Below are 55877 nucleotides of genomic sequence, written 5' to 3'. Positions count from 1 at the left end.
CCCGCAGCCCCGAGGCGTCGACCTTGCCGTCGGCGGCGGCGAGCGTCGCATTCGCGAGCGAGAGGGTGTCCTTCGCCTGGGCGGCGGCCTTGGCTGCGGCGATGCCCTTGTAGACGCCCAGGCCGTCGCGGCTGAGGCCGGTCGAGGCGGTGAGCTGCGCGGTCGCGTCGATGCGCTCCTGCGTCTTGACGGCGTCCTGCACGGCGAAGCCGGTGCCGACGACGAGGCCGAGGGCGGCGACGGCACCGACCGCGACGAGACGACGGCGGCCGATGCGGCGCGCGCGGTTGCCGCGGCGGGTGGTGGGTTCGGGGGTGGTATTCGAGCGTTCTGACGTTGAGTTCGTGGTGGTGCGCATGAATCCTGAGCGCTCGGAGATCGGGGGAAACGGGAAGGCGCCCGCCGAGCTCGGGGCACAAGGCACACACTCTGCCGATCGATTCTGGACAGATCCTCACTTCTGCCTGTGCGGGTCATGACCGCACCCGCGCGAGGCCCCGGAATACTGGGGTGATGGCGCAAACCTCCGAATCCCCTGAGTTCCCGGCCGACGGCGCCCGCTGTCCGTGCACGAGCGGCCTCGTGTTCGGCGAGTGCTGCGGTCCGATCGTCGGCGGGATCCGGCCCGCGCCGACCGCCGCGCAACTCATGCGATCGCGGTTCACGGCCTTCGCGATCGGCCTCCCCGCGTACCTCCTCGCGACGTGGCACGCGACCACCAGGCCGAGCGGGCTCGAACTCGACCCCGACCTGCGGTGGTTCCGTCTCGACATCCTGCGCGCTGAACGCGGCGGGCCGCTCGATCGCGACGGCGTGGTGGAGTTCGACGCCGTCTACAAGCACGACGGCGAGCGCGGCGTGCAGCACGAGGTGAGCACGTTCGTGCGCGAATCCGGCCGCTGGTACTACGTCGCCGCGCTCGACTGAACGCTAGGCGTCTTCGGTGCCGCCCTCGTCGAGCCGGTGCCCGTCGAGCGCGAGGTACGCCCGCTCGACGGCACCGGTCAGGCCCGCGACGGGCAGCGGCCAGTCGGCGTGCTCCGCGAGCGCGGACCCGGCCGGCACGCCCTGGGCGTGGGCCGCGGCCAGTCGGTCGGCGATGACCCGCAGCACGCGGGCCTGCTCCGCGACGAACCCGCGGTCGACGACGGCACCGTGCCCGGGCACGACGAGGTCGTCGACGCGCATCTCGGCGACGAGGGCGTCGAGCACCGAGGGCCAGGTGAGCGGATAGCTGCCGGAGCCGTACATGGGCGGCCCCGACTCCTCGACGAGGTCGCCGACGATCCAGACCCGCACGTCGTGCACGAACAGCACGAGGTCGGTGTCGCTGTGCGCGGGCGTCTGCGGCAGCAGCCGCACGGTGCGTCCGCCGAGGTCGAGGTCGACGGGCTCGTCGACCGGATGCGTCGGCGCGACGAGCTGCACGTCGGCCCACGACCGGTCGGGCTCGCGCGACGGGTCGGCACGCCACGCGGCGAGCCTCGGCCCCTCGTAGTGCTCGAAGTGACGGGCGACGGCCGCATGGCCGTGGATCGCGACATCCTCCCCTGCAGCGAGGAACGCCTGGTTGCCGAACGTGTGGTCGAAGTGCGCGTGGGTGTTGACCAGGCCGAGGATCGGCCGGTCGAAGCGGTCGCGCACGGCGGCGAGGATCGCGGCACCCTCGACGGCATCGCCGCCGGAGTCGACCACCAGCACCCCGTCGTCGCCCTCGACGACCACGGTGGAGAGGTCGAACGGGCCGCCGCGGTACTGGTGCACGCCCGGTGCGACCACGGTCCAGCTCGACATGCCCGCAGCTTAGCCGTGCGAGCGCGGCGCCCACGGTCAGGTCAAAGGGAATGCAGAGGTTGGCCTCGTAGCGTGGTGGTCGTGACTGCGATCGAACCCACCGCCGACCGAGACGCCGGCGCGCGAGGCCTCACCGAACGTGCCCAACGCGCGATCGAGGGCATCGACGGCACCACGCTCGAGGAGATGCGTTCGCTGCGCGACGAGACCGAGCGGTTCATGCAGCGCTACAAGTTCGGCATGGACGAGGTCATCACCAAGCTGTCGATCCTGCGCGAGGAGTTCGGGCAGACGCACGCGTACAACCCGATCGAGCACATCTCGAGCCGCCTGAAGAGCCTCGACAGCGTGATCGAGAAGCTCGAGCGCAAGGGCGTCGACCCGACGTTCGACTCCATCCGCGAGACCATCACCGACATCGCCGGGGTCCGCGTGACGTGCAGCTTCGTCTCCGACGTGTACCGGGTCGCCGAGCTGCTCACGGCTCAGGGCGACATCCGCGTGCTGAAGGAGAAGGACTACATCGCCACGCCGAAGGCGAACGGCTACCAGAGCCTGCATCTCGTCGTCGAGGTGCCCGTGTTCCTCTCGACCGGCACGCACCTCGTGCCCGTCGAGGTGCAGGTGCGCACGATCGCGATGGACTTCTGGGCGAGCCTCGAGCACAAGATCTACTACAAGTACGACCGCCAGGTTCCGGCCGCGCTGCTGGAAGACCTGACGGATGCCGCGCACACCGCCTCGGAGCTCGACGCGCGCATGGAGCGGCTGCACCGCGAACTGCACGGCGGCGGTCCCGCCAGGTCGAGCGGGAACCGACCGGTCGCGGTCTGACGCCGCGGGCGCCCCGGCCGCCCGGCAGGTCGTCTCAGTCCGCTACGCCCGGCTCAGCCGTGTCGTCGCGCTTGGCCCGGCTCGGCTGCACTCGGGTCGGCTCGCCCGGCATCTTCGGGAAGTCGGGCGGGAACGCCAGCTCGCCGAGTCCGTCGTCGAGGTCGCGCTGCCACCATTCGAGCAGCGTGTCGATGCGTCCGGGGTGCTCGTGCATGCCCGCCCACGGATCGCCGACCTCGGCCAGGCGCGCGGGCACCGTGCGGATCGTGTGCGCGGCCGGGTCGGTCGTCTCGAGCTCGCTCCACTCGAGCGGGCACGAGACCGGCGCGTGGGCCAGCGGACGCGGGCTGTAGGCGCCCGCCATGGTGCGATCGCGGTTGGCCTGGTTGTAGTCGATGAAGATGCGGTCGCCGCGCTCCTCCTTCCACCAGGCGGTGGTGACGAGGTCGGGCATGCGGCGCTCCAGCTCGCGGCCGAGCGCGATGACCGCGTGCCGCACGTCGAGGAACTCGTGCTCGGGCTCGATGGGCGCGAACACGTGGATGCCGCGGCTCCCGGAGGTCTTGACGAACCCGGTGAGCCCGACCTCCCCGAGCAGGTCGCGCAGGGCGAGCGCGATCGGCACGGCCTCGGAGAACCCGGTGCCTGGCTGGGGATCGAGGTCGATGCGGAGCTGGTCGGGGTTGTCGGTGTCGACCGCGCGCGACGCCCACGGATGGAACACGACGGTGTTCATCTGCGCCGCCCAGACCGCGCCCGCGGGTTCGTCGAGCACGACCTGCGGATGCCGCCGCCCGCTGGGGTAGGTCACCGTCACCGATCGCAGCCACTCGGGCGCGCCTCGCGGCGGGTTCTTCGAGAAGAACTGCTCGCCGTCGATGCCCTCCGGGAACCGTTGGAGCGACACCGGCCGGCCGCCGTTCGCCTCGATGAACGGCCCGCCGACGGCGACGAGGTACTCGGCGAGGTCGAGCTTGGTGATGCCGACGTCGGGCCACAGCACGCGCGACGGCGACGAGACGCGCACCTGACGCTCGCCCTGCGGACCCGGAACGGTGAGCTGTGCGGCTTCGCCTGCCATGCGTGCGACGCTACCCCACGCCCCCGACGGTGCGCGAGGTCGGAGCGGCGGTGCCGGCGTCCGCGCTCGACGCCGCACCTCGTGCGCCGGCCTGCGGCTCGGGGCCGGGTGCGCCGGCCGCATCGCCGTCGTCGCGCCCCACGCGCCGCACGGGCTGCAGGCGGAAGAGCCGCACGACCCGACCCGAATCGCGCTCGTAGCCCCGGTAGCCGGGCCACTGGGCCTCGATGATCGTCCACACGCGCTCGCGCTCGGCGTCGTCGTCGATGAGCGAGGCCCGCACGGCGAGGTCTCGGCCCCGCACGGTGATCGAGGCATCCGGCCGTGCGATCAGGTTGTAGGTCCAGCCCGGGTGATGCTCCATCGCGAACTTCGTTCCCGCGACGATCGCGCGACCGTGGCCGTCGGGCGTGTACATGAGGAAGCTCTCGCGCGGCTCCCCCGACTTCGCCCCGACGGTGTGCAGCACGAGCGAGGGCACGAGCAGGCCGCTCAGCTGGATGCGCCCGCCCGTCACGACGCGCACGAACGCCTCGATCGGCGGCAGCAGCGTCGGCGCGGTCGCCCGGAACACCCGGGTCCTGGTGATCGGTGCGACGACGCCGCGCACGACGCGGAGCACGACCGAAGGCCGGCGCTGCTCCGGGAGGCCGCCGCCGTCGGATCCGCGCCGGCGGCGGACGCGTCGGGTGCGGACGCGCTCCAGCACTCGGTCCTGCTCGCGGCTGAATTCGCGCCGGCGGCGGTCCTCGATGCCGGTGATGATGTACGACGACGCCAGCAGGATCACCTGCGTCGAGAGGTTCAGCCACAGCAGCAGGGCGATCAGCGACCCGAACGAGGCGAGGAGCGGGTTGGCCGTGGCCCCGCCGATGAACAGGCCGGAGAGCTCCTGCAGCACCGTGAGCCCGACCGCGCCGATCATGGCCCCGGTCCAGAGTTCACGCGCTCGGGGGCGCTGGCCCGAGAGCATGAGGAACAGCCCGACGATGGCGAGGGCGTCGATCGCGAAGATGACGACGATCGAGAGCGCGCCGGTGAGGAACGCGTAGCCCTCCTCCCCCGTCGAGACCCCGAGCCAGCCGAACAGCACGTCGAGCGCGGCCGTGCTGAAGACCGTGACGGCCGCGGCCACGGCGAACGCCGCGCCGAAGCCGATGGCGAGCAGGAGGTCGCGCAGCATCACCCAGCCGAAGAACCCCTTCGGGTCGGGTTGGCCGCCGATCGTCCGGATGGCGACCCGCATCGACCCGATGGCCCCGATCGCGGCGGTCACGAGGCCGATGAGCGCGAACGCCCCGGCGATGCTGAGCGTGACGGGCTGCACGAGGTCGTCGGGGTCGATGAGCGCACCCTCGCCGACGAGGCCGGGGATCGCCTGCTCCACGGTCGCGACGAGCGCGTCCATGGCCTCGGGGTTGCCGGCGAGCCAGATGCCGGCGATCGCGAAGCCGAGGAAGACTCCCGCGAAGACCGAGAACAGCGTGCGGTACGTGACGCTGTCGGCGAGCACGGCGCCGTGGTGCCCGAGGTACAGCAGGTACGCGCGCACCGGTTTGCGCGCCATCGCCCAGTCGATCAGTCCGCGCACGCGAGCCGCGAACCCGGTCGTCGCCGGCATCCGTTCCGGCTCGGAGACTCCACCACCCATGGGGTCAGGCTATCGAGGGCGGATGCCGCGGCGCAGGCGGTTGACCGCAGGCGCGTCGAGTGCTGGCCCGCCGAGCATCGAGTGCCCGAGGGCCGTGCCGCACGTCACCCGGCGCACCCCGGAGACGCCGACGGCGCCCGAGCCGGAGCTCGGGCGCCGTCGGCGGATCAGCGGGCGATCAGTACCAGCCCTGCGACTCCGAGGTGCTCCAGGCGCCGCACGCGCTGCCGTAGCGGCCGGCGATGTAGCCGAGGCCCCACGAGATCTGCGTGGCGGCACTGGTGGCCCAGTCGGCACCGGCCGAGGACATCTTGCTGCCGGGGAGGGCCTGCGGGATGCCGTAGGCCCCGCTCGGGTTGGAGGCGTAGACGTTCCAGCCCGACTCCTTGTTCCAGAGGGCGACGAGGCAGCCGAACTGGTCCTCGCCCCAGCCGTAGCGTGCGGCCATCATGTCGCGTGCGATGGCCTGGGCCTCACTCGGGTTCGAGGGAGCGCTCGGCGCGGAGACTGCGCCGCCGGTGGAGCCCGACGAGCTCTCCTCTTCTGCGGCCTCGGCGGCGGCTGCGGCCTCGGCTTCGGCCTTCGCCTTGGCGGCGGCCTCGGCGGCGGCCTTCTCGGCGGCCACGCGGTCGGCCTCGGCGACGGCCTTGACGACCTGGTCGGTCTGCGACTTCGTGGTGTCGACCAGCTCGAACACCTTGCTGGGGCTCAGCCGCTCGTAGGAGTCGAGCGCCGCGACGGTCGTGGCGAGCGCCGAGGCGTCGGTCTTGCCCGCTGCCGAGGCGATCGCCTTGGTCGCGACCGTGAGCGTGTCCTCGGCCTGCTTCGCGGCCCGCATGTCGAGCACGGCGCCGTGGTCGACCGCGAGGCCCTGGCGCGAGTCGCGCTCTGCGGCGAGCGCGAGCGCCGCCGTCTCCTCGACGCGCTGCGCCTTCGCGGTGGCCTCGCTCTGCACGGCGTAGCCGCTGCCGACGAGGGCTCCGACGGCGACGATGGCGCCGGCGGTGATGAGCGGGGCCTTGAACCGACGGGCGGTCGTTGCGGCCCGGCGACCGCTGCGCGTGGCTTCGGCCTCGGCGACGATCTGGGTGGTTTCGGGGGAAGAAGTCTGGTTCTGCATGTCTTTCACACGGGGCGGAACGAACCACCTGAGGCGCTTCGAACCTGTACTCGGCGTTCCACGGTCGCGGGGGCGGCCGGGCGAAGTCGCCAGTCTGCCGAGAGGTTCTGAACAACCCCTCACTTCTTCCTGTGAATGTCATCTGAGGTATTGACGAAACCTCATTGGTCACGATTCGGATACATCGCCTGATGGGAGGCGCAATTCCAGACTGATCTGCGCCGCATCGAGCGCCTCGAGCACGCCGGTGAGGGCCGTCGAGCTGAACCGACCCTCGTCGCGCTGCACCGCGAGCACCGCCCGCTGCTCCTCGATCACGCGCAGCCGGAACCTGATCCGATCCGCCGACCGCGCCCGCCCCGCGTCCGGACCGGCCCCACTGCCGGCGCCACTGCCGGCGCCACTGCCGGCGCCACTGCCATCGTCAGTGCCAGCGCCCCGGTCCGCCCGCGATTCGCCGCCTGGGCCGACCGGTTCGGCAGCCGCCTCCTCGGCCATCGTGCGCGCGACCTCGCGGAGCATGCCGTCGATCTCCTCCCGGTCGGCGGCGACCGCGGCGCGGTCCTCGCGAGCCGGCTTGACCCAGCGCACGACCATCGGCAGGGTGCCGCCTTGCACGATGAGCGACGCCGCCGCGACGACGAACGCGACGAACACGAGCAGCGACCGATCCGGCAGGTCGGCGGGCAGCGTCTGCGCGGCGGCGAGGGTCAGCGCACCGCGCATGCCCGCCCACACGATGACGGTGCCTTCGCGCCAGCCGAGCGGCACCGCGGTGAAGTACTCGATGTCGGCGACCTTGCGCCTGATCCGGGAGCGGAAGACCGACAGCCGCGCCGTCGTCGCCTCGGGTCCGGGTGCGCCGAGCAGGTCGCGGACCCCGGCCGCGTGTGCACGGCCGGCGTCGAGGCCGTCGAGGCGGGCCTGCATGCCCGCGAGGCCCTCCCTGGCGCGCGCGCTGCGGAGCACGCGCCTCCGCTGGATCCTGAGCGTCGGGAAGACGTAGAGCGTGCGCACGACGAGCACGAAGAACAGCGCCACGAGCGCGATGACGATGCCGCCCGCGATGTCGGAGCGACCGCCCTGCACGTCGGCGACGATCGCGGCCATCTCCAACCCCATCAGCAGGAAGACGGTGCCCTCGAGGATGAGCTCGACCGTGCGCCACGCCTGCGTGTCGGAGGCGCGATGCTGCGGAGACAGCCTGGTCACCGCGCCGCGCCCGGTCACGAGGCCGGCGACGACGGCGGCGACCAGTCCCGAGGCGCCGAGCGCCTCGCTCGGCACCGAGGCGAGGAACGGCACGGTGAACGAGATGACCGTGTTCACGGTGGGATCGGTCACGCGCTCGCGAACCCACAGGTTGGCCTTGCCGACCACGTAGCCGATCACGACGGCGACCACGACCGCGAAGACGAAGTCGCCGAGCACGTCCCAGAACGTCACGGACACGCCGGTCGCGACGATCGCGGAGCGCAGCAGCACGAGCGCCGTGGCGTCGTTGAGCAGGCTCTCGCCCTCGAGCACCGTCACGAGTCGCGAGCTGACGCCGAGCCGCTTCACGATGGAGGTCGCGACGGCGTCGGTCGGGCTCACGATCGCGCCGAGCGCGAGACCGGCCGCGAACCCCATGCCCGGGATGAGCCACGTGAACAGCAGCCCCAGCACGATCGAGCTCACGACCACGAGCCCCACCGACAGGCCGCCGATGGCGCTGAACTCCCGGCGGAACTCCATGGCCGGCATCGAGACCGACGCCGAGTAGAGCAGTGGCGGGATCACCCCCGCCAGGATGAACTCGGGATCGACCTCGATCTCGGGCACGAACGGGAGCAGGCTCACGCCGATGCCGACGATCACGAGCAGCAGCGGAGCGGCCACGCCCAGGCGGGGGCCGACCGCCGTCGCTGCGGCGATGCCGAGCAGTCCGAGCACGACCACGACGAGCAGTTCCACTGGCCCTCCCTCGACGTCCGCGACCGGAGGGCGTCCGGCGACGGCGCTGCAGAAAGTCTGGCGCACGGGCGGCGGCCTGTCACGACGCAGCGCCACGGGCGCCGCACGCGCTCACAGCGAAGTCACAGCGTGCGGGCTCGACATCCGGAACAGCACGGCCCCCTCGATCGTTTTCTCTGGTGTCGCGCTTCGCACGGCGACCAGCGACCACCGGGTGCCGCAGCCAGCGGTGCCCCATGAAGGAGGAACGACATGTCGAACGACTACCGAAGCACTCCCGAGGCGATCGCCCGCCTCACCCCGCTGCAGCGCAGCGTCACGCAGGACGACGGCACCGAGCCCGCGTTCCGCAACGAGTACTGGAACCACCACGAGCCCGGCATCTACGTCGACGTGGTCTCGGGCCAGCCGCTCTTCTCCTCGACCGACAAGTACGACAGCCGGTCGGGCTGGCCGAGCTTCACGAAGCCCATCGACGCCGAGGCCGTGACGGAGCATGTCGACCGCTCCCTCTGGATGAAGCGCGTGGAGGTACGCTCATCGGGAGCCGACAGCCACCTCGGGCACGTCTTCGACGACGGCCCCGCCGACGCCGGCGGCCTGAGGTACTGCATGAACTCGGCGTCGCTGCGATTCGTGCCGGCGTCCGAGCTCGACGAGCAGGGCTACGGCGCCTACCGCAGCCTGTTCACGACGACGGATGCCGCACCCGCCGCATCCCGCAAGGAGGACGCATCATGACGAACCAGACCGAGACCGCGATCCTCGCGGGCGGATGCTTCTGGGGCATGCAGGACCTGATCCGCAAGCGGCCGGGCGTCGAGTCGACGCGCGTCGGCTACACGGGCGGCACGAACGCCGAGCCGACGTACCGCAACCACCCCGGGCACGCCGAGGCGATCGAGATCGTCTACGACCCGACCGTCACGAGCTACCGCGAGCTGCTGGAGTTCTTCTTCCAGGTGCACGACCCGTCGACCCTGAACCGACAGGGCAACGACATCGGCACGAGCTACCGGTCGGCGATCTTCCCGCAGAGCCTCGAGCAGCAGGAGGTCGCGCTCGACACGATCGCCGACGTCGACGCGTCGGGCCTCTGGCCCGCGAAGGTCGTCACGACGATCGAGGAGGCCGCCCCGTTCTGGGAGGCCGAGCCCGAGCACCAGGACTACCTCGAGAAGTACCCCAACGGCTACACCTGCCACTACGTGCGGCCCGGCTGGAAGCTGCCCAAGCGCGACGCCGAGACGCTCGCGTAGCGAGACCCGCGAACGGATGCCCCGTCGAACCCCGGTTCGGCGGGGCATCCGTCGTTCGCACGGTCTCGAGCGGCCGGTGCGCCTCGCAGCGGTGCGTGTTCGGCGGGAACGCCGGCGTGGTGCCGGGACACAGCTTCACGAACGTAGGCTTGAGGTCATGGCCGTGCCCGATCCGAATCCCCTTGCAGACTCCCTGCCGACGGATGCCGCACCGCCGACCCTGCTCGAGGCGAATGCCGAGGCCTTCAAGGCCGCCTTCCGCGACCACCCCGCCGGGGTGGCCCTGATCACGGCCTCGACGCCCGTCGGTCCGGTGGGGCTCACGGCCTCGAGCGTCGCATCCGTCTCGGCCGAGCCCGCGGCGCTGTCGTTCTCGGTGACGCGGGCGACGGGGTCGGCCGGAGGACTGCTCGCGGCCGAGTCCGTCGTGGTGCACCTGCTCTCGGCCGAGCAGGTCGAGGTGGCCCGCGCCTTCGCCCGCTCGGGCGAGCCCCGCTTCACGCCCGACCAGGGCTGGTCGTCGCTGCCGACCGGCGAGCCGTGGCTCGTCGCCGCTCCGGTCGCGCTGCGTGCGCGCGTCACGCACACGCTGCCCGTCGGCGGGTCGTCGCTCGTCGTCGCCGAGGTGCTCGACGTGCACCTGGGCGAGCGTGCGCCGTCGCTCGTGTACCGCGACCGCCGCTTCCACGTGCTCCACGACGATTCGCCGCAGGCGTGATGTCCGAGCCCACTCCCCCTCGGCGCCGCAGGCGTCGTCGGCCGGTGTCGGTCGCGCTCCTGTCGGTGCAGCTGCGCCGCTACGGCCTCGTCGCGATCATCGCGTTGACCGCGATCGGCACGCTCATCGCGGCCCTGCTCAGCTGACACCGAGCCGGTCGAGGGCGTCCTGCACGATCGTCAGGCCGTCGAGGCCCGGCATGCCGCTGATGCTGTCGTCGACCTTGCGTGCCGCGCGCCGACCGTCGGGTCCGCTCATGAGGTGCGTCATGACGTGCCGCACGTCGTCTTCCGTCGAGATGCTCGACCCGACCGGAGCCCAGAACCGGCTGAGCGCGAACCGGGTCACCTTCTGCGCCTTGGTGCTCGCGGCGAGCCGTTCGCGCGCCTGCGACGTGTAGAACGCGACGTGCCTGGCCTCCTGCTTGGCGATGCGCCGCAGCAGCTCGGCGAGCACCGGATGCTCCTCGAGCTCGGCCATGCGCTGGTACGCGGTGATCGCCGACCACTCGTTCGCGGCGCCCCACGACATGTGCACGGCCACGAAGTCCTGCCCGACGAGGCCCCCGAGCACCGACTGCTTGATGGGGTCGAGCCGGTCCTTCCACCCGAGCTTCAGCCGACTCGCCTTCAGCTGGTCGTAGTCGACGGTGATGCCGTGCACCGCGAGCACGGCGGCGAGGGCCTCGCCGTGCCAGAACTCCTCGCGGTTCCACATGGTCATGAAGGCGCTGACGTCGGCCTCGCGATGCGACGGGGTCGTGAGCAGGTCGCGCGTGTAGCAGACGGTGTGGTACTCGACATCCGCCATGTAGCGGAGCGTGCGCAACGACGATGCGGGCAGCGGCTCGTCGCGGAACACCTCGAGGTCGAGGTCGCTCCAGTCCACGCCGACCGAGGTCGCGGTGTACCGGTCGATGTCGAAGGCCATGTCGATCCCTCCGCTCAGGCCCCGAGGCGTCGCACGACGGCATCCGCTGTGCGTCGGTCGAGGCCGGGGACCGAACGGATGTCGTGGGCCAGTCGCTCGCGTCGGTCTCGCGTCGGCACGGCGAACCGCACGAGAGCGAGGCGTTCGGCCTTCGTGACTGCCGCGGCGCCGAGCGGCCAGGCCGACCGTCGCAGTTCTCGTCGGGCGAGGCGGGATGCGCGGGCCGACCCCGCCAGGCGCGAGCGGGTCTCGCCCTCGAAGAAGGCCGAGTGCCTCGCCTTGATCGAGCGGATGCGGGCGACGGCGCCGCCGAGGGTCGCGACGACGACGTCGGCTGCGCCGTCGCCGCCGACTTCGGCATCGTCGCCGGAGTCTTCGTCGGCGCCCGTCTCGGCGTCGTGCTGGAGCCGCTCGTAGGCGAGGTCGAGCACGAGGTCGTCGACCTGCCCGAGCGCGAGGTGGGCGCCGACGATGTCTGGGCCCTGCACGAACCCCGCGAGCGCGCGACGCACCGGGCCGGGCCCAGCGCCGACCGGAGCCGTACCTACCCGGCCCGCACCGACGGCTTCGGCCGGCCCCGCCCCGGAGATCCGGCGCAGCGCGTCGGCGATCCAGTACTTCTCGTACGCCCACGAGACGAGGAACGCGGTGACCCGTGCGTCCTTGTGCGTGGAGGTCACGAGCACGTTGCGGAGGTGGGTCATGGTCGCGCCCTCGAGCTCGGCGAGCGTCGCGATCGTCTCGCGCGCGGCGAGCGCCCGTGGGCTCAGGGCGATCGCGTCGAGGTCGAGCTCACCGCGCAGGCTGCCCTGCGCGGTTCGCGCGTACCCTCGGACGTCGAACGTGACCGGCACCTGCTCAGAACTTGCTGCCGAGCGCCTTCGCCTTGATCGCCTCGAACTCGCCCTCGCTGATCACGCCCTGGTCGCGCAGTGCGGACGCCTTCGTGATCTCGTCGGCCGGGTTCGCGAACGACACCTTGCGGACCTCCTCGTCGGAGTACTCCACGATGTCGGGCCGGCGCCCCGCCGAGCGCTCCGCCATGCCCTGCCCGCGCACGATGAGGTACACGAGCCCGGTGATGAACGGCAGGCAGACGAGCAGCACGATCCACAGCGCCTTCATCCAGCCGTTGATGTCGTGCGAACGGAAGATGTCGATCGCGATGTAGATCAGCGCGAACAGGTAGGCGACGTAGGCGAAGATCAGGAAGCTGAACCAGATCCAGTCCCATACGGTGGCGAACATCCCCATGTGCGAGCCCTTTCGGTCGGGACACGTACTCGGCCGTGCCTCTGGCGCTCAACCTATCGCCGCGAGACCTGCCGCGGAAGAGGCGCGCGCGCGGCGCGCCGAACGTCGCGCCCGCGCGCCCCACCGGCCGTCGCGGTACTCGACGTCGATCGGATGCTCGAAGGCGGCCGTGACGTGCTCGCCCGTGATCACCTCGCGGGCGTCGCCGCTGGCCACCACCCGCCCGTGGGCGATGAGGAGCGCGTGCGTCGTCGAGCTCGGCAGCTCCTCGAGGTGATGCGTCACGAGGATCGAGGCGACCTCGGGGTGGGTCTGCTCGAGCAGGTCGATCGTCTCGAGGAGCTGTTCGCGCGCCGCGACGTCGAGGCCCGTCGACGGCTCGTCGAGCAGCAGCAGCCGCGGCTCCGAGATGAGCGCCCTCGCGATGAGCGTGCGGCCCCGCTCGCCCTGCGAGAGCGTCGGCCAGACGGATGCCGATGCGCCGCCGAGTCCGAGGGCGTCGATGAGCTCGTCGGCGCGGGCGATCTCGTCGGCTGCCGGTTCCCACCGCATCGCGGTCTCGATCGTGCCGGTCAGGCCCGTGAGCACGACCTCGCGCACCGTCAGCGGCGAGCGCAGCGGATGACGCGGGTTCACGTGTCCGATCTCGCGCCGCAGCGCCTGCAGCTCGACGCGCCCGAGTCGGCCGCCGAGCACCTCGACGGATCCGGACGTCGGATGCGCGAGGGCGCCGCAGAACCCGAGGATCGTGCTCTTGCCCGCACCGTTCGGCCCGAGCAGCGCCCAGTGCTCGCCCGCCTCGACGGTGAGGCTCACGCGGTCGAGGATCGTGCGGCCGTCGCGCACGAACACGACCTCGTCGAGGCGGAGCACGGGAACGTCGGGGGCTGCACCGGTCACCCGTGCGATGCTACGGGATGCCCGGGGGTCCTCCACGACCGCCCGGGCGGCCCGCCGCACCCGCCCTCACACGGCCGCCGGCTGCTCCGGTTCGTCGGCACGCACGGCTGCCGCGGCATCCGACCGATCGCGGATGAGGAACCCGAAGCCGAACGCGATGAAGAACATCAGCACCCCGTAGACCGCCGCCGGGAGGCTGAGCTCCTTCGAGCCGAGCACCGACTGCGCGATCACGATCGCGAGCGTCGCGTTGTGGATGCCGATCTCGAACGAGGCGGCGATGGCCTGGCGCTTGCCGACGCGCAGCCACCGCGGCACCAGGTAGCCGACGGTCAGGCTGATGAGGCAGAACACCACGGTGATGAGCGCGAGCTGCGCGAAGTTCGCGACGAGCAGCGTCCAGTTCGATGCGACCGCTCCCGCGATGACGACCACGAGGATCACGACCGAGGCGATGCGCACCGGCTTGTCCATCGCATCGGCGAACTTCGGCCAGAAGCGGCGCACGACCATGCCGATGGCAACGGGCAGCAGCACGATCGCGAACACCTCGAGGGTCTTCGACCACTGCAGGCCGAGCTGGTCGTCGAACGGGTTGAAGTAGACGATCGCGAGGTTGGTGATGATCGGCAGGGTGAAGACGGCGACGACCGAGTTGACCGCGGTGAGCGAGATGTTCAGCGCGACGTCGCCGCGGAACAGGTGGCTGTACAGGTTCGCGGTCGTGCCGCCCGGCGACGCGGCCAGCATCATCATGCCGACGGCGAGCACCGGCGGCAGCTGGAAGGCGAGCACGAGGCCGAAGCAGATCGCGGGCAGCGCGATGAGCTGGCAGAGCAGGGCGATGATCACCGCCTTCGGCTGCTTGAGGACCCTGGCGAAGTCGCCGAGGGTCAGACTGAGCCCGAGACCGAACATGATGATGCCCAGGGCCACGGGAAGGCCGATGGTGGTCAACGCTGACATGCACACAGTGTGCCGGATGTCGCGGGCGGGCGTGAGGCCCCTGTGGAGGGGGTCAGCCAGGGACCCCGGCTCGCGGGACGTCAGTCGAGCGAGTCGAGCCAGCCGTCGAGCGCGGGCAGGGCGAGGTAGGCGATCGTGCTGTGCGTCGCGAGCGGCACGACGTCGTAATCGACGTCGTCGCCCAGCTCGCGCACGTGCCCGACGAACGTCGCGGTGTCGGCCGGCAGCACGAGTTCGTCGTCGGCCCCCTGCGCGATGAAGACGGGCGCGTCGATCGCCCGCTGTCCTGCGGAGTTCTCGGCGAGCAGCGTCGCCCACGGCTCGGTCGTGGTCGGGTCGTGCGCGAAGAAGTCGCCGATGAGCGGCGTGCCGATCTCGTGCAGCCGGTCGAGGTTCTCGAGCAGGCAGAGCCGGTTCATCTCGGACGACGCGGCGATCGCGGCCGGGGTCAGGATGTCGTCGAGATCGGCCCCCGGCACGGTCGGACCGTACACCGAGGCGAACGCCGGGAACGCGTACGAGCCGATCGTGACGCCCGAGATGTCGTCGAGGTGCGAGCCCATCAGCGCGGTGAGGTCGGCTGCGGGCGCGGCGGCGGCGACTCCGGCGATCGTGAGCTCCGGTGCGTAGTCGGGCGCCTGCTCGGCCGCGACGAGCACGGCCTGCCCGCCCTGCGAGTGCCCCCAGAGCACCACCCGGTCGCCCGCGGCGGCGCCGTCGAGGTGCTGCGCCGCGCGCACGGCGTCGAGCACGCTGCGCGCCGCGGTCTGCGCGACGAGGTACGAGTCGGGGCCGTCGGTGCCCATGCCCGCGTAGTCGGTCGCCACGACGGTGTAGCCGCGGTCGAGCATGAGCCGCAGCCCCTCGATGCCGATGAACGGGTCGAATCCGCGCGACGGTGCGCACGAGGCATCCGTGCCGGTGGTCGGATGCCCCCACGCGAGCACCGTGCGCCCGCCGGCGGGTGCGGGCCCGAGCGGGGTCACGACGATGCCGGTCACGACGATCGGCTCGCCGTGCAGGTCGGTCGAACGGTACATGATGCGCCAGGCCTCGGATGCCGCGGGCACGCCCTCGAGCGACTCGCTGCGCACCAGGGTGCCCGGCTCGCCGTCGGCCGCGCCTGCCGGCTGCTCGTAGAAGTCGGCGAGTGCCGGCTGCTCCGCGGCGTCGCCCGCGATGCGGATCAGCTCGACGGCCGCGATCGCGGCGACGGCCGCGATGACGGATACCGCGATGATCGCGACGACTCGGCGCCCTCGCACGCTCATCTCCCCCAGCGCCCCGCGAGCAGCGCGTGCAGCAGCGGCACCACCGACCCGACCATGAGCACCGTGCCGAGCACGACCTCGTCGGCGCGCAGCACGGCGCCCGCGACGAGCAGCCCGGCGAAGACCGCCGCCGAGACCGCGCGTCGGGCACTGCGCTCGAGCCGGGCGACCCGGCGTTCGAGCGACGGGTTCGTGACGACGACCGAGCCCTCGTCGAGGCGCGTCACCAGGCCGTCGAGGCGCTTCGGCAGCCGCCAGGCGAGGCCGGCGGTCTCGAGCGCCTGCTTCGCGAGGTCCTGCACGACGTTGCCGCGTTCGTCGCGCAGGAGCTTCGTCGCGTAGGGCTCGATCGAGTCCCACAGGTTGAACCCGGGGTCGAGGGCGCTGCACACGCCCGACGTGAGCGACATCGCGCGGATGACGAGCAGGAAGTTCTCGGGCAGCTGGAACGGCAGCGAGCGCACGACGTCGCCGAACTGCGTCGCGAACTCGCGGAACTCCCGCGGATCGACCTCGCGCAGCTCGGCGAAGCCCATGCCGCCGAACCGGGCGAAGAGCTGGGTCATCGCGCGCTCGAGCTCGGCGGTGTCGGCCGACGGCAGCAGCACGCCGACGTCGCGCACGGCGTCGACCAGGCTCTTGCCGTCGCGCGAGGCGGCCGCGATGAGCAGCTTGCGCAGGCCCCTCCTGGTGCTCGGCGGCACCTCGCCCATCATGCCGAAGTCGATGAAGGTGAGCTTCCACGCCGGTCCGCCCGAGGCGGGCTCCGTGCCGGTCGTGGCCTGCGCCGCCGCCGGGGTCACGAAGATGTTGCCGGGGTGCGGGTCGGCATGGAAGAAGCCGTTCGTGAACAGCTGGTCGAACATGACGGCGGCGAACACGGGGGCGACCTCGGCGGGGTCGATGCCGGCCGCGGCGAGCGCGGCGGCATCCGTGATCTTGATGGCCGTGACGTCTTCGAGCGTCAGCACGCGCCGGGTCGTGCGTTCCCACGCGATGACCGGCACCGCGACCCGGTCGTCTGCGGCGAAGTCGGCGGCGAAGCGCTCGGCGTTGGCCGCCTCGTGCAGGTAGTCGATCTCCTCGAGGCTCGTCTGCGCGAACTCCTCGACGAGCGCGTGCGTGTTCACGCGATCGGCGACGAGCCGCACGTGGCTGAGCCACCCGGCGACCTTGCGCAGCGCCGCGAGGTCGACGTCGACGATCGCGTCGATGCCGGGGCGCTGCACCTTGACCACCACGGCGTCGAGGCCGGTGTCGGCGCGGTCGAGCGGGCCGAGCCGCGCCCGATGCGCCTGGCCGAGGGATGCGGCGGCGATGGGCACCTCGTCGATCGAGGCGTAGGCGCGCTCGAGCGGCATGCCGAGCTCGGCCTCGGCGAGCGCGCGGATCGCCGGGAACGGCACCGCCGGCACCTCGTCCTGGAGTCCGGCGAGTTCGGCGGTGATCTCGGGCGGCAGCACGTCGAGGCGCGACGACATGAACTGCCCGACCTTGATCATGAGCCCGCCGAGGTCGACCGCGAGCACGTGGAAGCGCTGGGCGAAGCGTCGCATCCGCTTCGACCTCGTGCGCTCGGCGACGCCGGCGAGCCCGATGCGCGGGAGCAGCAGCTCGTACCACCAGATCACGGCGAGGTTGCGCCCGGCGAACCTCAGGATGCGGCGGTAGCGGGCGCGCGTGTCACCGGCACCGGGCGTCGAGTCGCCTCGGACCCGACGTTCGGAGGCCACCCGCGTCAGTCCTGGGCGAGGATCGAGTAGAGCCGGCGACGCGTCTCGTCGAGCGCGGCGACGGCCTGCTGCACCTGCTCGGGGGTTCCGGTGCGGCCGACCTGCGCTGCAGCCTGGGCGAGCTCGAAGCCCGCCTTCGCCAGCGCCGGGTACCCCTGGTCGTCGCCGGAGCCCTGGGGATCCCATGGCGAGGAGCCCGCGGTCTCGTCGACCGCCGCGCGCCCCGCGTCGGTGAGCGAGAAGGTCTTGCGGCCGTTCGACTCCTCGGCGCTGATGAGGCCCTCGTCGGCGAGCAGCTGGAGCGTCGGGTACACCGAGCCGGCGCTGGGCTTCCAGGCGCCGCCGCTGCGCTCCTCGATCTCCCTGATGATCTGGTAGCCGTGCATGGGCTGCTCGGCGAGCAGCGCGAGCACCGCGGCGCGCACGTCGCCGCGGGCGACGCGGCTGCCGGCGCGCTTCTCGAACGTCGAGCGCAACTGCTCGAACGCCTGCCGGATGCTCTCGGTCGGGATGCCGGCTCCGAATCCGCCGGTCGGGAACGAGTTGCTCATGACGACCTCTTTCGAAACGTGAACGATACTCGACGATATATCCGGACGAACGCGAGCGATAGGGGTGCGCACCGGTCTGGCGCTAACGTCGTGATGGGTGCGCGTGCACCCCGGCGATGGAGGTTCACGAACATGGAGCGCTTCGACACGATCGTGGTGGGCGCGGGCGTCGCCGGGCTGACCGCCGCCCGCCTGCTGTCGCGGGCCGGTCGCCGGGTCGTGGTGCTCGAGGCGCGCGACCGCATCGGCGGCCGGGTCACCACCGAACGCGTCGACGGGTTCGTCACCGACCTCGGCGCCTCGTGGATCCACGGCGTCGTGGGCAGCCCCGTCGCCGACGCCGCCGCCGCGTTCGGCATGCGCACGGTCGAGTTCACGGTGGGCGGATACCAGCCCGACAGCAGGCCGATCGCGTACTACGGGCCCGACGGCGAGCGACTCCCGGATGCCGCGGCGCGGCGGTTCGTCGATGACGTGCACGCCGTCGACGCCACCCTACTCGACGTGGTCGCCGCCTCCGCACCCGATGCGTCGTACCGCGACGTGACCGAGGCCGCGATCGCCGAGCAGGGGTGGGATGCGGATCGAGCCCAGCGCGTGCGCGAGTACCTGGAGCACCGCTCGGAGGAGCAGTACGGCGCCTGGATCGACGACCTCGCCGCGCACGGGCTCGACGACGACTCGATCGACGGCGACGAGGTCGTCTTCCCCGACGGCTACGACCGCCTGCCCGAGCACCTCGCGGCCGGCCTCGACGTGCGCCTCGAGCATGTCGTCGAGGCGGTGCACTGGTCGTCGCACGGTGTCGAGGTCACGACCGACCGCGGTGCGTTCGCCGCTGAGTCCGCCGTGGTGACCGTGCCCGTCGGCGTGCTGAAGTCGCCGGCGTTCACGATCGACCCGCCACTGCCCGAGCCCGTGGCCGGCGCACTCGGCCGGCTCGAGATGAACGCGTTCGAGAAGGTGTTCCTGCGGTTCGGGTCGAAGTTCTGGGACGACGGCGTCTACGCGATCCGGCAGCAGGGCCCCGAGAGCCGCCGGTGGCACTCCTGGTACGACCTCACCGCGCTGCACGGCTCGCCCGCGCTGCTCACCTTCGCCGCCGGCCCCACCGGCGAGGAGACGCGCGGCTGGAGCGACGAGCAGCTCGTCGACTCGATCCTCGAGCAGCTGCGCCGCCTCTACGGCGAGCGCGTCGAACGGCCGACGCGCGTGCACCGCACCGACTGGCAGGGCGACCCGTTCGCACACGGTGCGTACGCCTACATGACCGTCGGCTCGACGACCTCCGACCACGACGACCTCGCGACCCCGATCGGCGGGGTGCTCCACCTCGCGGGCGAGGCGACCTGGACCGACGACCCCGCGACGGTGCCCGCCGCGATGTACTCCGGCCATCGCGCCGCGTCGAACGTGCTCGGTCGCGACATCCCGATCTCCGAGGTGTGGGCCGGCGCCTGACGGCGGCGACGGGCGCTCAGCCGAGCGGCAGCGGCGAGCGCGGCTTCGTGACGCCGAACGCGAACGTCGTCGTGATGCCCGCGATCGACGGGATCGCGCGCAGCTGATCGCGCATGAGGTCCTCGTACTCGCTGAACGATGCGACGGCCACCTTCGCGAGGTAGTCGTCGTCACCGGCGAGCAGGTACGCCTCGACGACCTCGGGGATCGACCGCAGGCGCGCCTCGACCGCGTCGACGACCTCGGTGGCGTGCGACGACAGCCGCAGGCGCACGAAGGCCGTGATCGCGAGCCCGACTCTGCCCGCGGCGATCTCGGCGGAGTAGCCGGTGATGACCCCGTCGTCCTGCAACTGCCGCACCCGGCGCAGGCAGGGCGACGGCGACAGGCCCACGCGGTCGGCGAGCTCCTGGTTGGTGAGCCGGCCGTCCTGCTGCAGTTCGAGCAGGATGTGGCGATCGATCGCGTCGAGGGTTCGCATTGGCATATTCTGCCAAACGAACTGCGGTGCCAGGCACGATCGGCAATCGGCTGCGCCTGCGGATTTCCTATCGTTGCGGCATGCCCCAGTCCTCGGCTCGTCGCCCGCCCATCGTCGGGATCGTCGCGATGGCGACCGCGGTGCTGCTGTGGGCCTCGTTCGCGCTCACGCTGCGAGGGGTCGGCGCGTCGTCGCTCACGGTCGTCGACCTGAGCGTGCTGCGCTTCGCGACGCCGCTGATCGTGCTCGCGCCGTGGATCCCGAGGGCGATCCGCGAGGTCGGGGCCGAACGGCCCGCGACGCTCGCGCTGCTGCTCGTCGGCGGCCTGCCGCACTTCCTCGTCTCGGCGCTCGGCGGGCATCTCGCGCCCGCCGCCCTCGTCGGCCTCATCATCCCGGGCACGGTGCCGCTCTTCGCGACCCTGCTCGCCGTCGCGACGGTGCGCGCTCGCGTCACGGTCCGGCAGGCGGCATCCGTCGCGCTCATCGTGTCGGGCGTCGCGGCCGCGGCACTGCTCATGGGCGGCGCCGTGCCGCCGCTCGGCCTCGGCGCCCTGCTGACCGCGGGCTTCGTGTGGGCCGTCTACACGCTCGGGCTGAAGCGCAGCTCGCTGAGCCTCACCAGCACGGTGCTCGTGATCTGCGCGCCCTCCGCCGCGATCGCCGTCGCGCTCGCGGCGACGGGGGCCATGCCGTCGAACCTGCTCGCCGGAGCGGCACGCCCCGGCGACATTCTGCTCTTCACCGCGTTGCAGGGCCTCGGAACCGGTGTGGTCTCGACGATCGCCTACGCCCACGCCGTGCGCGCCCTGGGCGGCGGCGTCGCGGCGACCGCTGGCGCGCTCAGCCCGGTCGTGGCGGCGATGATGGCCGTACCGCTGCTCGGCGAGCCGATCACGGCCGGCCTCGTGGTCGCGATGGCGATGATCGTCTCGGGGGTGCTCGTGTTCACCGCCCCGGCGCGTCGCCGGGCGGTCGTGCGCGACGACGGATGCCGCGTGCCGCACGCTGCGACGCAGCTGCCCGTGCCGGCGGTGCCCGCGCCGGCAGTGCCCGCGCCGGCGGTGCCCGCCGAGCCTCGAGCCGTCGTCGCGGCGTAGCGCCCGGCCGTGCGACCGGCGCACGACCGACGGGGCGTGCGAGCATGGTGACGATGACCCACCGACCCGGCCGCATACTCACTCTCGGCGTGCTCGCGATCGCCGCGACGCTGCTGAGCGGGTGCGCGACGGCCTCAGACGGCGATCGCGCCGACGTGTCCGTGCCCCCTGCGGGCACGGCTCCCGATTACCAGCTCGGCGGCGCCTACGAGCCCGACGCCGCCGTCGGCACCGTCGCCCGTGACCGCACGAGCGCCCCCGACCCCGACCGGTACTCGATCTGCTACGTCAACGGCTTCCAGACCCAGCCCGGCGAACGCGGGCTCTGGCCCGACGACGTCGTGCTCGAGCACGACGGCGCCGAGGTCGTCGACCCCGACTGGCCCGACGAGGTGCTGCTCGACACGTCGACGCCCGAGCGCCGCGACCGGATCGTCGACGTCGTCGGCCCGTGGGTCCGCGGCTGCGCCGACGACGGATTCGACGCGGTGGAGTTCGACAACCTCGATTCGTACACGCGCTCGGGCGGGGCGATGTCGCTCGACGACAACCTCGAGCTCGCCGCCGCGCTGGTCGGCATCGCCCACGCCGCAGGGCTCGCCGCAGGCCAGAAGAACGCCGCCGAGGCGAGCGAACGACTGCACGACGAGGCCGGCTTCGACTTCGCCGTCGTCGAGGAGTGCCTTGCCTACGACGAATGCGGCGCCTACTCCGACGTGTACGGCGACCACGTCATCGCGATCGAGTACTCCGACGAACTCCCCCGCCCCTTCTCGCAGGCGTGCCGCGACCGCGACGCGCCGGCCTCGCTCGTGCTGCGCGACCGCGACCTGACCGTGCCTGGCGACCCCGCGCACGTCTTCGAGCTGTGCGATCGGTGACGTGGCAACATGAAGTCCATGCCCACCGATCCGACGCACGTCTCAGCTGAAGACGAGATGCACCTGCTGCACGCCATCGAGGTCGCCCGCCGGTCGCGCGCAGCGGGCAACCACCCCTTCGGCGCGATCCTCGTCGCGCCCGACGGCACCGTGCTCGAGGGCACCAACTCGGTCGTCACCACCGGCGACCCCACCGGGCACGCCGAGACGAACCTCGTGCGGCTCGCGAGCGGCCGCGTGACCGCCGAGCTGCGCGCACGGAGCATCCTCTACACGAGCACCGAGCCCTGCGCGATGTGCGCCGGCGCGATCTACTGGTCGGGCATCGGGCGCGTCGTGTACGCCCTGCCCGAGCAGGCCCTGGCGGCCATGGTGCCGAGTCAGGACGGCGAGCCCACCATGGACCTGCCCTGCCGCGACGTGTTCGCCCGCGGAGGTCGCGCGGTGCACGTGGCCGGCCCCGCACTCGTCGACCAGGCGGCCGACGTGCACCGGGGGTTCTGGGACGCCTGAGCCCGCGAGCCGAGACCGAACCGGCCGCCACCCGCAGTGCGGGTGGCGGCCGGGTGCCTGGTGGCTGGTGCCTGGCGCCTGATATCTGGCGCCGGCCTCAGTCGACGGCGATATCAGGGAAGGCCTTCGTCGCCCAGTCGGGCCAGGCGACCGTCGCACGGCCTGCCGCGGGCGGCGTGCCCGCCTCGGCACCGGCGCTCTCCTGCCCCGTCGCGGCGCGGAACGCGCTGAGCGTGCCGTACTGCACGGTCCCGTTCTTCGTCGTGTTGAACTTGAACGGCGATGCGGGAGCACCGTTCGTGCGCACGTACAGGTTGCCGTTCGCCACGTTGCCCTGCGCGGTCCAGCTGCGCGTGCTCGTGTAGTCCTCCGACCACAGCAGCGGCGTCGCGTTCGTGCCGACCATCGTGTTGCCGATGACCTGGATCTCGGTGTTCAACCACGGCATGGTGGGGTCGGGCGCGGTGAACCGGCTGTCGACGCCGTAGTGCCCGGGAACGGGAACGCGGTTGTCCTGCAGGAGCACCACGTTGCCGTTGCCGTTCCCCGAGACGGAGTTGCGCGTGATGATCGACTTCGTGCCGTCATTGATGCGGATGCCGTTCCCGGCGTTGCCCTCGATCCGGTTGCCTGCGAACACCCCGCGGGACGAGATCTCGAAGTAGACGCCGTGGTTGTCGTTGCCGCTCACGCGGGAGTCGCTCACGGCGACCTGGAAGCACGACACGTCGAACCAGATGCCCGTTCCGCCGTTGTCGGTGACATCCGAGTGCTCGATCGTGACGCCACGCGCCCGGTTCAGCTTGATGCCGCCCGCGCTCGGTGCCATGTTGAAGTGCTCGGTGTTGTTGCCGTCGACCTTCACCCCGTCCATGACGAGGCCGTCGGACTTGTTCGAGTTCACGCCGAGCATGCCGGCTCCCTCGACGGTGACGTTCCGGATGGTGGCCCCGGCGTTGCCGATGAACAGTCCGGTCGTGGCCGAGTCGGAGATGATCACGTTCTCGAGCGTGGCGTTCGTCGACTCGAGCGTCACCGAGCCCATCTCGGGGTTCGGGGTCGAGTATCGGCGGATGCCGATGCCGCGCACGGTCACGTCGTCGGCGCGGACGGAGATCGCCCGCGTGGTGTCGCCGGAACGCACGGACTTGCCGGTCGGGTCGGTGCCGACGACGAGCGCGTCGTTCGCGTCGTCGACCCAGAACGTGCCCGCGACCACCTGCGCGCGGCTCTGCACCTCGCGGAGCTCGGCGTCGTTCACGTATGTCTGGTCAGGGTGCGCGGCCATCGGGTTCGACGGGTTGACGAAGCTCCAGTTGCCCTCGGTGTTGTCCGGGGCGCCGCGCGTGAAGGTCGGGCTGGAGTCCAACGACACGGTCCATCCGTCATGGCGCCAGGCGGAGCCGTCGCGCACCCAACCCGTGACGGGCACGGTGCCGTCCATCCAGACGCTCTCGCCCGGGTAGGCCTGGATCGTGATACCCGCCTTGTAGACGGCGACGGACTCGTGGTACTCGCCGCCGCGGAGCACGATCGTGCCGCCGGCCGCGGTGCCGCTCAACGCGGCGTTGAGCGACTGGTACGGCTTGCCGATGCTGCCGTCGCCGCCGGCCGCAGCCTTCGGGTCGACGTACTTCGCGCCCGCGGGGATCGCGTAGTCGGTGCCGCCGAGCGGCGCCGAGCCCGCGTCAGGGTCGAGGTTCGAGACGGATGCCGGTGCGCCGGCCGTGCTCCCCGGGGTCGGGGTGGGCGTCGGAGTCGGAGTCGGAGTCGGAGTGGGAGTCGGAGTCGGAGTCGGAGTCGGAGTCGGAGTCGGAGTCGGAGTCGGAGTCGGCGTCGGCGTCGGCGTCGGCGTCGGCGTCGGGGCGACCGGAGCGGTCCCTGACGCGACCTTCACCGGGGCGCCGCCCGACCACACGCGATTCGCCAAGCCGGCCTTGGCGTAGACCACGCCGACGTGGAGGTACTTGCCGGCGTCCGCGGCCGTGGGCGTGTACGACTTCGACGAGGCACCCTCGTCGATCATCGCCCAGTTGCCGCCCGGCTTCGCCGAGTCGGACCGGTACCACTGGTACCAGGCGACATCCGGCGACGGCGCCCAGTCGGCACCGTCGACGATCGTCAACGGAGCACCCACCTGCGGCGTGCCCGAGATGGTCGGCGACGCCGAACCCGAGAACGCCGTCGCGGGTGCAGCGGTCGGAGTGGTCGCCTCGGCGACCTTCACCGGAGCGCCGCCCGACCACACGCGATTCGCCAAGCCGGCCTTGGCGTAGATCACGCCGACGTGGAGGTACTTCCCGGCGTCCGCGGCCGTGGGCGTGTACGACTTCGACGAAGCACCCTCGTCGATCATCACCCAGTTGCCGCCCGGCTTCGCCGAGTCGGACCGGTACCACTGGTACCAGGCGACATCCGGCGACGGCGCCCAGTCGGCACCATCGACGATCGTCAGCGGAGCGCCCACCTGCGGCGTGCCCGAGATGGTCGGCGACGCCGAACCCGAGAACGCCGTCGCGGCAGTCCGGGCGGCGCCGGCCGAGGCCGCGGTCCGGGACGGCGCGGCGAACGCGGACTGAGCGGCTCCGTCGGCCCCGATCATCGCCGCGACGGCGACGACCGCACCGAGCACGAGTCCGACCCGCACCTGCGTGCGGCGGACTCGATCGATGGGGATGGCTTCTGTAGTGGGTCGGTGTGAGGGTCGTGCGGGGTGTTGGTTCTGCATAGGCTCTCTGGCGCCGTCGCACGCTGCTGGTCGTGCGGGCGCGATCTCGTCACTCGAAGTACAGGGGGAACCGCCGAAGCGTAGAGGGCAGTTTGCAGTGACTTTCTGGACGAATCCTCACCTTTTTCCGCCAATGTGCCCGGGCCCGCTGCGGCCGGAACGAGAACCTGATAGAAGACCCCCCATTCGGGGGCGACGCCGCACCCTGCGCGTCAGCCGCGCGGATCCTCGAGGGAACCCATCGCCTCCATGAGGGTGTCGTGGATGTATTCGAGCTCAGGGCTCGTGAAGCTCGACCAGTCGTCGTCCCCGTCGGACTCCGTCCAGTCCGAGGCATCCGCTTCGGTCTCGCCGTTCCACGTCGGGGCCGGCGTGTGCTTGTAGACCCACCAGATGTTGCCCGACGGGTCTGAGAACCTCGACAGCGTGTCACCGAAGAAGGCGGTCGGCTTCGTGATGACCGTACCGCCGTGCTCCTCGGCGCGAGCGAGCGTCGCGTCGACATCGTCGACGTACACGCGCGTGAACGCGGGAGTGAACGGCCACTCCGGTTTGCGGTCGGCGACCGTCAGGGTCGAGTCGCCGAGCCGCAGCTCGGAATGCAGGACGAGCCCGTCAGTGTCGAGCGTGCGAGCCTCGGCGACGTCGGTCGCCCCGAACACCGCGATGATGAAGTCGATCAGTGCGGCCGCGCCGTCGGACATGATGAAGGGGTTCACGGTGTTCGAACCCTCGGGGGCTGCTGGAATGTTGTTCACGTCGGTACCTTTCGCTCACCCTCAGGATCAGCCACAGGCTCGCGCGCACCCTTGGACAATTGCGACAAGCCGGCACCCGATCGTTCGGGTGCGGCGATCAGGGCCGGCGGATGTCGGAGGGCCTCTCCGCCCGAAGCGCGACGAACGAACGGGTGAGGTGAGCCTGGTCGGCGAAGCCGAGTTCGGCTGCGACCTCGGTCGCCGTCTTCCCACGGCGGAGAGCGGCCTCGGCTGCCCTGGCCCGCGCGAACTGCGTGATGCGCATCGGGCTCAGCCCGGTGACCAGTTTCACCCGGCGCTGCCAGCTTCTCGTGGAGTACCCGGCGCGGTCGCCCCGGAGAGCCCGTCGTGTCTGCGGATCGACCCGCAGCACGCCTCGATGCTCGAGCGCCTCGATGCAGGCCTCGAGCTCGTTGAACCCGGGAATAGGGAGCGCTGCACCAGACAACGTGAACATGCCGCCTGCACAGGTCAGCGGAACGAACCGGCCGACGAGCTGTGACTTCGGCAGCCGCGCAATGGCCACCTCGGGGTGGAGCTCGGCACCCCAGTGGCTCGCGCCGGCGATACCGACGAGGACGCGGGGCTTCGGCGTCGGGCCCGTGAGTTCGGCCGAGACCGTGCCGTCTGGCAGCCGCGTGAACGCGAAGCCCCAATGCTCGTTCGCCGGCTCGAGATACTCGTCGGCCTCGTCGACGTGTGCTCGCCAGATCGAGTTGATCAGTCGATGATCGGCTCGAGTTTCGATCTCGTACATGCACTCCCCCGGGGCGCCTACGGCATCTGCGGTCGCCCGCTTGCGTGTGCTGTGGATGTTAGCCACTCCACCGTTCGCCCGGCGACCCTCTTCGACGGGCCCGTAGGTGAATCTCGTTCGGATGTCGTTACCCGGTTGGCTCGAGTGACCGATCGTCGTTCCACGTCAGTTCGATGTCGTACTTGCTCAGACTGCTCTTGACCAGCTGGAGGTCGGCGACGGCAGCCGAGGTCAACTTGAAGTGGGCGTCGATTTCGATCCGTATCGGAAGTCCAGCAACGTCGGGGTAGGTCGCGACGAGCTGGCCGTCGAGGGCGAATCCGACATAGTTCAGTAGCTTCTGATTGAGACACCCCGGATCCGGGCGGTCTGGCCACGGTTCGGTCTCTACGACGTGGAGGCAGCACGTGGCCCCGTCCGGCGTTACGCTAACGAGATCGATTACTTCCGGATCGCTCAGCCCAGGCACGGATCGAGCATAGGGCGCCGCGGGCTGGGGTGCGAGCGTGCTGTGAGCTTGCCAAACGCGGAGTTCAGGACTTCTCGGAATCGCGCGGATCTGCGGGGTCAAGCAGCCGCGCGCACGTCGATTCCGGTTGTCTCCGGTCGTTCGTCGAGCACTTCTCGAATCACACCGAGAAAACAGAAAAGCCCCGGCGAGAAATCACTTCTCACCGGGACTTTTTCACACGGTCGGGCTGACAGGATTTGAACCTGCGACCCCTTGGAGATTCCAGCCCGTTTCGGGATGGCTCCGGATGTCTCGGAAACTCGCGGATTCCCTCATGATGACTGGGGAACCGGGCGGTTCGACAGTTCCGAGTGTACGCGGATGATGCCGGACGTTCACGGTTGATTTCGATGGGAAAGCGGTGAGCGAGCGCGATTCAGTCGATTCCCGCGTCGCCATATCGCCCTTGGCAACTGGTCGGCGCCCACCCTGCCAAGGCCTCTGGTGTAGGAGGCTCACTCCGCAAGTTCATCGCGAATCCTTCCTCCCCGCGGGACCCGATTCCACCACCAACCGACTTCCTCACTTTCCCTCCCCGCGAAGGCGCGAACTAGTCCGTCCATGTCCTCCTCAGTGGATGAGCGAAGTGTTTCATCCGACGACGACACGGTCGGCCAAATCCGAGCCAGAGCGGAAGGCTCCAAAGCCGCCAGCGCCTGTTCCATTGCGTCTCGGAGGTAGAGAGCTCCAATAAGGTCATCCGCTCCCCAGGCGAACCGGCCGACGTAATCGAACGCATCGGACTGCAACCTGTCTACATGCTGCGTCCATGCGGCGACTAGATCCCCCAATCGGATCGAATTCTGCTCAGTCAGCCTTACTAGATAGTCCTCAGGGTCGATCATGTGATCCCTTCAATCACGAAAGTACGCGGTACTTCTCCACGGCGTTCGCTCATTCACAATCACTCGCACGCCGCGATACTGCAATTGCACACGATCGCGTTCCAAGTAGGTCACCGCGCCTCGCTCCAATGTTGTCCTAATTTGAGTGAGGTTCGGCTTACCAGCGACATCACCGGCAGAATGGTCACGATTTTCGTGAGTCCGTGACGCCACGCGTTGATGAGGGCGTCTAGGGAACGGTGCTCGGGTTGCTCTTCGGCTGAGGTAGGGCGCGTGGCCCGAGACCCGCGCCGACCCCTAATCCTTCAGCACGGCACTCCGCCAGTCAACTCCTGAGCCCGACAGCGGATCCCGATGCGCGCAGGTTACGGGATTCATCGGCGGGCGCTTGGGGCAGATGGTTCTCTCCGCTCGGCGAGGCTTGTGAAGATCACCTCGTACTCGCCCTCCGGCCATAGGAGCACCCGATGTACGAATCGACCGTCGCTTTGCACGTCAACTTCGTCGTAGATGATCTCTGTCTCGTCGTCCAGTAGCCGCAGTGATTCGAGGGTCGAGCCTGGCTCGAGGCGGAGTTGCGAATCGTGGAAGGTCAGCTCGATGAACTGGTAGCCAACCTGCAGGTCGCCGATCAATGCGCGCATCACGAGGTCGTGGTCGGCTCGGTGCTCGAAGGCATGGATTTGCGCGTCGTGCAGGTTGATCTCCTGGATCAATCGCTCCGCACCGTTGCTCAGTCGAGGAAGGACCTCGTCGTTGTGCGCCTGGTACTCCTCACAACGCCTGTCCCACTCGTCGTCATCAAGCCCGCCTGAAGCCCATTCACGGGTGAGCCATTTCATCGTCACGTTCAGGAACCTAACTGCCCAGGGGCGCGAAGCGAAACCGCCCGCAAGCCGGTCCCCACCGATGCTGCGATCGGAGTCAGAGCCTCCGACGAAAGTCAACTGGCCTCGATGCCCGTATGGCCCGCCCGCGATACTGCCCGGTGACGGTGCCCTTTCCGCGACAAGAATTGAACATCGATCACTGGTCAGTGTCTTCTGCTGGCAGGGTTCGAGCGACGAGTCTGCGGCCCTGAATCCCGATCGTCCCGTGGGGAACGAACCCACGACTTTCTCACCTCGCATCAAATGGCGGGGCGAATGGCGATCTCAACCGGACGCGCGAGCAGTGGTCAGTCGCACACCGCTTTCGCGCCGGCCTGTCGGGGAAAAAGCCCGGTCAGCGCCATATATTTCTGACTTGAACCTGCAACCCGCCGACTTACAGATCAAATCTCACTCGTTTGCGGCGTCCTGAACGCCTCGGCTGACGAGTTGTCAGGCGCCAACTCCCCCGGAATCACGCGGATCCACGTCGCCTGTCAGCCCCGTGTCCGACCGCTTTGCTCTGTCGCCAGCTGTTCGTCGAGGGAGTTCGACCACGCCGCCAAAACAGAAAAGCCCCGGCGAGAAATAGCTTCTCACCGGGACTTTTTCACTCGGTCGGGCTGACAGGATTTGAACCTGCGACCCCTTGGAGATCTCAGTCCGTTTCGGGTTGACTCCGGATGTCTCGAGAACTCGCGGATTCCCTCATGATGACTGGGGAACCGGGCGGTTCGACAGTTCCGAGTGTACGCGGATGATGCCGGACGTTCACGGTTGATTTCGATGGGAAAGCGGTGAGGGAGCCCGATTCAATCGAATCCCGCGGCATCCATTAAGTCGGCTTTCTGGATCGTCGAGTGTGATCGTGGTTCCACTCGGGTCTCGCGAGTTCGATTGCGGATTGAGCAACGGGACGGATGCCTAGTAGTCGGCGCCGAGTTCGTCTCGTAGCCGGCTGGTCAGGCGCTCGAGATTCGCGACGACCACACGTTCGTCGGTGCCGCCGTCATCCGAGGCATCTACGATCATCCGCTGTCGCAACGTAGCCGTCGCATCTGGGTCTATCCGACCGGACAGAACCATCACTCGCGCAGCGTCGCAACGTCGCGCAAGCATCCGTAAGTCCCTGACATCGAGCTTCGACGGGTCTGTCACGGCATCATCATCCACGATTCTCAGGGTCCTGGGTACGGAGACCGGGCCTACGCCCACCTTCGAAAGAAGGACTACAGCTCGCACCGCCCCCGGTTCTCCGCGCTCGTCGCTACAGCGAGGATCACGCCCATCGCCACTATCGGAGCTAGAACAGCATCGTGACTAACTCTTCGATGTGGGCCTTCGCTTTGTGCTCGCCGGGACGGAGTTTGTTGGGATGTCCGGCACCGTTACGGAGGTCGAGAGCCTTCTTCAACTCAGTCTTCTGATTCTTGTCGACTACGCCCAAGTCTTGCGCTACCTGCAACAACAATTCCTCGTTGTACTCGCTGAGATCGTCCCGCTTCTTACAGACTTTCGCTTTGGGGTTGTGCGATTGGGCGGCCGTGGTGATGGCGGACGGGTTGGAAGCGGACCAGATGCGCTCCTGGATCTCATGAACTGCTGCAACCCATATGAAGACGATCGCAGCTCGGTGCGCGCCAACCTCCAGACAATCGACGGCCTCGGACGCGAAGGCACGGGCCTCGGCATCTTGGATCGTCGCCACTTGCGCTCGAAGCGCGGCAACCTCGCTCTGCTTTGCGACACCCGGTGCCTCAACGGGGAGGGGCGGCGCGAATGCCTCGACTGCTGCTCGCCCGGTGTCCGTCAACTCCCACACGCGAGTGGTCCCTGAGCCCGTCGAGTGCACGCGGTCACGGGCAGAACTCAATCGCGATGCAATGTTCCAGCCCTTTATCCCAGTGGTCCGCGCATCCACTAACGCAGCTCTAATCTCCGCAACAGTGAACTTCGTCTGACCTCGCGTACGTTCGAGAAACAGCATCACGGCCAAGATGCGCGGCTGTTGGCCCGCGTTCTTCAGGGGCGCCAGATACTCAATGAGCTTCATTCGGCGATACCAAGCGCGTTCTTCACCAACTTTTGCAGGCTCTCGGCAGTGTCGCCCTTAGTCCTCATGGTCTTCTTCCCAGCGGCACCGATGTAGTTCACCGTTGTAAGCAAGTTCATGACCTTGCCCCAGTTCTTACCCGGGGCGCACTTAAGTCGCTCGCACTCAACACGCACCGTACTCGCGGCCAGATTCTGTTCGTCAAGTGCATAGTCGTACGCAGCGGTCAACGCCAACGCGACCCCTCGCGCCTGATCCGCAACGTTTGAGCCGAACTTTGACTTCGGACCATTGAGATGAGGGACACCGTTGTCGAAGTAATAGATGCGCTCAAGCTGATCGACGGGAACACCGCTCTCTTGCGAGAACTTGCGGAAGAGCTCCTGATCGGACAGCACAGGAGTTGCTGTCGAACTCGCGGATCCGTCGTCGCTGACGTCTACCGCTGGCACAGCGGCGGTTGCTGCTTGTGTTAGGCGCACCGTCGGAACCGGGCTGCTTAGCCGCGCGAGCGCTTCCTTGAATGCGTATTCCTGCAATGCCTCGGGGATGCCCGCCTTCTCGACCGCTCCCCAGGCCCGCGCAAGAAGTTCTTCAACCTCCATATGACGCCCTCCTCGGCTGCACCCTAGCGACGATTCGGAGGATACGCTCCGCGGCGCGCCGGTCGAAAGTCGATAGCCCGAGGGGCGTCGGAGGGGCTGGCAGTTCCGGGTCCGAGCTCTTCGTGCGCACCACCTTCGTGGTGCCAATCGATACCTAGATCGTGCTGAGAAACGTTCCCCGAGCTTCGATACCGCGCTCATGAGGCAGCTGCTGCCGACGCCGAGCACACGAAATACGATCCTGAGTCTGCAGCCCCTCCGTTTGAATCGGCCGACCGGGCAGTCGACCGTAATCGATCCGCTCTCACAGGTGCAAACTGAGCGTCACCGGCGTCGATGAGCTCCACATCGAAGCTCGAACCGACGACAGCTGCAGAGTGGTACGGGGCAATGGTGCAGGCGTTCGTTCGCTGAGCACGACGCCCAACTGGCTGGCGGCTGACCCGGTGGGCTTGGGCTCAGCTCGGACCGCCCGGCCCACGCCCACCGCCGGGAGCCTGGCATTGCGCCGACTCTGGCCCTGGGCCGATTGGGCAGTCCGGCTCCGGCGGGGAAGGTAGCGGCTCTCCAAGCTGTGGACAGTTCTCCACACCGCCCATCACTTGCTGGCAGATTTTCGGAAGCGTGTTGGCGAAAACTCCGACTCCCGCTGCGTGCATCAGCGGGCATGGTGATCCGCCCGGCTCCGGCTTCCCATCGGAGATGGCATTCGCGCAGACCAGCACCAGCGCCTTCGCGATTTGCTCGGCCGTTACTTCCTCGTCCTCGCAGTAAGTGCTGTTCGGGTCGACATAGACCTTGTCGCTCTGGCAGGCCCGAGCTTTTGCGGCAGCGAGGGCTGCTGCGATCTCAGAATCCTCGCAAGGGTGGTTCGTGGCCATGCAGTTCGCGAGACGTGCAAGCGCCTCGAGGCAAGAGTTCGGCGCAGGCTCTGCGTTCGGGTCAGGCCGGCCTCCGGGCGCCTGACTGGGCATCGACTTCGGAGGGCTCGGTGCTGTGCCAGACGATGTCACACCGTCGTAGAGCTGACTTACTCCGACACCTGCAGCCACTTCGGCGACCAGAAGGACCGCGGCTGCTGCGGTAGCGCTGAGTCCTGCGATCCCGGCGATGACCCCGAGTGTCGGCACGACCACGAGGAGCAGAGCCGCTCCGGTGGCGATCTTCTGTTCAGGAGTGAGCCCGCCGAGAGCGTCATCGATGACAGTCTCGGCGATCGTGCCGCCCCAGAACCCGGCACCGGAACTGATCGACTCCGGCCCGATGATGGGCCTGGAATTGCTCCCGTCCGGGGTCCCGTTGAGCTCACCGACGCATGCCTGGAATGCAGCATCAGCAGCCTCGTGACCGCCAGACGACCAGACAGCCTCGGCCAGACTTCCGCCGGCGTTCCGTCGAATCTCGGGGAGCATGTCGCAGAGTTCTGAGCCGGCAGGATCTGGCCCGCTTGGGGCGATGCTCTCGTTGACGATCCCGAGCGACTCAACCTTGCCGTCCGACTGATTGAGGCAACCGATAATTGCCAGGCGGTCCAAGGCTTCAGTTGACCCGGTTCGGTCAATCGGCGGGATAGGTGACGACTTCAGGCTGACGGGCCGGAGAAGGGGTACGCACGAGTCCTCGAACGGCGGTGCTTCGGCAGTCTGCGTGTTGTGGATGGCGCAGATCTTGGTGATTACCACCGGGGTGGACTCCAACGCGTACTGATACAGATCCACAGTCTGTGGTGACGGGACTCTCGAATCCGCGCATCCGGACAAAACCATCGCGAACGAGATGAACGCGCCAATGATGCCGAGTTTCGTGTGAACGTGCCCCGTTGATCGCATGTCAGCCTCCGGGCCCCCAGATACCCCTTCATCTACCATGCAGGCAAGGCGGCGGCAACGGATGACCGAAGAACCTGCCCTTTCGGGCGCCGTTCAACGGTTCGTCGCCGATGCCGGCGATCACCTGAAGGATCCGACGACAGTCGGCGGGCCCCATTTCCCGCATCGCCCGCCCGCGATTCTGCCCGGTGAGGGCGCGGCAGATTCTGATGATCGCCAGAACACCTGCTCCCGTGACGGATTCACCCGCAGATGATGGCGCCGATCACACCCGACCAGCGCGTCCCAGTCCGGCACCCGACTCGAACGGAACCCGAGCGTATCGAGCATGTCACCGGCACTCAGTCCGCAGCGACGGAGCTGTACGTACCGGTCATGAAGGAGCCGGTACCCGACCTCCTTACCGATCCCCACCATCGGGGTGGATTCTTTCAGCCCATGACCATGACCGATCGCGGCTAGTTACCGCACCACCGCAGGAGAAGTGAACGACACCACTACGAGCAACAACCTCCAGGAAGGGTGTTACATCGATCAATAGGATCCAGGGTGTCATTGCCGCGACAAGAATCGAACATCGATCGCCTAGCGGGGTCTTCTTCTGGTAGGGCTGAGGAGCAGGTCGGCGGCCAGATATCTCGATCGCTTCGCGGGAATCGAACCCACGACCTTCTCAGTTGGAGTCAAATCGAAAATCGGTGATTTGCACCGCAGAACTGATCAGATCGCCTCGACTCATCTCGATCTCGCACGGTCGACCTCGGCCGTCCTCGACTGTGCTGACCACCTCTAAAACGCATTTTCTGAGCCCGGAGTCTATGCACGATGGCCGGTAGCTGGCGGCGCCCGCAGCGCCCTCCAACTCAGACTTGACTAGACAGAAATGGTGACCCTGCCGGGCCGGCCAGGGTCACCATGTGCTCGTATCGCGTCTCTCAGATCACGGCTCTGTTAGAGCGATTCTGAGTCATCTCGATGGAACGCTCGCTCCAGCAGCTCCGCGGTCGCGGGATTCACCATTTCCCGGCGCCGAATGTAGTGCTGCACCGTGATCTTGGTGTCGGTGTGGCCGAGCAGCTCGGCTGCCAATTCGACGCTCGCACTGTCGTTGACCGCTGTCGCAACAGTGCGACGGAACATGTGCGGAGTTATGCCAGGTATCCCGCCACGCTCCAAGACTTGTCGGAGTTGACGGCGCACATTCGCCGTGGTGAGAGGGGTGTCATCGCGCGAATGGAAGAGCAGTGAGTCCGACTCGCGGTCGTCGGCTACGACCAGCCGGCGACGTACCGCCTCCGCCGCGAATACCGGGAGGGCAACGATACGGCGTGACCTTGTCGTCTTCGGGTGGTCCTGCCTGAACGTCGGCTCGCCCTTCCTGCTGATGATCGTGCCAGCGAGTCGGATCGTCGGCGTCGCACTGGTCACATCTACATCGCCTCGTCTGATCGCGAGGACCTCGCCGATTCGGGCTGATGTTCCGAGCATGACCTCGACGATCGCACCGAGCTGACCATCGGGCTTCGGCCCAGAGATGTGATCGACACCCGACTCCCAACGCCCGATGACTGCCCGAATGGCATTCACCTCGAGACTCGTCAGCGCGTCAGGAATCCGCGCCTCACGGTAGATGCGAGCTACATGATCCATCGGATTCGAAGCCAACACCTCATGGCGAACCGCGAGCGCCAGTGCAAGCCTGAGAACGACACGGGACTGCTTCGCTCGGTTGTACGAGATCCGAGCCTGCTGCTTCATGAACCGATCGCACCGGGCCACGCCGATCTCTCGGAGAGTGAAGTGCTCGAACGTCGGGAGCACGAGAGTACGCATGTTGCGCTCATAGAGCATGCGGGTCGTCTTCGAGATGCGGCCTTCAAGGTCAATGTCCTCGAGCCAATACGCGACCAAGTCGGCGAAAGGACTGTCCGGCGTGAGCTGGCCGCCCACGCTCGGTTGGAACGTGGCACGCTCCGCGATCTTCGCTTTCAATTCGTGTTCCGCGGCTCGTGCAGTATCAGCCGTCACGGCTACGCGACGGACTTGGCCGTCCCAGTCCCGATAGCGAGTGCGTGCCTCGTAGCGGCCCGAAGCGACCGGTCGCGTCGAGATGTCACCGAACGTGCCGATGCTGAGTCGGGGTCGTGGCATTCAGATCACCGCCTGACCGGTGTGGCGGCCGGCTACGACTGCTCGCGCTGCTCGGCGATCCAAGCTTGAACGTCCGAGATTGCGAACTTCAGGTGTTTGCCGAAGCGGTACGCGGCCGGTCCTTTTCCGCGCGTGCGCCAGTCGTAGACCGTAGAGATCGGTATGCCCAAGTAGGCGGCGAGTTCGCCGACGTCGAGCAGCGGTTCGAGGTTCCAGCCCTTCGCCGGAAACGTTGGGATGCCGGCGGTCTGTTGGCCCTTGTGTGCGTCCATACCGATCAGGTGCGATCGTCGATCCTCGGGGTTCGGAATCGATCGGAATCAACGCGGCTGTGCCGCAGAGCACAGGCTTCTGATTCGGAGTCGGGCGCTGAAAACGGTGTGTTTTCGGTGTGTGGTTCAACTTCTTAACCTCAAATGTCCCGGAAACCCTTGAGTTTCCGGGACATTCTGGTCGGGCTGACAGGATTTGAACCTGCGACCCCTTGACCCCCAGTCAAGTGCGCTACCAAGCTGCGCCACAGCCCGATGCTCCGGCGAACTCGCCGAGGCAACTTGTCAATCATAGCGTCATCCGCAGTGGGGTTTTGACCAATCGCGTGGCCGGTGCCCGAACACGAGCGGAGAAGCCCCGTCCGACCAGCACATAACCGATTCATAGCCGATTCCCCTAGGCTCGATGGGTCGCGGTCTTCGACGGCGACCTGGCCCGCGTCGCGGGATCCATCCATTCCGTCCTCCGAAGGAATCTCGTGTCGAACAACGCCACCGCCCCGAAGCCGTCCACGCTCAACGTCCCGCTCATCCTGCTCTGGGCCGTCGCGGTCATCGTGACCGGCCTCGGCGCCTACCTCCTCCTCGCCGGCAACGCGGCGCAGGTCGCGTTCTACACGGCGCAGGGGTCGGAGTACGCTCTGTACCTCGCGAACATCTCGCAGTCCACGATCGGCGGCCTGCTCCTCGCGGCCGGCGTCGTCGGCATCCTGCTCGCGCTCGCGACGCAGGCCCGCAACCGGGCCGCCGCGATTCAGGCGCAGGCCGCCGCCGCCGAGTTCGACGCCGTGTTCGGCGACATCGACGACGAGGAGTTCGAGGAGCTCGACCTCGTGGTCGACGAGGCCGACGTCGAGGTGCCCGTCGACGCCCCCGCACCCGCGGCGGCCGCGCCCGCTGCTGCTGCAGCCGCGCCCGAAGCCGCCCCCGCGGCCCCCGAGGCACCCGCCGCGCCGGAGGCCCCCGAGGCCCCGGCAGCGCCCGAGGCGCCCAAAGCCTGACCCGGCTCACCCTCCGAAGGGCGGCGACCACTTCGGTCGCCGCCCTTCGTCGTCTCCGCTGGGGGTGAGTCAGAGGTACCGACGAACCTCGTCGAGGAATCCCTTCGGATCGTCGACCCACAGCCGCACTGCGGTGATCTCCTGATCGCCGCCCTTCGGCGCATGACCGGGCAGCCGCACGACGGTCGGGCGTTCCAGCGCGATCACCAGGTCGGTCTCGTCCTGCATGCGCAACGCGAGCGTGCGCGCGCCATCGGCCTCGACGATGCGGGGCGACTTGGGCTCGTCGACCTGCTTGCGGCGGGCGACCGACGCGATGTCGTCCCAGGTCAGGTGCACGTCGAGTTCGAGTCCCTGACGAACCCGGATGCCGTCCGGCCCGACCGTGATCGGCCGCATGAGGTACGCGCAGAGCAGCCCGAACATCCAGGTGACGCCCCAGAGCCCCAAGACGAGCATCGCGATGCGCACGACCGGCCACCGATGCACGACGAGGTCGATGATCGGGATCTCGACGGCCGAGAGCACGATGAAGATCATCAGCACGGTGAACACGGGCCGGTGGTAGCTGAAGCCAAATGCGCCGCGCGGCACGGCCGGCCGGCGCGCGACGAATCGCCCGATGCTCGCGTAGATGCGCAGTTCGACGTCGAGGGCGCGACGCAGCATCTGCCAGATGCGTCGTGGGGCGGATGCCGCGGCACGGCGTTCCTTCGTCACGCTCACGCGCTGCGCTCCGCGCTCGAGGTCCGGCGTTCGGCATCGGCGGCGATCAGCGCGCGCAGGCGCTCGGCGATGGCATCGACGCCGCGCGCGAGGGCCGCACGATCGGCGGGCTCGACGGCATCGAGCAGGTCGGCCGTGAGATCGGCATGCTCGCTCTGCATCTGCGTCATGCGCTGCTCCCCCGCACCCGTGAGCGACACGATCGTCGCGCGGCGATCCGTGGGATGCGGCGACCGCGCGACGTGCCCGCCCTGCTCGAGGGCGTCGACCAGCCCGGTGACGTTGCGCGCGCTGACACCGAGCGCAGTGGCCAGGGCCTGCTGGGTCATCGGCCCGCCGTGTCGGATCACCCAGAGCACGCGCACCCTCGCGGGAGTGAGGCCGGTGCCGTCGAACGCGGTCGCCATGTCGTGCTGGAAGAGCTCGCCGATCTCGAGCAGTCGGTCGAGCACGGTGGGCGGCGGCATCCGGGTCATACCGTGATTCTACTTCATCATTACCTACCTTCACGATATTAGGCAGACCGGATGTCGCACCCGCCCGCTATCGTGACCCGCATGCACTCCGAGGTCAGCGCCGACGCCCAGCCCACCGCCCTCCGCATCGTTCCGGCGCAGCAGGCCCCGTTCGCCGACGTCGAAGCCGTCTTCGGCACGAGGGGCGACCCCGCGACCTGCTGGTGCCAGTGGTACAAGATCCCCGGCAGCGACTGGCGCGAGGAGCCCGCCGAACTCGCCGCGCGCCTCGAACAGCAGATCGCGACGGCCGAGCACGGCGGCCCCGGACTCGTCGCCTACGACGGCGAGACGCCGGTGGGCTGGTGCGCCGTCGAGCCGCGCCCCGCACTCCCCCGCCTGCAGCGCAGGCGCATCGTCGCGAAGGGCAGCGACGAGCCCGACTTCGACGACGGGTCCGTCTGGGCGGTCACGTGCTTCGTCGTGCCCAGGGCGCACCGCAAGCGCGGCGTCGGCGGCGCACTCGCCGAGGCGGCGGTCGCGTACGCACGCGCGCAGGGCGCCAGAGTGCTCGAGGCCTACGGGGTCGACCCGACGGCACGGGCCAAGGTACCTGCCGCTGATCTCTTCCCCGGCACCGTCTCGATGTTCGAGCGCGCCGGGTTCACCGAAGTGGCGCGCCCGACCCCGAGCCGGGCGGTCATGCAGGTGCGCTTCGACTGACGCGCGCGCACGCTCGCACCTGCGCACTCGCGCCCACGCGCACGCAGACGAAGACGGCCGCGCACCGGCATCCGAAGACCCGATGCGCGGCCGGAGCGACGCGACGAAGCGCTAGCGCTGACGCTTCTCGCGCACGCGCATGTTGATGACGATCGGCGAACCCTCGAAGCCGTAGATCTCGCGCAGGCGACGCTGGATGAACCGGCGGTAGCCCGGGTCAAGGAACCCGGTCGTGAAGAGCACGAATGTCGGCGGGCGGCTCGCGGCCTGGGTGCCGAACAGGATGCGGGGCTGCTTGCCGCCGCGCACGGGGTGGGGGTGCTCCTGCGTGAGCTCGGTGAGGAACGCGTTGAACTTGCCCGTCGCGATGCGGGTGTCCCACGACTCGAGCGCAGTCTCGAGGGCGGGCACGAGCTTCTCGAGGTGACGCCCGGTCTTCGCCGAGATGTTCACACGAGGGGCCCACGCGACGTGGTGCAGGTCCTGCTCGATCTCGCGTTCGAGGTAGCGGCGGCGGTCGTCGTCGAGCAGGTCCCATTTGTTGTAGGCGAGCACGAGCGCACGGCCCGACTCGAGCACGAGGTCGATGATGCGCACGTCCTGCTCGGAGATCGGCACCGAGACGTCGAGGAGCACGACGGCGACCTCGGCCTTCTCGAGCGCGGCCTGGGTGCGCAGCGACGCGTAGAAGTCGGCGCCCTGCTGCAGGTGCACGCGACGACGGATGCCGGCGGTGTCGACGAAGCGCCAGATCTTGCCGCCGAGCTCGATCTGCTCGTCGACGGGGTCGCGGGTCGTGCCGGCGAGCTCGTTCACGACGACGCGCTCCTCGCCCGCCGACTTGTTCAGCAGCGAGCTCTTGCCGACGTTCGGGCGGCCGAGGATCGCGACGCGGCGAGGACCGCCGAACTCCTCCTTCGCGACCGCGGAGACCTGCGGCAGCACCTTGAACACGGCCTCGAGCAGGTCGGCGACACCGCGGCCGTGCAGGGCCGAGACGGGGTGGGGCTCACCGAGGCCGAGGTTCCAGAGCGCGGCGGCCTCGGGCTCCTGGCGGGCGTCGTCGACCTTGTTCGCCACGAGGAACACGGGCTTCTTGGTCTTGCGGAGCAGTCGCACGACGTGCTCGTCGGTCGCGGTCGCGCCCACGGTGGCGTCGACGACGAAGAGCACGACGTCGCTGAGGTCGATCGCGACCTCGGCCTGCGCGGCCACCGAGGCGTCGATGCCCTTGGCGTCGGGCTCCCATCCGCCGGTGTCGACGAGCGTGAACCGACGGTCGAGCCACTCGCCCTTGTACGAGACGCGGTCGCGCGTGACGCCCGGGGTGTCTTCGACGACGGCCTCGCGGCGGCCGAGGATGCGGTTGACGAGCGCCGACTTGCCCACGTTCGGGCGGCCGACGATCGCGACCACCGGAAGCGCGGGCAGGTAGCGGATGCCGTCTTCGCCCTCTTCGGAGAGCTCGAGCACGTCGAGGTCGTCGTCGTCGAGGTCGTAGTCGGAGAGCCCCGAGCGCAGTGCCGCGGCGCGCTGGTCGGCCAGCTCGTCGTCGACGCCGCTGAGGCGTTCCGCGAGGCGGTCGTCGACGACGGACTCGTCGTCGTACTCGTCGCGCTGATCGGTCATGGGTGTCTCCTCAAGTCTTTCGGGCACGCCTGTTCGAGACGTGCCCCGCTCTATTCAATCAGTGACCGGCTGTGCGTTCCCGATGACGGCGATCACGGCGTCGACGGTCTGCTCGAAATCGAGCTCCGTCGAGTCGACCGTGACGACGCCCTCGGCGGCCGTCATGAAGTCGACGACCTTCGAGTCGGCCTCGTCGCGCTTGCGCATCGCGTCGCCGACCGAGGCCGTCGCCGACCCGCCCAGCTCGGCGGATCGACGCGAGGCGCGCACCTCGGGCGAGGCCGTGAGCAGGATCCGCACGGGAGCGTCGGGGGCGACGACCGTCGTGATGTCGCGACCCTCGACGACGATGCCCGCGCGGGGTTCGGCCGCCATCAAGCTGCGGAACAGCTCGATGAGGTGCGTGCGCACCTCGGGCACCCTCGCGACGCGGCTGACGACCGCCGAGATCGCGGGATCGCGGATCGCCGCCGTCACGTCGACGTCGCCGACGTGCACCGAGTACCCGGCGGGGTCGGTGCCGATGCGGTAGTCGAACGTCGCGAGCGACGAGATGACGGATGCCGCGTCATCCGTGTCGATGCCCGATGCCTGCACGTGCCAGGCGAGCGCCCGGTAGGCGGCCCCCGTGTCGAGGAAGCCGAACCCGAGGCGCTTCGCGACCTCCTTCGACACGCTCGACTTGCCGCTGCCGGCAGGGCCGTCGATCGCGACGACGACGGGGAGCACGGGGAGGGTCACGGTTCAGCCTGCAATCCGCCAGCCGCGCGCGGCCAGCTCGTCGGTGAGGCGCTCCTGCACCTCGGGGAGCACGAAGATCTCGGCGAGGCCCACCTGGGCGCCCGGCGAGTGCTCGAGGCGGAGGTCCTCGAGGTTGACGCCGGCATCGCCGACGTCGTTGAAGAGCTTGGCGAGCTGCCCCGGCCGGTCGTCGACCATCACGATGAGGCTCGCGTAGCGCCGGTCGACGCCGTGCTTGCCTGGCAGGCGCTCGACGCCGGTGTTGCCGCCGAAGAGCTCCTCGGCGATGCGGCGCCGCGCGCCGGGGGCCTCGAGGTCGTCGAGTGCGCCGATGAACCGGTCGAGGTCGTCGCGGTAGCCGCGGAGGATCTCGATCACGGGCGCGGCGTTCTGGCCGAGGATCTGCACCCACAGCTCGGGATCGCTCGCAGCCACTCGCGTCACGTCGCGGATGCCCTGCCCCGCGAGGTTCACCGACGCGTGCGGGGCATCGATGAGGCGCCTCGCCATGAGCGTCGAGACCACCTGCGGCACGTGCGAGACGAGCGCCACGGCGCGGTCGTGCTGCTCGGGGGTGAGCTCGACGAGCGTGGCGCCGAGGTCGAGGATCAGGTCGTCGACGACCGACGCGTCGCGGTACGAGATGCCCTCGTGCGCGGCGACCACCCACGGGCGTCCGACGAAAAGGTCGGCGCGGCCCGACATCGGCCCCCCGACCTCGCGCCCGGCCATGGGGTGCGTGCCGAGGTACCGCGCGAGATCGGCCCCGCGCGCCGCGAGCTCCTCGTAGATCGCGAGCTTGACGCTCGCGACATCCGTCACGATCGCGTTCGGGAACGCGGCGAGCTCGGCGGCCACGACGTCGGCGGTGACATCGGGCGGAACGCACACCACGATGAGGCGCGGTTCGTCGGTCGGCGTCGCCGGCCTGCCCGCGCCGTAGTCGGCGGCGATCGCGAGGTGCGTCGGCGACGCGTCGGCGAGCACGACCTCGACGCCCTTGGCGCGCAGCCCGAGTCCGATGCTCGCGCCGAGCAGGCCGACGCCGACGATGCGCACCGTGCCGGTGACGCGTGCGTCGGTCACTTCGTGCCCTTCCGGTCGTCGGGTGCCGCGTCGCTGCCCGATCGCGATGCGGCCGCCTCGCGCGAGATCGTGAGCAGCAGGCCCCGCTCGCTCTTGGTGAGCTCGCGCACGGCCCCGGATCGGAGCGTGCCGAGGTGCAGCGGCCCGAAGCTGCGCCGCACGAGCTCGACCACGGGGTGCCCGACGGCATCGAGCATGCGGCGCACGATGCGGTTGCGGCCGGAGTGCAGTGTGAGCTCGACGATGGAGTACCGCTGCTGGTCGCCCTGGTGCTGCAGCAGCTTGGCGCGGTCGGCGCGGATCGGGCCGTCGTCGAGCTCGATGCCCTGCTTGAGCTTCTGCAGGGTCTGCGGGGTCACGCGGCCGCGCACCTTCGCGACGTAGGTCTTCTCGACGCCGAACGACGGGTGGGCGAGCACGTGCGCGAGCTCGCCGTCGTTGGTCAGCAGCAGCAGGCCGCTCGTGTCGCCGTCGAGGCGTCCGACGTTGTAGACGCGCTCCTCGAGGCCATCGGTGAACTCCCGCAGGTCGGGCCGTCCCTGCTCGTCGCGCATCGACGAGACGACGCCGCGGGGCTTGTTCAGCATGTAGTAGCGCTTGTCGGTGTCGAGCTGCACGGCGACGCCGTCGACGGAGACCTGATCGTGCTCGGGGTCGATGCGCCGCCCGAGCTCGGTGACGATCTCGCCGTTGACCTCGATGCGACCCTCGACGATGTACTGCTCGACGACCCTGCGGCTGGCGACGCCGGCGGCGGCGAGCACCTTCTGCAGGCGCACGCCCTCGGGCTCGCGGAACCAGCTCGCGGGTTCGCGGCCGTCGCCGCCCGACCCGCCGGAGCCGTTGCCGTCGTTGGTGTCAGTCACGATCGAATCCTTCCTGGCCGTCGTCGAGCAACGGGGAGATGTGGGGCAGCTCGTCGAGCGAGTTGATGCCGAGGTTGGTGAGCAGCAGCTCGGTGGTGCCGTAGAGCAGGGCGCCCGTCTCGGCATCGGTGTCGACCTCGGTGATGAGCCCCCGGCCGAGCAGCGTGCGCACGACCGAGTCGACGTTCACCGCACGGATCGACGCGATCTGCGACCGCGAGATCGGCTGCTTGTACGCGATCACCGAGAGCGTCTCCAGTGCCGCCTGCGAAAGTCTGGTCGACGTCTGCGCGATCACGAAATCCGAGACGAGCGCGTCGTACTCGGTGCGCACGTAGAAGCGCCACCCGCCGCCGACCTCGCGCAGTTCGAAGGCACGACGGATGCCGCGGGCGGCCGTGCCCGCGTCGGCCTCGTCGGTGCGCGGCTCCCCCGAGCTCCCGGTGCCGTCGTAGTCGGCCCGCAGGCGCGCGATCGCGGCCCGCACCTCCGCCACCGGACGCGCGACTGCCGCGGCCAGGTGCACGACGCTCTGCGGCTCGTCGGCGATGAAGAGGATCGCCTCGAGCGCGCGATCCAGGTCGAGGCGAGGCTGCCCCGGCACGTCGAGCGGCGTGACGATCGACAGTTCGGGGCCTACGGCCTCATCGGCCGCCGCCGTTCGCGCGGGCTGCTCGGCGCCCGCCTCGGCGTCGGAGCCGTCGTCGACCGCGTTCGCCGCGACATCCGTCTCGTCGAGCTCATTCGTCATAGTCGGCCCCCAGGGCTTCGAGGTTGGCGTCGGACCACGTCTCCGCGGCCCAGTGCAGGGTCAGTTCACCGAGCGGCTCGACCTGGTCGAAGCCGATCGCCGCGTGCCGGTACAGCTCGAGCACCGCGAGGAACCGCGCCACGACGACGCCCGGCCGGGTCACGCCCGCGATGAGCTGGCGGAAGCTCACGGGTTCGCCGCGCCGAAGCACGGCGACGACGTGCGCGGCCTGCTCGCGGATCGAGACGAGCGGCGCATGCAGGTGCGTGAGGCCGACCGTGGGGATCTCGCGCGGTGCGAGCGCGAGAGCCGCGAGCGCCGCGAAATCCTCGGCGCTGAGGGTCCAGCGCAGCTCGGGCGCTCGCTGGCGGAACCGGTCTTCAAGCCGCACCGTGCGCGCGTGGCGAAGTCCCTCGGCGTCGAGGTTCGACGCGAACCAGCGCGCGGCCTCCTTGAACGCGCGGTACTGCAGCAGGCGCGCGAAGAGCAGGTCGCGGGCCTCGAGCAGCGCGACGTCTTCCGCGTCAACGAGCTCGCCCTGCGGCAGCAGCCCCACGACCTTGAGGTCGAGGAGCGTCGCCGCCACCACCAGGAACTCCGACGCGCGGTCGAGCTCCTCGGCGGAGTCGAGCCCGCGCAGGTAGGAGATGAACTCGTCGGTCACGGCCGAGAGCGACACCTCGGTGATGTCCATCTCGTGCTTGGCGATGAGCGAGAGCAGCAGGTCGAACGGGCCCTCGAAGTTCGAGAGCGCGACGCGGAACCCGGCCTCGCCCGACGGCTCGGTGTCGCCGACCGGCGCCTGTTCCCCCGAGACCGGAACGGCCTCAGGCGACCGCGCCACGGAAGACCAGCTCCCTTGCGAGCTGCCGGTACGACTTCGACGCCTGGTGGTCTGGCGCGAACTGGGTGATCGGCGTGCCGGCGACCGTCGCGTCGGGGAACTTCACCGTACGGGTGATGACCGTCTCGAGCACGTCGTCGCCGAACGCGTCGACGACCCGGTCGAGCACCTCCCGCGAGTGCAGCGTGCGCGAGTCGTACATGGTCGCGAGGATGCCGTCGAGGGTGATCGCCGGGTTGAGCCGGTCGCGCACCTTGTCGATGGTCTCGATGAGCAGCGCCACGCCGCGCAGCGCGAAGAACTCGCACTCGAGCGGGATCACGACGCCGTGCGCCGCCGTGAGCGCATTCACCGTGAGGAGTCCGAGCGAGGGCTGGCAGTCGATGAGGATCACGTCGTAGTCGGCCGAGACCTTGCGCAGCACACCGGCGAGGATCTGCTCGCGCGCGACCTCGTTCACCAGGTTGATCTCGGCCGCCGAGAGGTCGATGTTGCCGGGGATCACGTCGAGGCCGTCGACGCTCGTGTTCTGGATCGCGTCGTTCGGGTCGATCGACCGCGAGAGCAGCAGGTCGTAGATCGTCGGCACCTCGTGCGTCTGCACACCGAGCCCCGCCGAGAGCGCACCCTGCGGGTCGAAGTCGATCGCGAGCGCGCGGCGACCGTACTCGGCGAGCGTGGCCCCGAGGTTGATCGTGGTCGTGGTCTTGCCCACGCCGCCCTTCTGGTTGCAGAGGGCGATGATGCGGGCCGGCCCGTGCGATCGCAGCGGCTTCGGCTCGGGGAACTCGCGGTGGGGGCGCCCGGTCGGACCGAGTTCCGATTCCAGCGAACCGATGGCGTTCGCCGCATCGCGCGTCTGCTGGGTCACGTGTGGTCTCTCTTCCGGCCTGCCGGCCCCTCGTCGTGCGAGTTGCTTGGTCGATTCTAGCGAGCGCGCGGGTGGGCCGACGTGTACATCTCCCGGAGTGTGTCGGCTGTCACGAGCGTGTAGATCTGGGTCGTCGCGACCGACGAGTGCCCCAGCAGTTCCTGCACGACGCGCACGTCGGCGCCCCCCTCGAGCAGGTGCGTCGCGAACGAGTGCCGCAGGGTGTGCGGCGAGACGGATGCCGAGAGCCCCGCCCGCTCGGCCGCACCGCGGATCGACTCCCATGCGGCCTGCCGCGACATCCGTCGCCCGCGCATGCCGAGGAACAGTGCGGGCGTCGCCGTGCCCCGCGCCGACAGCAGCGGGCGCGCCCGCACGAGGTACGCGTCGACCGCACGCCGCGCGTACGAGCCGAGCGGCACGATGCGCTGCTTGCCGCCCTTGCCGAACAGGCGGATCACCTCGTCGTCGACGAGGTCGTCGACGTTCAGGCCGATCGCCTCCGACACGCGCGCCCCGGTGCCGTAGAGCACCTCGAGCAGGGCGGCGTCGCGCAACCGGTCGGCCTCCTCGCCCGCGGCCGCCGCGATGAGCGCCTCGACGTCGGCCACCGAGATCGCCTTCGGGAGGCGCATCGGCAGCTTCGGCGGGCGGAGCTCGCGCGAGACGTCGGCCGGCAGGGTGCCCTCGTCGGCCAGGAACCGGTGCAGCCCCCGAACAGCCGAGAGCACCCGGGCGATCGACGAAGGTGCGAGCACGGGCGTGCGCTCGGCGCCGAGGTGCCTGATGAAGTCCGACAGGTCCTGTTCGCCGACCGCACCCAGTCCGTCGACGCCGCGCTCGTCGAGCCAGCCCGTGTAGATCGCGAGGTCGCGACGATACGAGGTGATGGTGTTGCGGGCGAGACCGCGCTCGATCGCGAGGTGCCTGAGGTAGGCGTCGACCTCGGTCTGCGTGGTCACCGCTCTGCGCTCATGCCCGCGCTGGGCCCTCGGCCGGCTCGCCGTCGGGCGAGGCGGCGTCGGCCGACTCGCCGTCAGCCCAGGCGCCAGACGCAGGTGCGCCGTCGGCCAGGGCGCCGCGGTGCGCCTGCGAGCCCCGCGGCGTGGATCTCGTCGGCCACGCGGCATCCGCCTCGCCGAGGCTCCGCCAGCCGCGCGCACGCGACGTCTCGGCGGCGAGCACGCCGATGACGAGCGACGGGTTCTGCACGCGCCGGGCGAGCACAGCGTCGACGCACTCGTCGAGCGGCACCCAGCGCGTCTCGATGTGCGCCTCCTCGTCTTCGCGGACGAACGCGTGCGCCGTGGGGCGCACGCCCCTCGCGAGGTAGATGCGCAGGGCTTCGTCGCTGCCGCCGGGCGTCGTGAGGAAGTCGGCGAGCACCGCCCACTCGGATGCCTCGAGGTCGCCCTCCTCGGCCAGTTCGCGCTTGGCCGCCTCGAGCGGATCTTCACCGGGCACGTCGAGCAGCCCGGCCGGGATCTCCCAATCGCGCAGGCGCACCGGATGCCGGTACTGGCGGATCAGGAAGACGCAGTCGTCGTCGTCGAGCGCAAGCACGGCCACTGCGCCGGGGTGGTCCATGAAGTCGCGCACGATCGGACCGTCGCCGAGATCGAACGTCTCACGACGCACGTCCCACACGCGCCCCTCGAAGACGAGCTCGCTCGCCGTGACGGGTACGAGCACCCGTTCATCGGCGAGCGGCTCGACCTCGTGGTCGACCGCCTGGTCTTCAGGCATTCGCGTCGTCGAAGAGCAGGCTCGCCTTCTGACGGTCGAGGGATGCCGCGACCAGCCCGCGGAACAGCGGGTGCGCGTCGTTCGGGCGACTGCGGAGCTCGGGGTGGGCCTGCGTCGCGATGTAGTACGGGTGCACCTCGCGCGGCAGCTCGACGAACTCGACGAGGTGCCGATCGGGCGAGGTGCCCGAGAACACGAGGCCCGCGTCGGCGATGCGGTCGCGGTAGGAGTTGTTGACCTCGTAGCGGTGCCGGTGACGCTCGGACACGAGCGTCGAACCGTACACCTCCGCCGCGATCGACCCTTCGGCGAGGGCGGCCGGGTAGAGGCCGAGGCGCATGGTGCCGCCGAGGTCGCCGCCGGCGATGATCTCGACCTGCTCCTCCATGGTCGCGATGACCGGGAACTCGGTGTCGGGATCGAACTCGCTCGACGACGCGCCCTCGAGGCCTGCGACGTTGCGCGAGTACTCGATGACCATGCACTGCAGGCCGAGGCAGAGGCCGAGCGTCGGGATCTGGTTCTCGCGTGCGTAGCGCAGCGCACCGAGCTTGCCCTCGATTCCGCGCACGCCGAAGCCGCCGGGCACGCAGATGCCGTCGAGGTGGCCGAGGCGCTTCTGCGCGCCCTCGGGCGTGCGGCACTCGTCGGAGGGGATCCACTCGATCTTCACCTTGGCGTCGTTCGCGAAGCCGCCGGCCCGCAGCGCCTCGGTGACCGAGAGGTACGCGTCGGGCAGGTCGATGTACTTGCCCACCAGTCCGATCGTGACCTCGTGCTTGGGGTCGTGCACGACGTCGAGCAGGCCGCTCCAGCCCGACCAGTCGACGTCGCTCGCCTTCGCGTCGAGTCCGAGCGCGTCGATGATGTAGGCGTCGAGGCCCTGGTCGTTGAGCATCGTGGGGATGTCGTAGATCGACGGCACGTCGACGGCGTTCACGACGGCGCCCTCGTCGACGTCGCACATGAGCGCGATCTTGCGCTTGTTCGCCTCGGTGACCGGGCGGTCGCTGCGGAGCACGAGCGCGTCGGGCTGGATGCCGATGGAGCGCAGGGTCGCGACGGAATGCTGGGTCGGCTTGGTCTTCTGCTCGCCGGACGCACCCATGAAGGGCACGAGCGAGACGTGCACGAAGAACACGTTCTTGCGCCCGAGCTCGTGCCGGACCTGTCGCGCGGACTCGATGAACGGCTGCGACTCGATGTCGCCGACCGTTCCGCCGATCTCGGTGATGATGACGTCGGGCTTGGGCGACTCGGTCGACTGCAGGCGCATGCGCCGCTTGATCTCGTCGGTGATGTGCGGGATCACCTGCACGGTGTCGCCGAGGTACTCGCCGCGACGCTCCTTGGCGATGACCGTCGAGTAGATCTGGCCGGTCGTGACGTTCGCCGCCTGGCTCAGGTCGATGTCGAGGAACCGCTCGTAGTGCCCGATGTCGAGGTCGGTCTCGGCGCCGTCGTCGGTCACGAACACCTCGCCGTGCTGGAACGGGTTCATCGTTCCGGGATCGACGTTGAGGTACGGATCGAGCTTCTGCATGACGACGCGCAGTCCGCGCGCCGTGAGCAGGTTGCCGAGGCTGGCCGCCGTGAGGCCCTTGCCCAATGAAGAAACGACGCCACCGGTCACGAAGATGTGCTTGGTCACGTCGTTGGTCGACTGAGGGTCTGAATTGTCTGCGCTCTGCGCCTGTCCGCGATCTTCCACCACGGGCTTATAGTCTAAGCCACGTTTCTGCGAACTCTCCCCGACATGCTGCACGCGGTCCCCCTTCGTCGTGCGCCGTGCGGAATTCCCGCCCGACGCGTCGTTCCTGCTCCAACCCTCGATCAGCCGGCCGCCGTCCGTTCGGCAGCCAGTCCGAGCAGCTCGCGGGCATGCGCCAGACCGCTCTCGGATTCGGCCAGACCCGAGAGCAGACGCGCCATCTCGGCCTCGCGCTCGGCGCCCTCGAGGCGCCGGACGCTGGACTCCGTGACACGGCCGTCGGTGCCCTTGACCACGCTGAGGTGGTTCGTGGCGAACGCCGCGACCTGTGCGAGGTGGGTCACCACGATCACCTGCGACCGATCGGCGAGCCGGGCGAGTCGCCGCCCGATCTCGATGGCCGCGGCCCCGCCGACCCCTGCGTCGACCTCGTCGAACACGAACGTGGGCACGGGATCGGTGCCGGCGATGACGACCTCGATCGCGAGCATGACCCGCGAGAGCTCGCCGCCCGATGCACCCTTCGAGACCGACCTCGGCTCGGCGCCCGGATGCGGTTGCAGCAGGATCGCGACGTGGTCGCGTCCGTGCAGCGCGGGCTCGTGCTCGGAATCGACCGTGACCGTGAGCCGCGCGTCGGGCATCGCGAGCGCCGCGAGTTCGATCGTGACGGCCTCGGCCAGTCGGCCGGCCGCCTCGGTTCGCAGTTCGGAGACCCGCCCGGCCAGCCGTTCGACCTCGACGGCCCCCTGTTCGACGGATGCCGCGAGGTGCTCGATGCGCTCGTCGTCGCCGTCGAGCTCCACGAGACGCAGCCCGCCCGTTCGGCCGAAGTCGAGCACGTCGTCGAGCGTCGCGCCGTGTCGGCGAACGAGCGAGGTGAGCAGTGCGCGACGTTCCTGCACGATCTCGAGCTCGCGCGCCCCGTCGGCGTCGAGGCCGGCGAGGTACGTGCCGAGCTCTGCCGCCGCGTCTGCGAGCAGGAATCCGGCGCTCTGCAACGCCTCGGTGATCGGGGCGAGGGCCGCGTCGTGCTCGACGACCCGCTCGAGGTGGCGCTTGGCGCCGTCGACGAGCGTCACCGCGTCGGGCGCGTCGTCGACGATCTCGTCTGCGGAGACGAGCATGTGCGCCTGCGATGCGGCCAGACGCAGGTCTTCGAGGTTCGAGAGCCGGTCGGCGCGCTCGGCGAGTTCGAGGTCTTCTCCGGGCTGCGGGTCTGCGGCCTCGATCTCGTCGAGGGCCCCGCGCAGCGTCTCTGCCTCGCGCAGGCGTTCGTCTCTGGCGAGCGTGAGTCGCTCGAGCTCGGCGGCATCGGCATGCCAGGCGGTGAAGGCGGTGCGGTACTCCGCGAGAGCGGACTGCAGGTCGGCGCCGGCGAACCGGTCGAGCGCGTCGCGCTGGGCGACCGCGGACCGGAGGCGCTGCTGGTCGGCCTGACCGTGCACGACCACGAGTTCGTCGCCGAGTTCGGTGAGCACGCCGACCGGTGCGCTGCGCCCCCCGACGACTGCCCGGCTGCGCCCTTCGGCCGAGACTGAGCGGCCGAGCAACAGCTCGCCCGACTCGATCTCGCCGCCCGTGTCGGCGACGCGCTCGGCGACGGCGCCCGTGTCGTCGACGAGCCAGCGGCCCTCGACCCAGGCCTGCTTCGCCCCCGAGCGCACCGCGCCGGCGTCGGCGCGGGCGCCGAGCAGCAGCCCGAGTGCGGTCACGACCATCGTCTTGCCCGCGCCGGTCTCGCCGGTGACCGCGGTGAACCCGGGGCCGAGCGGCAGCGTCGCCTCGGCGATCACGCCGAGATCGCGGATGCCGAGTTCGTCAATCATGGCCCACCGGTCCTCGCCAGCCCGTCACCGGGAGTTGGAACTTGTTCACGAGTCGATCGGTGAACGGCGCCTCGTGCAACCGCGCGAGCCGCACCGGCACGGGCGATCGCCGCACGACGACCCGCGCGCCGGCCGGCAGGTCGAACGTGCGTCGGCCGTCGCACCAGATCACCGCCGACGCCTCCGTACGACGGAGCACCTCGACTGCGAGCGAGGAGTCGGCGGCGACCACGAGCGGCCGCGCGAACAGGGCGTGCGCACTGAGCGGCACGAGCAGCAGCGCTTCGAGGCCCGGCCACACGACCGGACCGCCCGCGGAGAACGCGTAGGCGGTCGAACCCGTGGGGGTCGACATGACGACGCCGTCGCAGCCGAACGATGAGAGCGGACGCCGATCGACCTCGATCACGACCTCGATCAGGCGCTCGCGCTCGGCCTTCTCGACCGAGACCTCGTTCAGCGCCCAGCTCTCGAAGACGGTCTGGTCGTCGACCTTGGCCCTGACCGAGAGCGTCATGCGCTCCTCGACCGCGTAGTCGCGCGCGAGTGCGCGCTGCACGGTGTACCCGAGGTCGTCGCGCTCGCTCTCCGCGAGGAAGCCGACGTGCCCGAGGTTCACGCCGAGCAGCGGAGCCGGGAGTTCACGGGTGAGCTCGGCCGCACGGAGGATCGTGCCGTCGCCGCCGAGCACGATCGCGAGTTCGATGAGCCCGGGATCGATCGTCTCGAGCCGGGCCACTCGGCCGTTCAGCTCCGGCACGAAGTCGTGCACGTCGTTCCACTGATCGTCGGGGATCACCGGCACGGCTCCGGCCGCCAACAGCTGCGTGCAGACCTCACCGGTCGCCTCGAGGGCGTTGCGGCGGCCCGTGTGCGAGACCACGAGGAAGTGTCGTGCGTCGTTCACGGCGACTCGCCTCCTGTCATCTGCTCGACCTGACTGATCCATTCTGTCGGATTGGTTCCGCTCGCGGCGGCGAGGTGCACGAGGTACTCGAGGTTTCCGCGGGTTCCGGCGATTGGGGAGGACGTGACTCCGGCCGTGCCGACGCCGAGATCATGCGCCGCCCAGAGCACCCCGGAGACGGCCTCCGACCGGAGAGCCGCATCGTGCACGATGCCCTCGCGCACCCCCGCGCGGCCGACCTCGAATTGGGGCTTCACGAGCAGCACGAAGTCGGCGTCGTCGGCCGCGGTCGCGACGAGTGCGGGCAGCACGGTGGTCAACGAGATGAACGAGAGATCCGCGGTGACGAGCGAGGGCGGCTCGCCGACGCCGGAAAGGCCCGCCAGTGCTTCACGATCGAGGGTTCGCACGTTGCATCCCTCGATGAGCACCAGCCCCGGCGCTCCCATGAGCTGCGAGGCGAGCTGGCCGTGCCCGACGTCGACGGCCAGCACCGTGCGCGCGCCGCGCTCGAGCAGCACCTGGGTGAATCCGCCCGTCGAGGCGCCCGCGTCGAGCACGACGCGATCACGGGGGTCGACGGCGAAGCCGTCGAGCGCCGCGATGAGCTTGTGGGCGGCCCTCGACACGTAGTGATCGGATGCCGCGACCTCGACGACCTGCTCGTCGTCGACCTTCGTCGAGGGCTTCACCACGGGGCGACCGTCGATCGTGACCACCCCGGCCGCGATGAGGGTCGCCGCGTGGGTGCGCGATCGGGCCAACCCGCGGTCGGCGAGTGCGGCGTCGAGACGTCGTGATGCCATGCGTCAGTCGGACTGCCGCGACGGGTCGGAGTGCTCGAGCTCGGTGCGGAGCCGCTCGGCGAGGCCGAGATAGCCGGCAGCGCGCTCTTCGAGCGGCAGCGCCTCGATCGCGTCGAGCGCCTCGCGGGTCTCGTCGGATGGCGCGCCGGGCTCTTCTTCACTCGTCACATCCACCACGCTACCCGAGGCCGCCGACGCCGGCGGGTTCCCGCGTCAGCTGTAGAGCGACGCCGGCACGTCGAGCACGTGGATCGCGGTGCCCGAGCGCCAGATCGCCGCGCACGCCGCGCGAAGCAGATCGAGTCGGTCGTCGCCCTCGGCCTCGATCACGACGCGACGACCATCGACGCGCACCCGAGCGCTGCGCACGCGGATCGCCCCGCGCACCTCCTCGGTCGCCGGGTACGGCTCGTGGAGCGCGCGCAGGTCGTCGACGAGGTAGTCGGGTCGGCTCGACGCATCCGCCGCGAGCACCTGCTTCGCACGATCGATGCCCGTGAGCACGAGCACGCTGGTCATGCCGGCCCGATTGGCGCCGAGGATGTCGGTGTCGAGCCGATCGCCGATCATGAGCGGGTTCGCGGCGGCGAACCGGCGCTTCGCCTCGTCGAAGATGGGCGTCTCGGGTTTGCCCGCCACCAGCGGCAGCCGGCCGACGGCCGTGTGGACGGCGGACACGAGGGTGCCGTTGCCGGGGGCGATGCCGCGCGCGACCGGGATCGTCCAGTCGGTGTTCGTCGCGATCCACGGGATGCCGGGCGTCTCCGAGCCCGGTCCGCCGTTGGAGTTCAGCGCGAACGACGCCTCGGCGAGTTCTTTCCAGCCGACCTCGGGCGCGAACCCCTGCACGAGCGCGTCGGGGGCGTCATCGGCGGATCGCGTGACCCGGTAGCCGCGCTTCTCGAGCTCGACGACGATGCCCTCGCCGCCGACGACGAACACCAGCGCTCCGGGCGCGACCTGCTCCTCGAGCAGGCGCATCGCCGCCTGGGGGCTGGTCACCACGTCCGTCGGCTGCACCGACAGGCCGAGTTCGGCGAGATGCGCGGCGACGGATGCATCGCTCCGCGACGCGTTGTTCGTGATGTAGCCGACCGGCATCCGCTCCTTGACGAGGTTCAGGCTCTCGACGGCGTGCGGGATCGCACCGGCCCCCGCGTAGACGACTCCGTCGAGATCGGCGAAGACCGCGTCGGCTCCGTCGAGCGGCGCACTGGTCTCGGGCTTCTGGCGGAACAGCCCCACCGTTCAGGCCCGGCCTTCGTCGTCGCCCTCGGCGAGCACGGCACGCACGTCGTCCTCGAGCACGTCGCCCGGGTCGCCGAGGTCGTCGACGTCGTCGACCTGCTCGGCGGCCGATGCGGGCTCCTCGACCTCGGCGGCCGCCCCGTCGGCGTCTGCGAGCTGATCTGATGCCCCGTCTTCGACGTCCGCCTCAGCCACGTCGAACTCCGCGGGCTCCAACTCGACCTCGTAGATCTCGACGAGGTCGAGTTCGGCACCGCCGAGCGCGTCCTCGGCGCGAGCCGCACGAGCGCGCCACTCCGCGGCATCCGTCGACCGACCGAGTTCGTCGAGCACCTCCGCATACGCGGAGAACAGTGCCGGGCTGTACGAGAACGCGCGGTCGGGGTCGAGCTGCGGGATCTCGAGCTCGGCCAGCGCCAGCTCGGGCTGATCGAGGTCGAGGCGGGCGCCCGACATCGCGATCGCGAGCCCCACCTGCACAGCGGCCGGAAGGCTGGAGCGATCGACGGCTCGGCCGACCTCGAGAGCGCGGTCGGGGCGTCCGACGCCGCGCTCGCTGTCGACCATCAGCGGAAGCTGGTCGTTGCTGCCGGAGATGCGGCGGTACGTGCGCAGCTCACGGAGTGCCAGGGCGAAGTCCCCCGTGGCGTACGCCGTGATCGCGAGCGTCTCGCGCACGACGGCGACCCGGCCGGCACGACGGCCCGCCGAGACGGCATGCTGGTGCGCGAGCTCGGGGTCCTCATCGAGGTAGAGGGATGCCGCGACCAGGTGCCGAGCGACCCAGTCCGCGTTCTCCTTACTCAGCGTCTTGAGCTCCGCACGCGCGCCCTTGTCGAGCTGGCGCGGCTCGATCGTGTCGGGCAGGAACGGGTCGTCGTGCCGAGGACGCACGGCCAGGCTCGAGGCTCCGTCGCTCTCGCGGCGGTACTCCTCGCGCGGCGCGCGCTGGCCCCGACGATCGTCGCGGTCGCCGTAGGAACGCGGAGCACCATCGCGCTTCTCGTACGGACGCTTCTCGCGGTCACCGTACGAACGCGGAGCACCATCGCGCTTCTCGTACGGCCGACGCTCGCCGTCGCGCTTCTCGTACGGACGCTTCTCACGGTCACCGTACGAACGCGGAGCACCATCGCGCTTCTCGTACGGACGCTTCTCGCGGTCGCCGTACGAACGCGGAGCGCCATCGCGCTTCTCGTACGGACGCTTCTCACGGTCACCGTACGAACGCGGAGCACCGTCACGCTTCTCGTACGGCCGACGCTCACCGTCGCGCTTCTCGTACGGACGCTTCTCGCGATCACCGTACGAACGCGGAGCACCATCGCGCTTCTCATAGGGCCGACGCTCGCCGTCGCGCTTCTCGTACGGACGCTTCTCACGGTCACCGTACGAACGCGGAGCACCGTCACGCTTCTCGTACGGCCGACGCTCGCCGTCGCGCTTCTCGTACGGACGCTTCTCACGGTCACCGTACGAACGCGGCGCACCGTCGCGCTTCTCGTAGGGACGCTTCTCGCGATCACCGTACGAGCGCTGTCCGTCGCGGCTGGATCGAGATGCCTGGGAACCGTTCGCGCCACGTCCGCTGCTCTGCGGTCGTCCTTCGCCACGGGGTGCGCGGTTGCGCGCCTCTCCCCTGTTGGTTTCGTCGTTCGTGTCGCTCACGATAGTCCCGTCATCTGTGAAGTTCGTCGTCATCCAACCGTACTGCGCTGGTTCTGTGCGGTTGGTGTGTTAAATGCGAAGAGCCGCCCACGTGGTGGGCGGCTCTTCGGGAATGGTTGTCCGGCGGTGTCCTACTCTCCCACAGGGTCCCCCCTGCAGTACCATCGGCGCTGCGAGTCTTAGCTTCCGGGTTCGGAATGTGTCCGGGCGTTTCCCTCGCGCTATGGCCGCCGAAACTCTAGGACCAACTGTCCGGGCCGTGGTGGCCGGTGTTGGTGGTTTCGGTGACTTCCATCAGATCAACCCTGGTGGGGGTTGGTGTGTGATGGGTGTCGTGTGTGTAGTTATGAAGTGTGTTTCCGTCTGTTGGGAACCACAGAGTGGACGCGAATCATCTCGGGCCACGCACACGCCTTTTGCTTTGAATGAAGTTCAAA

57 protein-coding genes, 1 tRNA gene and 1 rRNA gene (1 of these 59 running past the window's edge) are annotated in these 55877 nt (G+C 69.5%); 13 read left to right on the top strand and 46 right to left on the bottom strand.

The genetic code is table 11. The annotated features are described in order from the left end of the window. Positions 1-358, bottom strand: partial view of a hypothetical protein gene (locus ACFVS8_RS00295; RefSeq protein ID WP_387056605.1) — the start only. The gene continues 491 nt to the left of window position 1, outside the view; 358 of the gene's 849 nt are visible here — the first part of the coding sequence; its start codon is at positions 356-358; the stop codon falls past the left edge of the window. A gap of 155 nt (positions 359-513) precedes the next feature. On the opposite strand from ACFVS8_RS00295, the gene ACFVS8_RS00290 reads away from it, so the two are divergent. Continuing rightward, positions 514-927, top strand: coding sequence for a YchJ family protein (locus tag ACFVS8_RS00290; protein ID WP_387056604.1), 414 nt, complete (start codon positions 514-516; stop codon positions 925-927). A gap of 3 nt (positions 928-930) precedes the next feature. Here ACFVS8_RS00290 and ACFVS8_RS00285 read toward each other — a convergent pair whose 3' ends face one another. Further along, positions 931-1794: an MBL fold metallo-hydrolase gene (locus ACFVS8_RS00285; protein ID WP_387056603.1), complete on the bottom strand. Its 864-nt coding sequence runs from the start codon at positions 1792-1794 to the stop codon at positions 931-933. Between the two features lie 186 nt (positions 1795-1980). On the opposite strand from ACFVS8_RS00285, the gene ACFVS8_RS00280 reads away from it, so the two are divergent. Next, the gene (locus ACFVS8_RS00280) at positions 1981-2628 is read left to right on the top strand and encodes a GTP pyrophosphokinase family protein (protein ID WP_387058112.1); all 648 of its coding nucleotides are present in this window, start codon (positions 1981-1983) and stop codon (positions 2626-2628) included. A gap of 34 nt (positions 2629-2662) precedes the next feature. Here the strand turns inward: ACFVS8_RS00280 and ligD are convergent, their stop codons facing one another. The 4 genes from ligD to ACFVS8_RS00260 all read right to left on the bottom strand — a co-directional run bounded on the left by ligD (position 2663) and on the right by ACFVS8_RS00260 (position 8436). Further along, a complete protein-coding gene (gene ligD, locus ACFVS8_RS00275) occupies positions 2663-3709 on the bottom strand; it encodes a non-homologous end-joining DNA ligase (RefSeq protein WP_387056602.1) in 1047 nt (348 codons plus the stop codon). 10 nt (positions 3710-3719) lie between these two features. Beyond that, positions 3720-5360, bottom strand: a complete 1641-nt coding sequence (locus ACFVS8_RS00270; protein WP_387056601.1) for a YhjD/YihY/BrkB family envelope integrity protein — start codon at positions 5358-5360, stop codon at positions 3720-3722. 178 nt (positions 5361-5538) lie between these two features. Then, the gene (locus ACFVS8_RS00265) at positions 5539-6480 is read right to left on the bottom strand and encodes a lytic transglycosylase domain-containing protein (RefSeq protein WP_387056600.1); all 942 of its coding nucleotides are present in this window, start codon (positions 6478-6480) and stop codon (positions 5539-5541) included. 168 nt (positions 6481-6648) lie between these two features. Then, entirely contained in the window at positions 6649-8436 is a 1788-nt protein-coding gene (locus ACFVS8_RS00260; RefSeq protein ID WP_387056599.1) for a cation:proton antiporter, read from the bottom strand. A 252-nt stretch (positions 8437-8688) separates the two neighbouring features. On the opposite strand from ACFVS8_RS00260, the gene msrB reads away from it, so the two are divergent. The 4 genes from msrB (at position 8689) to ACFVS8_RS00240 (ending at position 10559) form a co-directional block, all read left to right on the top strand. After that, positions 8689-9177 (top strand): peptide-methionine (R)-S-oxide reductase MsrB, encoded by a 489-nt coding sequence (gene msrB, locus ACFVS8_RS00255; protein ID WP_387056598.1) that lies wholly within the window; start codon positions 8689-8691, stop codon positions 9175-9177. Next, positions 9174-9695, top strand: coding sequence for a peptide-methionine (S)-S-oxide reductase MsrA (msrA, locus tag ACFVS8_RS00250; RefSeq protein ID WP_387056597.1), 522 nt, complete (start codon positions 9174-9176; stop codon positions 9693-9695). The genes msrB and msrA overlap by 4 nt, the downstream gene beginning before the upstream one ends. Positions 9696-9852: 157 nt before the next feature. After that, positions 9853-10413, top strand: coding sequence for a flavin reductase family protein (locus tag ACFVS8_RS00245; protein WP_387056596.1), 561 nt, complete (start codon positions 9853-9855; stop codon positions 10411-10413). Continuing rightward, complete coding sequence (locus ACFVS8_RS00240) at positions 10413-10559, top strand: hypothetical protein (protein WP_387056595.1); 147 nt, start codon at positions 10413-10415, stop codon at positions 10557-10559. The genes ACFVS8_RS00245 and ACFVS8_RS00240 overlap by 1 nt, the downstream gene beginning before the upstream one ends. On the opposite strand, the gene ACFVS8_RS00235 is transcribed toward ACFVS8_RS00240, so the two are convergent. The 8 genes from ACFVS8_RS00235 to ACFVS8_RS00200 form a co-directional block, all read right to left on the bottom strand. After that, complete coding sequence (locus ACFVS8_RS00235; RefSeq protein ID WP_387056594.1) at positions 10552-11343, bottom strand: ferritin-like domain-containing protein; 792 nt, start codon at positions 11341-11343, stop codon at positions 10552-10554. The genes ACFVS8_RS00240 and ACFVS8_RS00235 overlap by 8 nt on opposite strands. A gap of 14 nt (positions 11344-11357) precedes the next feature. Next, positions 11358-12197, bottom strand: a complete 840-nt coding sequence (locus tag ACFVS8_RS00230) for a hypothetical protein (RefSeq protein ID WP_387056593.1) — start codon at positions 12195-12197, stop codon at positions 11358-11360. 4 nt (positions 12198-12201) lie between these two features. Beyond that, positions 12202-12591 carry an SHOCT domain-containing protein gene (locus ACFVS8_RS00225; protein ID WP_387056592.1) on the bottom strand — a complete coding sequence of 130 codons (390 nt, stop codon included), beginning with the start codon at positions 12589-12591 and terminating at the stop codon, positions 12202-12204. Between the two features lie 54 nt (positions 12592-12645). Then, positions 12646-13497: an ABC transporter ATP-binding protein gene (locus ACFVS8_RS00220; protein WP_387056591.1), complete on the bottom strand. Its 852-nt coding sequence runs from the start codon at positions 13495-13497 to the stop codon at positions 12646-12648. Between the two features lie 66 nt (positions 13498-13563). Further along, positions 13564-14463 carry a bile acid:sodium symporter family protein gene (locus tag ACFVS8_RS00215; RefSeq protein WP_387056590.1) on the bottom strand — a complete coding sequence of 300 codons (900 nt, stop codon included), beginning with the start codon at positions 14461-14463 and terminating at the stop codon, positions 13564-13566. An 80-nt stretch (positions 14464-14543) separates the two neighbouring features. Then, positions 14544-15728 carry an alpha/beta fold hydrolase gene (locus tag ACFVS8_RS00210; RefSeq protein WP_387056589.1) on the bottom strand — a complete coding sequence of 395 codons (1185 nt, stop codon included), beginning with the start codon at positions 15726-15728 and terminating at the stop codon, positions 14544-14546. 2 nt (positions 15729-15730) lie between these two features. Next, a complete protein-coding gene (locus ACFVS8_RS00205; protein ID WP_387056588.1) occupies positions 15731-17467 on the bottom strand; it encodes an ABC1 kinase family protein in 1737 nt (578 codons plus the stop codon). Positions 17468-17472: 5 nt separating this feature from the next. Next, the gene (locus ACFVS8_RS00200; RefSeq protein ID WP_387056587.1) at positions 17473-18018 is read right to left on the bottom strand and encodes a PadR family transcriptional regulator; all 546 of its coding nucleotides are present in this window, start codon (positions 18016-18018) and stop codon (positions 17473-17475) included. Between the two features lie 132 nt (positions 18019-18150). Between ACFVS8_RS00200 and ACFVS8_RS00195 the strand changes: the two genes are divergently transcribed. After that, complete coding sequence (locus ACFVS8_RS00195) at positions 18151-19479, top strand: flavin monoamine oxidase family protein (protein WP_387056586.1); 1329 nt, start codon at positions 18151-18153, stop codon at positions 19477-19479. Between the two features lie 16 nt (positions 19480-19495). Here ACFVS8_RS00195 and ACFVS8_RS00190 read toward each other — a convergent pair whose 3' ends face one another. Next, entirely contained in the window at positions 19496-19960 is a 465-nt protein-coding gene (locus tag ACFVS8_RS00190) for an Lrp/AsnC family transcriptional regulator (protein WP_387056585.1), read from the bottom strand. An 80-nt stretch (positions 19961-20040) separates the two neighbouring features. Between ACFVS8_RS00190 and ACFVS8_RS00185 the strand changes: the two genes are divergently transcribed. The 3 genes from ACFVS8_RS00185 to ACFVS8_RS00175 are packed head-to-tail and all read left to right on the top strand — an operon-like array spanning position 20041 to position 22454. After that, complete coding sequence (locus ACFVS8_RS00185) at positions 20041-21060, top strand: DMT family transporter (RefSeq protein WP_387056584.1); 1020 nt, start codon at positions 20041-20043, stop codon at positions 21058-21060. A 53-nt stretch (positions 21061-21113) separates the two neighbouring features. Further along, a complete protein-coding gene (locus tag ACFVS8_RS00180; protein WP_387056583.1) occupies positions 21114-21941 on the top strand; it encodes an endo alpha-1,4 polygalactosaminidase in 828 nt (275 codons plus the stop codon). 18 nt (positions 21942-21959) lie between these two features. Next, the gene (locus ACFVS8_RS00175; protein WP_387056582.1) at positions 21960-22454 is read left to right on the top strand and encodes a nucleoside deaminase; all 495 of its coding nucleotides are present in this window, start codon (positions 21960-21962) and stop codon (positions 22452-22454) included. 97 nt (positions 22455-22551) lie between these two features. On the opposite strand, the gene ACFVS8_RS00170 is transcribed toward ACFVS8_RS00175, so the two are convergent. From ACFVS8_RS00170 to ACFVS8_RS00130, 9 genes are all read right to left on the bottom strand, one after another. Then, a complete protein-coding gene (locus ACFVS8_RS00170) occupies positions 22552-25101 on the bottom strand; it encodes a right-handed parallel beta-helix repeat-containing protein (RefSeq protein WP_387056581.1) in 2550 nt (849 codons plus the stop codon). Between the two features lie 293 nt (positions 25102-25394). Then, on the bottom strand, positions 25395-25940 hold the full coding sequence (locus ACFVS8_RS00165; protein WP_387056580.1) for a VOC family protein: 546 nt from the start codon (positions 25938-25940) through the stop codon (positions 25395-25397). A gap of 97 nt (positions 25941-26037) precedes the next feature. Beyond that, positions 26038-26697 carry a helix-turn-helix domain-containing protein gene (locus ACFVS8_RS00160; protein WP_387056579.1) on the bottom strand — a complete coding sequence of 220 codons (660 nt, stop codon included), beginning with the start codon at positions 26695-26697 and terminating at the stop codon, positions 26038-26040. Positions 26698-26824: 127 nt separating this feature from the next. Next, entirely contained in the window at positions 26825-27166 is a 342-nt protein-coding gene (locus tag ACFVS8_RS00155; RefSeq protein WP_387056578.1) for a DUF6572 domain-containing protein, read from the bottom strand. A gap of 1261 nt (positions 27167-28427) precedes the next feature. Continuing rightward, on the bottom strand, positions 28428-28901 hold the full coding sequence (locus tag ACFVS8_RS00150; RefSeq protein WP_387056577.1) for a hypothetical protein: 474 nt from the start codon (positions 28899-28901) through the stop codon (positions 28428-28430). A gap of 945 nt (positions 28902-29846) precedes the next feature. Then, positions 29847-30095: a hypothetical protein gene (locus ACFVS8_RS00145; RefSeq protein WP_387056576.1), complete on the bottom strand. Its 249-nt coding sequence runs from the start codon at positions 30093-30095 to the stop codon at positions 29847-29849. Positions 30096-30225: 130 nt separating this feature from the next. After that, entirely contained in the window at positions 30226-30975 is a 750-nt protein-coding gene (locus ACFVS8_RS00140) for a hypothetical protein (RefSeq protein WP_387056575.1), read from the bottom strand. Next, the gene (locus ACFVS8_RS00135) at positions 30972-31580 is read right to left on the bottom strand and encodes a hypothetical protein (protein ID WP_387056574.1); all 609 of its coding nucleotides are present in this window, start codon (positions 31578-31580) and stop codon (positions 30972-30974) included. The genes ACFVS8_RS00140 and ACFVS8_RS00135 overlap by 4 nt, the downstream gene beginning before the upstream one ends. Positions 31581-32038: 458 nt before the next feature. Next, positions 32039-33409: a hypothetical protein gene (locus tag ACFVS8_RS00130; protein ID WP_387056573.1), complete on the bottom strand. Its 1371-nt coding sequence runs from the start codon at positions 33407-33409 to the stop codon at positions 32039-32041. Positions 33410-33470: 61 nt separating this feature from the next. Here ACFVS8_RS00130 and ACFVS8_RS00125 point away from each other — a divergent pair, with 61 nt between their 5' ends. Continuing rightward, positions 33471-33665 carry a hypothetical protein gene (locus ACFVS8_RS00125; RefSeq protein WP_387056572.1) on the top strand — a complete coding sequence of 65 codons (195 nt, stop codon included), beginning with the start codon at positions 33471-33473 and terminating at the stop codon, positions 33663-33665. Between the two features lie 695 nt (positions 33666-34360). Here ACFVS8_RS00125 and ACFVS8_RS00120 read toward each other — a convergent pair. From ACFVS8_RS00120 to ACFVS8_RS00110, 3 genes are all read right to left on the bottom strand, one after another. Then, positions 34361-35359 (bottom strand): tyrosine-type recombinase/integrase, encoded by a 999-nt coding sequence (locus ACFVS8_RS00120; protein ID WP_387056571.1) that lies wholly within the window; start codon positions 35357-35359, stop codon positions 34361-34363. Positions 35360-35592: 233 nt separating this feature from the next. Next, positions 35593-35832 carry a helix-turn-helix transcriptional regulator gene (locus ACFVS8_RS00115; protein WP_387056570.1) on the bottom strand — a complete coding sequence of 80 codons (240 nt, stop codon included), beginning with the start codon at positions 35830-35832 and terminating at the stop codon, positions 35593-35595. A 178-nt stretch (positions 35833-36010) separates the two neighbouring features. After that, positions 36011-36087 (bottom strand) — tRNA-Pro (locus ACFVS8_RS00110). 224 nt (positions 36088-36311) lie between these two features. Here ACFVS8_RS00110 and ACFVS8_RS00105 point away from each other — a divergent pair. Next, entirely contained in the window at positions 36312-36833 is a 522-nt protein-coding gene (locus ACFVS8_RS00105) for a hypothetical protein (protein WP_387056569.1), read from the top strand. A 69-nt stretch (positions 36834-36902) separates the two neighbouring features. On the opposite strand, the gene ACFVS8_RS00100 is transcribed toward ACFVS8_RS00105, so the two are convergent. Both ACFVS8_RS00100 and ACFVS8_RS00095 read right to left on the bottom strand, forming a co-directional pair. Then, positions 36903-37559, bottom strand: a complete 657-nt coding sequence (locus ACFVS8_RS00100) for a hypothetical protein (RefSeq protein ID WP_387056568.1) — start codon at positions 37557-37559, stop codon at positions 36903-36905. Continuing rightward, positions 37556-38035 carry a MarR family winged helix-turn-helix transcriptional regulator gene (locus tag ACFVS8_RS00095; RefSeq protein ID WP_387056567.1) on the bottom strand — a complete coding sequence of 160 codons (480 nt, stop codon included), beginning with the start codon at positions 38033-38035 and terminating at the stop codon, positions 37556-37558. The genes ACFVS8_RS00100 and ACFVS8_RS00095 overlap by 4 nt, the downstream gene beginning before the upstream one ends. Before the next feature lie 81 nt (positions 38036-38116). Between ACFVS8_RS00095 and ACFVS8_RS00090 the strand changes: the two genes are divergently transcribed. Then, positions 38117-38737, top strand: a complete 621-nt coding sequence (locus ACFVS8_RS00090) for a GNAT family N-acetyltransferase (RefSeq protein ID WP_387056566.1) — start codon at positions 38117-38119, stop codon at positions 38735-38737. Between the two features lie 111 nt (positions 38738-38848). Here ACFVS8_RS00090 and der read toward each other — a convergent pair whose 3' ends face one another. The 17 genes from der to rrf all read right to left on the bottom strand — a co-directional run bounded on the left by der (position 38849) and on the right by rrf (position 55675). Further along, entirely contained in the window at positions 38849-40366 is a 1518-nt protein-coding gene (gene der, locus ACFVS8_RS00085; protein WP_387056565.1) for a ribosome biogenesis GTPase Der, read from the bottom strand. 54 nt (positions 40367-40420) lie between these two features. Next, a complete protein-coding gene (gene cmk / locus ACFVS8_RS00080; RefSeq protein ID WP_387056564.1) occupies positions 40421-41107 on the bottom strand; it encodes a (d)CMP kinase in 687 nt (228 codons plus the stop codon). Between the two features lie 3 nt (positions 41108-41110). Next, a complete protein-coding gene (locus ACFVS8_RS00075; protein ID WP_387056563.1) occupies positions 41111-42193 on the bottom strand; it encodes a prephenate dehydrogenase in 1083 nt (360 codons plus the stop codon). Next, complete coding sequence (locus ACFVS8_RS00070; protein ID WP_387058109.1) at positions 42190-42972, bottom strand: pseudouridine synthase; 783 nt, start codon at positions 42970-42972, stop codon at positions 42190-42192. Before ACFVS8_RS00070 ends, ACFVS8_RS00075 begins: the two co-directional genes overlap by 4 nt. Positions 42973-43051: 79 nt before the next feature. Next, positions 43052-43810 carry an SMC-Scp complex subunit ScpB gene (locus ACFVS8_RS00065; protein WP_387056562.1) on the bottom strand — a complete coding sequence of 253 codons (759 nt, stop codon included), beginning with the start codon at positions 43808-43810 and terminating at the stop codon, positions 43052-43054. Beyond that, positions 43800-44654: a segregation and condensation protein A gene (locus ACFVS8_RS00060; protein WP_387056561.1), complete on the bottom strand. Its 855-nt coding sequence runs from the start codon at positions 44652-44654 to the stop codon at positions 43800-43802. The genes ACFVS8_RS00065 and ACFVS8_RS00060 overlap by 11 nt, the downstream gene beginning before the upstream one ends. Next, positions 44638-45525 (bottom strand): ParA family protein, encoded by an 888-nt coding sequence (locus tag ACFVS8_RS00055; protein ID WP_387056560.1) that lies wholly within the window; start codon positions 45523-45525, stop codon positions 44638-44640. The genes ACFVS8_RS00060 and ACFVS8_RS00055 overlap by 17 nt, the downstream gene beginning before the upstream one ends. A 56-nt stretch (positions 45526-45581) precedes the next feature. Continuing rightward, complete coding sequence (xerD, locus tag ACFVS8_RS00050) at positions 45582-46487, bottom strand: site-specific tyrosine recombinase XerD (RefSeq protein WP_387056559.1); 906 nt, start codon at positions 46485-46487, stop codon at positions 45582-45584. 10 nt (positions 46488-46497) lie between these two features. After that, positions 46498-47271 carry an NUDIX domain-containing protein gene (locus ACFVS8_RS00045; protein WP_387056558.1) on the bottom strand — a complete coding sequence of 258 codons (774 nt, stop codon included), beginning with the start codon at positions 47269-47271 and terminating at the stop codon, positions 46498-46500. Continuing rightward, positions 47264-48922 carry a CTP synthase gene (locus tag ACFVS8_RS00040; protein ID WP_387056557.1) on the bottom strand — a complete coding sequence of 553 codons (1659 nt, stop codon included), beginning with the start codon at positions 48920-48922 and terminating at the stop codon, positions 47264-47266. The genes ACFVS8_RS00045 and ACFVS8_RS00040 overlap by 8 nt, the downstream gene beginning before the upstream one ends. Before the next feature lie 182 nt (positions 48923-49104). Then, positions 49105-50811, bottom strand: a complete 1707-nt coding sequence (gene recN / locus ACFVS8_RS00035) for a DNA repair protein RecN (protein ID WP_387056556.1) — start codon at positions 50809-50811, stop codon at positions 49105-49107. Then, positions 50804-51718: an NAD kinase gene (locus ACFVS8_RS00030; protein ID WP_387056555.1), complete on the bottom strand. Its 915-nt coding sequence runs from the start codon at positions 51716-51718 to the stop codon at positions 50804-50806. The genes recN and ACFVS8_RS00030 overlap by 8 nt, the downstream gene beginning before the upstream one ends. Then, positions 51715-52524, bottom strand: coding sequence for a TlyA family RNA methyltransferase (locus ACFVS8_RS00025; protein WP_387056554.1), 810 nt, complete (start codon positions 52522-52524; stop codon positions 51715-51717). Before ACFVS8_RS00025 ends, ACFVS8_RS00030 begins: the two co-directional genes overlap by 4 nt. 3 nt (positions 52525-52527) lie before the next feature. Next, positions 52528-52692, bottom strand: coding sequence for a hypothetical protein (locus ACFVS8_RS00020; protein WP_387056553.1), 165 nt, complete (start codon positions 52690-52692; stop codon positions 52528-52530). 45 nt (positions 52693-52737) lie between these two features. Next, entirely contained in the window at positions 52738-53769 is a 1032-nt protein-coding gene (locus tag ACFVS8_RS00015; protein ID WP_387056552.1) for an HAD-IIA family hydrolase, read from the bottom strand. Positions 53770-53772: 3 nt separating this feature from the next. Then, a complete protein-coding gene (locus tag ACFVS8_RS00010) occupies positions 53773-55440 on the bottom strand; it encodes a primosomal protein (RefSeq protein ID WP_387056551.1) in 1668 nt (555 codons plus the stop codon). A gap of 118 nt (positions 55441-55558) precedes the next feature. Continuing rightward, positions 55559-55675 (bottom strand): 5S ribosomal RNA (rrf, locus tag ACFVS8_RS00005). Positions 55676-55877 lie beyond the last annotated feature (202 nt).

It is taken from the genome of Agromyces sp. NPDC058110, assembly GCF_042884735.1.
Classification (GTDB): Bacteria; Actinomycetota; Actinomycetes; order Actinomycetales; family Microbacteriaceae; genus Agromyces.
Note: the sequence above shows the minus strand (reverse complement) of the source record. Positions and strands in the feature narration are given on the sequence as shown.

Excerpts from the sequence above, each read along its gene's own strand:
- ACFVS8_RS00290 (WP_387056604.1), top strand. The coding sequence starts at position 514 with ATGGCGCAAACCTCCGAATCCCCTGAGTTCCCGGCCGACGGCGCCCGC.
- ACFVS8_RS00285 (WP_387056603.1), bottom strand. The coding sequence starts at position 1,794 with ATGTCGAGCTGGACCGTGGTCGCACCGGGCGTGCACCAGTACCGCGGC.
- ACFVS8_RS00280 (WP_387058112.1), top strand. The coding sequence starts at position 1,981 with ATGCGTTCGCTGCGCGACGAGACCGAGCGGTTCATGCAGCGCTACAAG.
- ligD (WP_387056602.1), bottom strand. The coding sequence starts at position 3,709 with ATGGCAGGCGAAGCCGCACAGCTCACCGTTCCGGGTCCGCAGGGCGAG.
- ACFVS8_RS00270 (WP_387056601.1), bottom strand. The coding sequence starts at position 5,360 with ATGGGTGGTGGAGTCTCCGAGCCGGAACGGATGCCGGCGACGACCGGG.
- ACFVS8_RS00265 (WP_387056600.1), bottom strand. The coding sequence starts at position 6,480 with ATGCAGAACCAGACTTCTTCCCCCGAAACCACCCAGATCGTCGCCGAG.
- msrB (WP_387056598.1), top strand. The coding sequence starts at position 8,689 with ATGTCGAACGACTACCGAAGCACTCCCGAGGCGATCGCCCGCCTCACC.
- msrA (WP_387056597.1), top strand. The coding sequence starts at position 9,174 with ATGACGAACCAGACCGAGACCGCGATCCTCGCGGGCGGATGCTTCTGG.
- ACFVS8_RS00245 (WP_387056596.1), top strand. The coding sequence starts at position 9,853 with ATGGCCGTGCCCGATCCGAATCCCCTTGCAGACTCCCTGCCGACGGAT.
- ACFVS8_RS00240 (WP_387056595.1), top strand. The coding sequence starts at position 10,413 with ATGTCCGAGCCCACTCCCCCTCGGCGCCGCAGGCGTCGTCGGCCGGTG.
- ACFVS8_RS00235 (WP_387056594.1), bottom strand. The coding sequence starts at position 11,343 with ATGGCCTTCGACATCGACCGGTACACCGCGACCTCGGTCGGCGTGGAC.
- ACFVS8_RS00225 (WP_387056592.1), bottom strand. The coding sequence starts at position 12,591 with ATGTTCGCCACCGTATGGGACTGGATCTGGTTCAGCTTCCTGATCTTC.
- ACFVS8_RS00215 (WP_387056590.1), bottom strand. The coding sequence starts at position 14,463 with ATGTCAGCGTTGACCACCATCGGCCTTCCCGTGGCCCTGGGCATCATC.
- ACFVS8_RS00200 (WP_387056587.1), bottom strand. The coding sequence starts at position 18,018 with ATGAGCAACTCGTTCCCGACCGGCGGATTCGGAGCCGGCATCCCGACC.
- ACFVS8_RS00195 (WP_387056586.1), top strand. The coding sequence starts at position 18,151 with ATGGAGCGCTTCGACACGATCGTGGTGGGCGCGGGCGTCGCCGGGCTG.
- ACFVS8_RS00190 (WP_387056585.1), bottom strand. The coding sequence starts at position 19,960 with ATGCGAACCCTCGACGCGATCGATCGCCACATCCTGCTCGAACTGCAG.
- ACFVS8_RS00185 (WP_387056584.1), top strand. The coding sequence starts at position 20,041 with ATGCCCCAGTCCTCGGCTCGTCGCCCGCCCATCGTCGGGATCGTCGCG.
- ACFVS8_RS00180 (WP_387056583.1), top strand. The coding sequence starts at position 21,114 with ATGACCCACCGACCCGGCCGCATACTCACTCTCGGCGTGCTCGCGATC.
- ACFVS8_RS00175 (WP_387056582.1), top strand. The coding sequence starts at position 21,960 with ATGCCCACCGATCCGACGCACGTCTCAGCTGAAGACGAGATGCACCTG.
- ACFVS8_RS00160 (WP_387056579.1), bottom strand. The coding sequence starts at position 26,697 with ATGTACGAGATCGAAACTCGAGCCGATCATCGACTGATCAACTCGATC.
- ACFVS8_RS00140 (WP_387056575.1), bottom strand. The coding sequence starts at position 30,975 with ATGAAGCTCATTGAGTATCTGGCGCCCCTGAAGAACGCGGGCCAACAG.
- ACFVS8_RS00135 (WP_387056574.1), bottom strand. The coding sequence starts at position 31,580 with ATGGAGGTTGAAGAACTTCTTGCGCGGGCCTGGGGAGCGGTCGAGAAG.
- ACFVS8_RS00130 (WP_387056573.1), bottom strand. The coding sequence starts at position 33,409 with ATGCGATCAACGGGGCACGTTCACACGAAACTCGGCATCATTGGCGCG.
- ACFVS8_RS00125 (WP_387056572.1), top strand. The coding sequence starts at position 33,471 with ATGACCGAAGAACCTGCCCTTTCGGGCGCCGTTCAACGGTTCGTCGCC.
- ACFVS8_RS00115 (WP_387056570.1), bottom strand. The coding sequence starts at position 35,832 with ATGGACGCACACAAGGGCCAACAGACCGCCGGCATCCCAACGTTTCCG.
- ACFVS8_RS00095 (WP_387056567.1), bottom strand. The coding sequence starts at position 38,035 with ATGACCCGGATGCCGCCGCCCACCGTGCTCGACCGACTGCTCGAGATC.
- ACFVS8_RS00090 (WP_387056566.1), top strand. The coding sequence starts at position 38,117 with ATGCACTCCGAGGTCAGCGCCGACGCCCAGCCCACCGCCCTCCGCATC.
- der (WP_387056565.1), bottom strand. The coding sequence starts at position 40,366 with ATGACCGATCAGCGCGACGAGTACGACGACGAGTCCGTCGTCGACGAC.
- ACFVS8_RS00065 (WP_387056562.1), bottom strand. The coding sequence starts at position 43,810 with ATGACGAATGAGCTCGACGAGACGGATGTCGCGGCGAACGCGGTCGAC.
- ACFVS8_RS00045 (WP_387056558.1), bottom strand. The coding sequence starts at position 47,271 with ATGCCTGAAGACCAGGCGGTCGACCACGAGGTCGAGCCGCTCGCCGAT.
- recN (WP_387056556.1), bottom strand. The coding sequence starts at position 50,811 with ATGATTGACGAACTCGGCATCCGCGATCTCGGCGTGATCGCCGAGGCG.
- ACFVS8_RS00025 (WP_387056554.1), bottom strand. The coding sequence starts at position 52,524 with ATGGCATCACGACGTCTCGACGCCGCACTCGCCGACCGCGGGTTGGCC.